Raw genomic sequence first — 57,082 nt, 5'->3', positions numbered from 1 at the left:
ACTCATCACGCCCTTGTCGCAGTACAGGAGGTACTGGCGGTTGGGATCCAGTTCCTTGAACTTGCTGTTGATCGCGTAGAACGGCATGGGCAGCACTTCGATGCCTTCGAGCGCCAGCGGTTCATCTTCCTGGGCATCCGGGTGACGGATGTCCACCACGATCTGGCCCGGCAGCACTTCGTCGACCATTTCCACCGGCAGGTCCTTGCCCAGTTCGTCGATCACGCGGTCGACGGTCATCTGGGTGGAGCGCTCCAGGGCGCGGTCGAGCACGGCCATGTCGAACTTGGTTTCTTCGTGGTCGACGCGGTAAGGCTTGGCCTGGGTGGTCGGGTTCACCGAGATCACGCCGCAGTATTCGGGCATGTGCTTGGCGAACTCGGCGGTGCCGATCCGGGTCGCGGTGTCGATGATGTCCTGCTTGTGGCTGACGATCAGCGGACGCAGCACCAGGGTATCGGTCACCCGGTCGATCACCGAGAGGTTCGGCAGGGTCTGGCTGGACACCTGGGAGATCGCCTCGCCGGTCACCAGGGCGTTCAGCTCCAGGCGCTCGGCCACGCGGCTGGCGGCGCGCAGCATCATGCGCTTGAGGGTCACGCCCATGTAGCTGTCGTCGACCTTGGTGAGAATCTCGCCGACCACTTCCTCGAAGGGCACGCTGACGAACAGCACGCGCTGGGAACGGCCGTACTTCTCCCACAGGTAGTGCGCGACTTCCATCACGCCCAGCTCGTGGGCGCGGCCGCCGAGGTTGAAGAACACGAAGTGGCTGATCATGCCGCGGCGCATCATCTGGTAGGCCGCCACGGTGGAGTCGAAGCCGCCGGACATCAGCACCAGCACCTGCTCCAGCGCGCCCAGCGGGTAGCCGCCGAGGCCTTCGTGCTGGGCATGGATCACGTACAGGCGGTCGTAGCGGATTTCCACCCGCACCTGCACTTCCGGGTTCTTCAGCGACACGCCCGCAGCGCCGCACTGCTGGCGCAGGCCACCGCCGACGTAACGCTCGACGTCGATGGAGGTGAACGGGTGCTTGCCGGCGCGCTTGCAGCGCATGGAGAAGATCTTGCCCGGCAGCTTGTCGGCGAAGTGCAGCTTGCACTTCTCCAGAATGTCGTCGAAGTCGCCCAGCGGGTATTCGTGCACTTCCAGGAAGTGGCCGATGCCCGGCGTGCAGCTCAGGCGCTCGATCATCTCGCGCAGGACCTTGGGGTCGGTGACCTTGGTCTCGACGTCCAGGTTGTCCCACTCGCCTTCCACCAGCAGCTCGGGATCGAGGTCGCGGAGCACCGTGCGAATGTTCTTCGCCAGCTGGCGGATGAAGCGCTTGCGCACCGGCCGGCTCTTGATGGTGATTTCCTGGAAGACCTTGACGATGAGTTTCATGCGGACCGGGCGATTGCAATGGGACGGAAAAAAAGGGGCAAGATTATATCCGAAATTGCTCAAGACTTGAGCAGAAATCGGAGACTTTCTTTTGGGTGCACCAAAATGGAATGCCGCACCACAATGAAGCACTAAAACGGTGCACAATTACCCGGAAATTCCTGGTCGCACTCGCCGAAGCCCCGCAAATCAGCGGTTCTGCACGATTACGGGCACTGGCACGCAACTTGCTCCCTTGTGAGGCAGGTTGCCCTGACGGAGTATTCCGGCCGGCATCACCCGATCCTGGGGCACAGAAGTTCCCAGCTCTAATCCCTCCTGGAGGACAGCATGTCGTACAAGTCGCAACAACTGATCAAAGATCATGACGTGAAGTGGGTTGACCTGCGCTTCACCGATACCAAAGGCAAGCAGCAACACGTCACCATGCCGGCCCGCGACGCGCTGGACGATGACTTCTTCGAAGCCGGCAAGATGTTCGACGGCTCCTCCATCGAAGGCTGGAAGGGCATCGAAGCCTCCGACATGATCCTGCTGCCGGACGACAGCACCGCCGTGCTCGACCCGTTCACCGAAGAGCCGACCCTGATCCTGGTCTGCGACATCATCGAGCCGAGCACCATGCAGGGCTACGAGCGCGACCCGCGCAACATCGCCAAGCGCGCCGAGGAATACCTGAAGTCCACCGGTATCGGTGACACCGTATTCGTCGGCCCGGAGCCGGAGTTCTTCATCTTCGACGAAGTGAAGTTCAAGTCCGACATCTCCGGCTCGATGTTCAAGATCTACTCCGAGCAGGCTTCCTGGAACACCGACGCCGACATCGAAAGCGGCAACAAGGGCCACCGTCCGGGCGTGAAAGGCGGCTACTTCCCGGTACCGCCGGTCGACCACGACCACGAAATCCGTACCGCCATGTGTAATGCCATGGAAGAAATGGGCCTGGTCATCGAAGTTCACCACCACGAAGTGGCGACTGCCGGCCAGAACGAAATCGGCGTGCAGTTCAACACCCTGGTGAAGAAGGCCGACGAAGTCCAGACCCTGAAGTACTGCATCCACAACGTCGCCGACGCCTACGGCAAGACCGTGACCTTCATGCCGAAGCCGCTGTACGGCGACAACGGCTCGGGCATGCACGTGCACATGTCCATCTCGAAAGACGGCAAGAACACCTTCGCCGGTGAAGGCTATGCCGGCCTGTCCGAGACCGCCCTGTACTTCATCGGCGGCATCATCAAGCACGGCAAGGCCCTGAACGGCTTCACCAACCCGGCCACCAACTCCTACAAGCGTCTGGTTCCGGGCTTCGAAGCCCCAGTCATGCTGGCCTACTCCGCCCGCAACCGTTCCGCCTCGATCCGTATTCCGTACGTGTCCAGCCCGAAAGCCCGCCGCATCGAAGCGCGCTTCCCGGACCCGGCTGCCAACCCGTACCTGTGCTTCGCCGCGCTGCTGATGGCCGGCCTGGACGGCATCCAGAACAAGATTCACCCCGGCGATGCCGCCGACAAGAACCTGTACGACCTGCCGCCGGAAGAGGCGAAGGAAATCCCGCAGGTTTGCGGCAGCCTGAAAGAGGCGCTGGAAGAACTCGACAAGGGCCGTGCGTTCCTGACCAAGGGCGGCGTGTTCACCGACGAGTTCATCGATGCCTACATCGAGCTGAAGTCGGAAGAAGAGATCAAGGTGCGCACCTTCGTGCACCCGCTGGAATACGACCTGTACTACAGCGTCTGATCCACGAATACCTATATAAATAGCGTCAGCATTAAGGCCTCCTTCGGGAGGCCTTTTTTATGGACTCAGGAAAGCTGGCACCCGCTATTTTGTAGGAGCGAGCTTGCTCGCGAACCGACCCAGCACCGGTGCCGTCGGGTAATCCGTTCGCGAGCAAGCTCGCTCCTACGAAGAGCAGCGCCGCGAAGCGGAATCAGATCCCGCCGTCTACTGGCACGCCCTGCCCCTCGTCGTCCTCGCGCTGCGAGGTGCGCATCCGCGAGAGCTGCACATTCAGCCGCGGCATCGACAGTTCGAGGCCCGCCTTGTCCAGCTTCTGGCGCAGGCGCAGGTTGAAGGCGCGCTGCACTTCCCACTGGCGGATCGGCGCGGTCTTCAGGCGGAAGCGGAGGATCGCCTGGCCGTTGTCGAAACTCTCCACACCCTGCATTTCCAGGGCCGACCACATGGCGCGGCTGATGGTGCGGTCGCCACGCAGGTCGCGAGTGACCTCATGGACCAGCGCCACCGCATCGTCGATCGGCATGCTGGCCGGCACCGGCCAGCGGAACATCGCGTAGCCGAACTCCCGCGAGTAGTTCTTGATGCTCTTGATCTCGCTGAAGGGGATGGTGTGCACCACGCCGTCCAGGTCACGCAGGCGCACGGTACGGATGGTCAGGCCCTCGACGGTGCCGAGGTGGCCGCCGACATCCACGTAGTCGTCGATGGACAGCGAGTCCTCGATGATGATGAACAGGCCGGTGATCAGGTCCGCCACCAGCGATTGCGCGCCGAAGCCGATGGCCAGGCCGATCACGCCCGCGCCCGCCAGCAGCGGGGTGACGTTCATGCCCATGTTGGCCAGGGCGACGATCAGCGCGATCACCGCGATGGTCACGAACAGCACGTTGCGGATCAACGGCAGCATGGTCAGCGCGCGGGTATTGCTGCGGTTCTTGCCGCCCAGGCCGAGGCTGTGCTGGATCGCCGTGTCGGCCAGGATCCACACCAGCCAGGCCACCAGCAGGGTGGTGCCGAAGCTGATCAGCTTCATGCTGATGGCCGCCCCGTCGCCCTCGGTGAAGCGGATCAGCGACATGCCCCAGACGCGCAGGCCGATCTCCAGGAACACCAGCAGGTTGGCGATGTGCAGCAGGGTGTAGGCGAAGTTCTGCAGTTGCTCGACATAGGGCGCACTGCGGCGGCTGCCGTGGCGCGAGGAACGCAGGTGGGCGCGGCGGATCAGGCCGTTGACGGTCATCGCCAGCACCGCGATCAGCGCGCACAGCAGGGCACGGCGCAGGGCATAGGTGCTGTCGCCGGCGGTGACCACGGTGGCGAACAGGGATATGCCCACCAGTACCAGTATCGGCAGGAACCACAACGACCCCACCAGTTCGACCAGGTCATGCAGGCCACGGCGCTTGATGCGGCGCTCCAGCGGCTGGTTGCGGATCAGGTGGGCGACCGGCCGGCGGAACTGCAGGACGAACAGAGCGGTGGACAGTGCCGCGAAGATGTTCGCCAGCGAGCCGACGCAGAGGGCGATGCTCTGGCCGAGGCTTTCGATCACGCGCGGGTCGTGCATCACCTCGCCCAGCGAGGCCAGGCTGCCGATCAGCCACAACGGGCGGAAGGCACGGCGCCGCAGGATATCCAGCGCGCGCATGCGATGCGGGCCGCTGAGCAGCGACAGGGAGATCACGCACAACGCGGAGAACAGCGTGCCGCACACCAGCACGTAAGCCATCACCATCGCCAGCAGCTTGCCCAGGGAACTGGGCAGTACCACCGACAGGTAGACGGTGATCAGGAACGCCACCAGCCAGGGGCCGAGCTTGCGCAGGGCGAACAGCAACAGGTCGCGGGTCTTGGGGTGCTGGGGGAGCTCGCCGGCGAGGCCGAAGCGATCCTGCATGCGCCGCGCAACCCAGCGCAACCCCAGGGCCACGCAGGCCCAGAGCAGGATCACCAGGGCGAAGTCGAAGAGCATGCCCGACCATTCCTGCCAGGAAGGGATGCGCGCCCCCAACTCCTCGCGGGCCTGGCTGAACAAGGCGCTCCAGCGCAACACCGGGCTGTTGGCACCTTCGAACTGTTTCTCCAGGCTGCCCAGGGTGTCGCCGATCAGCCCCAGCACGCCGCCCTGCTCGTCCGCGCTTTTCTTGCTCGCATCGCGCAGTTGCTTGAGCTTCTTCAGCAGGTCGGCCCGCTGCTGGTCGTTCTCCAGCGTCTTGATCACCTGGTCCAGCGACTGCTGCAACTGCGCCTCGCTGATCTGCTCGCTGCCTCCCGTCACGCCGGCCAACGGGCCCGGCAGTGCCGCCAGCGCGGGGCCGGCAAGCAGCAGGCCGGCACTCAGGCAGCACAGCAGCAGGCACTGACGGAAACAGGAACGGAGCAGGTCGGTCACAGGCACACCCCAAGGCAGATATAGGAACGCTCGCACGCATCATACAGAGGACGCGAACCGGCAATGGACTGCGGCGCCGCATGAAAGGTCCGTCGGCGAGCGGCAGCGCACACTGTGAGCTGCCATGCTGAATCACAATAGGCAACTTGCCAGCCGTCGTCGGCAATGCAAGGCTTTGCACGACCATCCGGAGATCGCCCATGCGCCTGATCCTCACCGCCCTGCTGCTCGCCGCCGCGTTGCCAGCCAGTGCGCAGATCTACAAGTACACCGACGCCAACGGCAAGACGGTGTTCACCAACCAGCCGCCGAGCAACGTCGGCGCGCAGCCGGTGCAGTTGCCGCCCACCAACACCGTCACCCCGCAGGTACCGGTGAACACCGGCGAAGAGAGCGGCACCGCCGAATCGCAGAGCGCCTATGCCATCCTCGCGCTGAGCAACCTGCCCACCGACGAAGCCCTGCGCGTCAACAACGGCACCTTCGTCGTCGACGTCGTGGTGCAGCCGGCCCTGGCGGCCGATCACCAGTTGCAGCTGCTGCTCGACGGCCAGCCTTACGGCGCCCCGACCCGCTCCACCAGCATCGGCCTGGAAAGCATCGACCGCGGCGATCACACCCTCGCCGTCCAGGTCCTGCAGGGCAGCCAGGTGATCCAGAGCAGCCCGCCGGTGAGTTTCACCCTGCAGCGCATCAGCACCAACAGCCCGGCGCGCCCCCACGTCCGCCCCAGGCCGGGCAACTGAACATGCGCCACCTGGTGATACTCCTGTTGTCGGCGCTCTGCTGCCTGTCGGCCAGCGCCGAGGTCTACACCTACATCGACAAGGACGGCAACCGCGTCTTCACCGACCAGCCGCCGCGCGGCAACGCGCAGAAGCTGCAGCTCGCACCACCCAACGCAATGCCGAACCTGCCCAACGGCGTGCGGATGCCACCGCCGCTCTACGCGCCGGCCACCCCGGCATTGCCGCCGGGGCCGCCCGCCTACCAGTTGCTGCGCATCCTCGTGCCGGAGCCCGATGCCACCGTGCGGGCCAATGACGGTGCGCTGATCGTCTCCGCCACCAGCGACCCGGCCCTGCTGCCCGGCCACCTGTACCGCCTGCTGCTCGACGGCAAGCCGGTGGGCGAACCCGGCCGCAGCCCGGTGTTCCCGCTGAGCAACATCGATCGCGGCACCCACCAGCTGTCGGTGGAAATCATCGACACCCTCGGCCGCACCATCGAGCAGACGCCCAATCAGCCCTTCCACATGTTCCGCGTCTCGGTGGCCGATTCAGCGGTCCCGGATACCACCCGCCAGCTCAGCGCCGCCAGTCGCTGACGGCGGCGTGCGCCCCGACACAAACGCACCATATCGGTGCATTGGCCTGCACCACTTTCTATACTCTCCCCATTTCAGGTCACTTCCTTCGGCCCGATTGCCCGCCTGCGCACCACAAATCAGCCCCAGGCGCCGAAATACGCGACCTTTGAGGGCCTGGTTTGCTTTTTGCATTTTCCCGCACAGTCTTGGGACATTCCTTACGCCATGCCTACAGAAACCCAGCTCCGCCTGTTGCTCGACAACCTCACCACGGCGGTGATCCTGCTCAACGCCGAGCTGCGCCTGGAGTACATGAACCCGGCGGCGGAAATGCTCCTGGCGGTCAGCGGGCAGCGCAGCCACGGCCAGTTCATCAGCGAACTGTTCACCGAATCGCCCGAGGCGCTGCACTCGCTGCGCCAGGCGGTGGAAGAGGCGCACCCCTTCACCAAGCGCGAAGCGAGCCTGACCTCGCTGACCGGTCAGAGCATCACCGTGGACTACGCGGTGACGCCGATCCTCGACCGCCGCGACACCCTGCTGCTGCTGGAAGTCCACCCGCGTGACCGGCTGCTGCGGATCACCAAGGAAGAGGCGCAACTGTCCAAGCAGGAAACCACCAAGCTGCTGGTGCGCGGCCTGGCCCACGAGATCAAGAACCCGCTGGGCGGCATTCGCGGCGCAGCGCAGTTGCTGTCCCGCGAGCTGCCGGACGAGTCGCTCAAGGACTACACCAACGTCATCATCGAAGAGGCCGACCGCCTGCGGAACCTGGTGGACCGCATGCTCGGCTCGAACAAGCTGCCGCAGCTCTCGGTGACCAACGTCCACGAGGTGCTGGAACGCGTCTGCAGCCTGGTGGAGGCCGAGACCCAGGGCAGCATCCCGCTGGTGCGCGACTACGACCCGAGCATTCCCGACCTGCTGATCGACCGGGAGCAGATGATCCAGGCGGTGCTCAACATCGTGCGCAACGCCATGCAGGCCATCGCCTCGCAGAACGAACTGAAACTGGGACGCATCACCCTGCGCACCCGCACCCTGCGCCAGTTCACCATCGGCCACACGCGCCATCGCCTGGTGTGCAAGGTGGAGATCATCGACAACGGTCCGGGCATCCCGCCTGAACTGCAGGACACCCTCTTCTATCCGATGGTCAGCGGTCGTGCCGACGGCACCGGGCTTGGCCTGGCCATCACCCAGAACATCATCAGCCAGCACCAGGGCTTGATCGAATGCGACAGCCATCCGGGCCACACCGTATTCAGTCTGTTCCTGCCCCTGGAACAAGGAGTCCATTGACCATGAGCCGATCAGAGACCGTCTGGATCGTCGACGACGACCGCTCCATCCGCTGGGTACTGGAAAAAGCCCTGCAACAGGAAGGCATGACCACGCTCAGCTTCGACAGCGCCGACAGCGTGATGAGCCGCCTCGGCCGCCAGCACCCGGACGTGATCATCTCCGACATCCGCATGCCCGGCGCCAGCGGCCTGGACCTGCTGGCGCAGATCCGCGAACTGCACCCGCGCCTGCCGGTGATCATCATGACCGCGCATTCCGACCTGGACAGCGCCGTGGCCTCCTACCAGGGCGGCGCCTTCGAGTACCTGCCCAAGCCCTTCGACGTCGACGAAGCCGTGTCCCTGGTCAAGCGCGCCAACCAGCACGCCCAGGAGCAGCAGGGCCTGGAAGCACCGGCCAACCAGGCGCGCACCCCGGAGATCATCGGCGAGGCGCCGGCCATGCAGGAGGTGTTCCGCGCCATCGGCCGCCTCTCCCACTCCAACATCACCGTGCTGATCAACGGCGAGTCGGGTACCGGCAAGGAGCTGGTCGCCCACGCCCTGCACCGCCACAGCCCGCGCGCAACCTCGCCGTTCATCGCGTTGAACATGGCGGCGATCCCCAAGGACCTGATGGAGTCCGAGCTGTTCGGCCACGAGAAAGGCGCCTTCACCGGCGCGGCCAACCAGCGCCGCGGCCGCTTCGAGCAGGCCGACGGCGGCTCGCTGTTCCTCGACGAGATCGGCGACATGCCGGCCGACACCCAGACCCGCCTGCTGCGCGTGCTGGCCGACGGCGAGTTCTACCGGGTCGGTGGACACACGCCAGTGAAGGTCGACGTGCGGATCATAGCCGCCACCCACCAGAACCTGGAAAACCTGGTGCGCGAAGGCAAGTTCCGCGAGGACCTGTTCCACCGCCTCAACGTCATCCGCGTACACATCCCGCGCCTGGCCGATCGCCGCGAGGACATCCCCGCGCTGGCCCGGCACTTCCTCTCCCGCGCGGCGCAGGAGCTGGCGGTGGAGCCCAAGCTGCTCAAGCCGGAAACCGAGGAATACCTGAGGAACCTCGGCTGGCCGGGCAACGTGCGCCAGTTGGAGAACACCTGCCGCTGGATCACCGTCATGGCGTCCGGTCGTGAGGTGCACATCGACGACCTGCCGCCGGAACTGCTGACCCAGCCACAGGACAGCCCGCCCGCCGCCAACTGGGAGCAGGCCTTGCGCCATTGGGCCGACCAGGCACTGGGGCGCGGCCAATCCAGCCTGCTGGACATCGCCGTGCCGGCCTTCGAGCGGATCATGATCGAGACCGCCCTCAAGCACACCGCCGGCCGCCGCCGCGATGCCGCCGTGCTGCTGGGCTGGGGGCGCAATACCCTGACCCGCAAGATCAAGGAACTGGGCATGAAGATCGACGGCCCGGACGAGGATGGCGAGGACTGAGGTCCTGCGATGGGAAAGGGGCCGCAAGGCCCCTTTTTCTATTCAAGGCTCCCGTAGGGCGCATAACCCGCAACGGGTTATGAGTCGTGATGGCGGCCAGGTACGTGCCGCCCTTGTAGGAGCGAGCTTGCTCGCGAACCGCCTCAGCACTGGTGTTGCCGGCTAGCACGTTCGCGAGCAAGCTCGCTCCTACAGAAAGCAGGTCGGTGCAGTCACACGCCCGCAACATCCATCCCCAAAACCTGTGGATAACACTGTGCACGGAACGGGGAAGGAACGTGCTACAGCCCAGAGCACGCGCGGTCTGCGGGTTTGCGTGGTTTCTGTGCAGAAATTTTCGTCTTGCCCACATCCGCTGTGCGCCCGCTTGTGGATAAGCTTGGGGCAAGCTGCTGCACTCCCCGCCCCGCGCGGCTTTGCGCGGATCGATCGAAAAACGCTCAGTCCATGCCGAAGCCGTTCTGACGCCAGGCCTCATAGACCGCCACCGCCACGGTGTTGGACAGGTTCAGGCTGCGGCAGCCAGGGCGCATCGGCAGGCGCACGCGCTGTTTCGGCGGCAGCGCTTCGCGCACCTCTTCCGGCAGGCCGCGGCTTTCCGGGCCGAACAGGAATGCGTCGCCACGCTCGTACGCCACCTCGTGGAACGGCTGCGAGCCCTTGGTGGTGAAGGCGAACACACGTGGATGGCCCAGTTGCTCCAGGCATTCCTCCAGGCTCGCGTAGCGGCGCACGCTGGCGTACTCGTGGTAATCCAGCCCGGCGCGGCGCAGGCGCTTGTCGTCCAGCTCGAAGCCCAGCGGCTCGATCAGGTGCAGGCTGCAACCCGCATTGGCGCACAGCCTGATAATGTTGCCGGTGTTGGGGGGGATTTCCGGTTGAAAAAGGATCACGTGGAACATGCAGCGCTCCGAGCCTGAGAACGGCGGGCATTCTACCCCCGCACAGGCGCAAATGCGGCCCAGGCCGTGGCTGAAGGTGATGCTTTCGCTGTGCGTGCTGGGCCTGCTCGTCGGCCTGATGATCGGCCGCCTGGTGGATTCGCCAGCCGAAGGGCCTGCGGAGATTCTCGCCATCGCGCCGGCGGCGGATGGCCTGCTCATCACGCTGAACGCGCAACCGACGGTACACGCCGGCCATCTGGAAGGCGCCCTGGCGCTGCGGATCGAAGCCCGAGGCAACCCCCGGCAAGGACAGCTGCGGATCGGCGGCGCGCCGGTACGCTGGCAAGTGGAGGCGCAGGGGAACACCGTGCTGCTGACCCTGCTGTCGACCCGGCGCCTGCAAGGCAGTTGGGACAGCGCCGAAGCGGACGGCCAATGGCACCTGAAGGTCAGGGCACGCCCCGAATGAAAGCGGGGTGTCCCCGGCCGGCCTGGTCCGGGGCCCCGAAGCGGGATGCAGGCCCTCCACCGGGACGGCCGCTGGCATAAAAGGGGGGCTTACCCGGCCTGCCTGTACCAGGACCCCCAAACCGGTTGCGACGGCCGCTGCTTCTAGCGGCGCATTCACGGGGTGTAAAAGAGGGGTTCCCCAGCCTGCCTGTACCGAGGCCCCTGAAATCGCTGTTGTCAGGGGTATTGCAGAGGGCGTGCCAAGGAGGCCCCTTGTGTCGGACAGCACCTCGGCTGACCGCCTGAAAGCCAGTAACGACGGGGCTTCCGGCGGATTTCCAAGAGCCCGTGAGCACACAGCGGAGCGGCCAATACCGAGGCTGCAGACCGCCACCCGCCTGCGCCCCTCTAGTGCGCACGCACCAAACTTGAACGCCGCGCGGCTGCGCTTTTCCTGTAGGAGCGAGCTTGCTCGCGAACAGCCGGTGTCCGCAGGCACTTGGAAAAGCGGTTCGCGAGCAAGCTCGCTCCTACGAAGAGCATGAGGCTTACTCACAGCATTCCTGAGCAACTGCGGGAACAGTCTGTGGATAAATGCGCGGAACCGAAGGGGCACATGGCTTGCGCGAGAACGATCAAAAATTGACCAAACAAAGCGCCAGACAAAGAAAAAGGCGCCCGTAGGCGCCTTTGTCGTGCGGCGTCAGTGCTTACTGGGCCGGGATCTCGCCGGAAGCCTGCATGCGGGCGATTTCCTGCGCGTACAGCGCATCGAAGTTCACCGGGGACAGCATCAGCGCCGGGAAGGAGCCGCGCACCACCAGGCTGTCGAGGGTTTCGCGGGCGTAGGGGAAGAGGATGTTCGGGCAGAAGGCGCCAAGGGTGTGGCTCATGCTGGAAGCGTCCAGGCCCTTGATCAGGAAGATACCGGCCTGCTGCACTTCGGCGATGAAGGCGGTTTCTTCGCCGTTCTTCACGGTCACCGAAACGGTCAGGACCACTTCGTAGAAGTCGCCGTCCAGCTGCTTCTGACGGGTGTTGAGGTCCATCGAAATGCTCGGCTGCCACTCCTGACGGAAGATTTCCGGAGCCTTGGGCGCTTCGAAGGAGATGTCACGGATATAGATGCGCTGCAGCGAGAACTGCGGATTGCTGTCTTGCTCGGCGGCGCCGTTGGCTTGTTCAGTCATTTCGAGACCTTCTTGTGCATCGTTTCAGGATTGGGGATCACGCCGTGAGCAGCGTATCCAGCTTGCCCGCGCGTTCCAGCGCGTAGAGATCGTCGCAGCCGCCGACGTGGGTTGCGTCGATCCAGATCTGTGGCACCGAGGTGCGGCCCGCCTTGCTGGCCATCTCGGCGCGCACGCCCGGCTTGCCGTCCACCGAGATCTCCTGGTAGGCGACGCCCTTGCGGTCCAGCAGGGCCTTGGCGCGGATGCAATAAGGGCACCACGCACTGGTGTAGATCAAGATCGACGGCATCTCACTTCACCAGGGGCAGGTTGTCGCCACGCCAGCTGCCGATGCCGCCGGACAGCTTGGCAGCGGTGAAACCGGCCTTCTGCAGCACGCTGCACCAGGTGCCCGCGTGCTGGCCCATGCCGTCGACCACGATGATGGTCTTGGCCTTGTGTTTGTCCAGCTCGGAGAGGCGTGCGTTCAGTTTGTCCGCCGGGATGTTCAGCGCATCGACGATATGGCCGGCGGAGAACTCCTTGGTCGGGCGGATATCGAGGACCACGGCCTGCTCGGCGTTCACCAGAGCGGTCAGCTCGCGGGTCGACAAGGCACGGCCGCCCTTGCGCATTTCATGCAGGGCCAGCAGCACCAGCAGTACGACCAGGGCACCCACCAGCAGGTAGTGGTTGGTGGCAAATTCGATCAGACGAGGGAGGAACGAGGACATGGCACAGGACATCCAGACGTAAAAATGCCGGCCAGTATACACGCGCGTATCTGACGGCTGAACCCTGCGGATCATGGCGTCTGTCGGCACCAATCGGTAAAATGTCGGTCCTTTTCTGACCCCTATTCTCGGAAAGAGCCGTACCTATGACTGCAACGCCCAAACCGCTGGTCCTGATCATTCTGGACGGCTTCGGCCATAGCGATAGCCCGGAATACAACGCCATCTACGCCGCCAGGAAGCCCAACTGGGACCGCCTGCTGGCCAGCCAGCCGAACGGCCTGATCTCCGGCTCGGGCATGGACGTCGGCCTGCCCGACGGCCAGATGGGCAATTCCGAGGTAGGCCACATGAACCTGGGCGCCGGCCGTGTCGTCTACCAGGACTTCACCCGCGTCACCAAGGCCATCCGCGACGGCGAGTTCTTCCAGAACCCGGTGCTGACCGGCGCCGTCGACAAGGCCGTCGGCGCCGGCAAGGCGGTGCACATCCTCGGCCTGCTCTCCGACGGCGGCGTACACAGCCACCAGGACCATCTGATCGCCATGGCCGAACTGGCCGCCCAGCGCGGCGCGCAGAACATCTACCTGCACGCCTTCCTCGATGGCCGCGACACCCCGCCCAGGAGCGCCGAGCCATCGCTGAAGCTGCTCGACGACGCCTTCGCCCGCATCGGCAAGGGCCGCACCGCCAGCATCATCGGCCGCTACTTCGCAATGGACCGCGACAACCGCTGGGACCGCGTCGAAGCCGCCTACAACCTGATCACCGAAGGCGCCGCCGACTACACCGCCGACACCGCCGTGGGCGCGCTGAACGCCGCCTATGAGCGCGGCGAGAGCGACGAGTTCGTCAAGGCCACCCGCATCGGCGCACAGGTGCGGGTGGAAGACGGCGACGCCGTGATCTTCATGAACTTCCGCGCCGACCGCGCCCGCGAGCTGTCGCGCGCCTTCGTCGAGCCGGGCTTCAAGGAGTTCCCGCGCCAGCGCGAGCTGAAGCTGGCCGAGTACGTGATGCTCACCCAGTACGCGGCCGGCATCCCGGCGCCCAGCGCGTTCAAGCCCGAATCCCTGGACAACGTCCTGGGCGAGTACCTGGCCAGGAACGGCAAGACCCAGCTGCGCATCGCCGAGACAGAGAAATACGCCCACGTGACCTTCTTCTTCTCCGGCGGCCGCGAAGAGCCGTTCGAAGGCGAAGAACGCATCCTCATCCCTTCGCCCAAGGTCGCCACCTATGACCTGCAGCCGGAGATGAGCGCGCCGGAAGTCACCGACAGGATCGTCGACGCCATCGAGAACCAGCGTTTCGACGTGATCATCGTCAACTACGCCAACGGCGACATGGTCGGCCACACCGGCGTGTTCGAAGCCGCGGTGAAGGCCGTCGAGTGCCTGGATACCTGCGTCGGTCGGATCGTCGAGGCGCTGGACAAGGTCGGCGGCGAAGCCCTGATCACCGCCGACCACGGCAACGTCGAGCAGATGGAAGACGTCATGACCGGCCAGGCGCACACCGCGCACACCTGCGAACCGGTGCCGTTCGTCTATGTCGGCAAGCGCAAGCTGAGCATCCGCGAGGGCGGCGTGCTGGCCGACGTGGCGCCGACCCTGCTGACCCTGATGGGTCTGGAACAGCCCAAGGAGATGACCGGCAAGTCGATCGTCACCCTGCTGTAAGGTGTCGATTTGACGGGAACGTGAGCCAGCTCCCGCCGGTCAGAGGAAACGCCCCGGACCACGCGGTCTTGGGGCGTTTTTTTTAACGCCCGCCACGGGCATACTAAGCCCGTCCAGAATCCAGGTGCCCGCCGCCCAATGCCCCGCGCCCTCCTCCCGCTGCTGCTGATCTGCCTCCTGAGCCCACTTGGGGCCGGCGCCGACGAACGCGCCGACACCCAACGCCAGTTGGAACAGACGCAGAAAGACATCACCGAGCTGAAAAAGAACCTGAAGAACATCCAGGACGAGAAGTCCGGGGTGCAGAAGCAGCTCAAGTCCACCGAAACCCAGATGGGCGACCTGGAGAAGCAGATCCAGCAGATCCAGGATGAGCTGAAGAAGAACGAGGAAGAGCTGCAGCGCCTCGATGGGGAGAAAAAAAAACTCCAGGGCGCGCGCCTTGAACAGCAGCGGCTGATCGCCATCCAGGCCCGCGCCGCCTACCAGAGCGGCCGCGAGGAATACCTCAAGCTGCTGCTGAACCAGGAACACCCCGAGAAATTCAGCCGCACCCTCACCTACTACGAGTACATCAACAAGGCCCGCCTGGAGCAGCTCAGCGCGTTCAACGAAACCTTGAGCCAGCTCAGCAGCGTCGAGCAGGACATCACCGCGCAGAAGAACCAGCAGGTCGAACAGCAGAGCGCGCTGGAATCACGCCGCCAGGAACTGGCCGATGCCCGCAAGGCGCGCCAGGAAACCCTGGCCAAGCTCAACAGCGACTACCGGAGCGGCGACCGCAAGCTCAAGGACCGCGAGCAGAGCCAGGCCGAGTTGAACAAGGTTCTCAAGACCATCGAGGAAACCCTCGCTCGTCAGGCCCGCGAAGCCGAGGAAGCGCGCCAGCGCGCCCTGGCCGCCGAGCGTGAGCGCGCAAAACGCGAACGCGGGCTGGCCGAACGCGGCGAAAAGCCCGCCACCCCGAGCAAGCCCCGCGCCGACTACAGCGGCCCGCTGGTGTCCAGCGGCGCAGGCTTCGGCGGTGCCTTTGGCGCCGCGCGCGGCAAGCTGCCCTGGCCGGTCAACGGCCGCGTGCTGGCGCGCTTCGGCAGCCCGCGCGGCGACGATCCCCGCGCCACCTGGGACGGCGTGCTGATCGGCGCCCAGGCCGGCAGCACGGTACGCGCCGTGCACGGCGGCCGCGTGGTGTTCGCCGACTGGCTGCGCGGTGCCGGCCTGCTGGTCATTCTCGACCACGGTGGTGGCTACCTCAGCCTTTATGGGCATAATCAAAGCCTTCTGAAGGACGCCGGCGACACCGTCAAAGCAGGCGACCCCATCGCGACCGTAGGGGCCAGCGGTGGGCAGAGCACCCCGGCGGTATACTTTGCCATTCGCCATCAGGGCCGCCCGGCGGACCCCACTACCTGGTGTCGCACGCAGGGATAAGCGGCGAGCACGCCTTAGGAGCCCCAAACATGTCGCAAGCTTTCCGTCTCACCACCCTGGCCCTGGCCCTGCTGCTCGGCGTCGGTGCGGCACAGGCCGCCGACGCCCCGGCTGCCGCGCCCGCGACCAACGGCAAGGAGGCTCCGCTGCCGCTCGATGAGCTGCGCACCTTCGCCGAGGTCCTGGACCGGGTGAAGGCCGCCTACGTCGAGCCGGTGGACGACAAGACCCTGCTGGAGAACGCAATCAAGGGCATGCTCAGCAACCTCGACCCGCACTCTGCCTACCTGGGCCCGGAAGAATTCGCCGAGCTGCAGGAAAGCACCAGCGGCGAGTTCGGTGGCTTGGGCATCGAGGTCGGCAGCGAAGACGGCTTCGTCAAGGTGATCTCGCCGATCGACGACACCCCCGCGGCCAACGCCGGCATCCAGCCGGGCGACCTGATCGTCAAGATCGACGGCAAGCCAACCAAGGGCCAGTCGATGAACGAAGCGGTGGACAGCATGCGCGGCAAGCCCGGCTCGCCGATCACCCTGACCATCGTGCGCGGCGGCGGCAAGCCGTTCGACGTCGAGCTCAAACGCGCCATCATCAAGGTCAAGAGCGTGCGCAACCAGATGCTCGAGCCAGGCTTCGGCTACCTGCGCATCACCCAGTTCCAGGTCAACACCGGCGAGGAAACCGTCAAGGCGCTGACCAGCCTGCGCAGGGAAAACAACGGCAGGCTCAAAGGCGTGGTCCTCGACCTGCGCAACAACCCCGGCGGCGTGCTGCAGTCGGCGGTGGAAGTGGCCGACGCCTTCCTCACCAAGGGCCTGATCGTCTACACCAAGGGCCGCATCCCGAACTCCGAGCTGCGCTTCTCGGCCGATCCGTCCGACCCGAGCGACGGCGTACCGCTGGTGGTGCTGATCAACGGCGGCAGCGCTTCGGCGGCGGAGATCGTCGCCGGCGCCCTGCAGGACCAGAAGCGCGCCATCCTGATGGGCACCGACAGCTTCGGCAAAGGCTCGGTGCAGACCGTGCTGCCGCTGAACAACGATCGCGCCCTGAAGCTCACCACCGCGCTCTACTACACCCCCAACGGCCGCTCGATCCAGGCCCAGGGCATCACCCCGGACATCGAGGTGGAACGCGCCAAGGTGACCCGCGAGAAGAACGAGTTCGACGGCTTCAAGGAAGCCGACCTGCAGGGCCACCTGGCCAACGGCAACGGCGGCAAGGATCGCCCCACGGCCGCCGGCAAGGCGCCGGTGGATCGCCCGCAGGACAGCGACTACCAGCTCAGCCAAGCCCTCAGCCTGCTGAAAGGACTCAGCGTCAGCCGCGGCAACAACTGACCGATGCGCTGGGCCCGGCGGCTGCTCGGCCTGGGCCTTGGCGCCCTGCTGTGCCAACCGGCGGTGGCAACGCCGCCGGACGCTGTCGAACCGCTGGTCAGTATCGTCATCGATGACCTCGGGCAGAACCTGGCGCGCGACCGCCAGGTGCTCGACCTCTCCCCCGCCATCGCCCTGGCGATCATCCCCGACACGCCCCACGCCGCCGAACTGGCCCGCGAAGCGCACCGGCTCGGCCGCACCGTGATGCTGCACATGCCAATGGACCCGGCGGGCGGCGAGTTCGCCTGGCGGCCGGAGCTGAGCCAGGAGGAGCGCGCTCGCCGTCTCGACGCCGCATTGGCGAAAGTGCCCTGCGCCCAGGGCCTGAACAACCACGAAGGCAGCCGCATGACCGCCGACCGACCGGCGATGGCCTGGCTCGCCGGGGAGCTGCAGCGCCGTCATCTGTTCCTGCTCGACAGCCGCACCAGCGCCGCCACCGTGGCCGCCGCCGAAGCCCAGAAGATCGGCCTGGCGAGCCTGTCGCGGGATGTATTCCTCGACGATGACCCGAGCGAAGCGGCGGTGATGGAGCAGATGGAGCGGGGCCTGAAACTGGCACGCAGACAGGGTACGGTGGTGATGATCGGCCATCCGAAGCCGGCGACCCTGGCAGTGCTCAGGCGGGTGCTGCCCGGCCTCAAGGCACAGGGCTTCGAGCTGGTGCAACCGACGCTGATGATCGGCGAGCGCGCCAACCGCGCCATGCAGGGGCATGGGCAGAACGGAATTTACCGCTAGACGCGGGCATTTCGTGGGAGCGAGCTTGCTCGCGAACAGCCCCGGCACCAGAGTTTCCGAGAGCGGTTCGCGAGCAAGCTCGCTCCTACCAAGAGCAGTCAGGCCTGGGCGCCCGGACTGCAGGCTTACAGATAGTTATTGGTCGCCTGCTCGATGAAGCCATCGGCGCGCATGTCGTCCAGCGCCTTCTGCAGCTTCGCCACCACCTCGTCCGGGGTGTCCTTGTTGATCGCCAGGTACAGCTGGGCCTCGTTGAAACGCAGCACGGTCTGCAGGCCGGACACGCCTTCCTGCTTGGCCAGGTAGCGGCCCACCGGGTCGGTGGTGGCCCACAGGTCGATCTCGCCGGTGCTCAGCTTCTTCACGTTCTCCTGGTCGCGCAGCGCGTTGAGCACCGGAATGCCCTGGCTCTCCAGGTTCTGGCTGACGGCATCGTTCTTGTAGGCGCCGAGCTTGTACTTGGCGGCGTCCTTGAGGTCCTTGACCTTGATCGAGCTGCCCGGCGGCGCGAGCAGGACCCAACTGGTCTTGGCAATCGGGCCGACCCACTTGAACAGCGGTACCCGCTCGGGGGTGTAGGTGGTGGAGAACAGTCCGTAGTCGGGCTTGTCGAGGGTCAGCTTGTACAGGCGGTCCCAGGGGAAGCGCAGGCTCAGGCTGTACTGGATGCCGGCGCGCTTGAACATCTCGCGGACGATGTCGGCACTGATGCCGTCGATGCCGTCGTCGCGGGCGAAGTTCTTGTCATCCACCGCCATGTTGAACGGCGGGAAGTTCTCCGTGAGCAGCACCATCTTGTAATCGGCGGGCAACTCGGCGCGGGCCGTGGCGGCCCCCAGCAACAGACCCAGGGTCAGGGTCTTTATCAGGACTTTCAGCATGGTCATACCGCTCGCTTGGTTATCGTTATTGGGCTTGCGGCATCCCTGCAGGGGGGACGGAATACTTCACTCGTCTGCCTTCCGTGGCAAAACCGGCGCCGAGGGATGTCGGCGCCAAACACGAAGGCCGGCGGATGGCCGGCCTCAGGGTTTACAGGTAACTGTTGAGCACATCGTCGACGAAGCCTTCGGCGCGCATCTTGTCCAGCGCCGACTGCAGCTTCTGCACCACGGCATCCGGGGTCTCGCGGTTCAGCGCGAGGAACAGTTGGTCGCTGTTGAAGCGCAATACGGTCTTCAGGCCGGTGACGCCGACCTGCTTGGCCAGGTAGCGGCCCGCCGGGTCGCCGCTCGCCCACAGGTCGATCTCGCCTTCCCGCAGCTTGCCGGCGTTCTCCTGGTCACGCAGCGCCAGCACCGGCTCGAAGCCGTGCTTGGCCAGGTACTCGGCCATCGCGTCGCCCTTGTAGGCGCCGACACGATACTTCCTGGCTTCTTCCAGATTGTTCAGGCTGATGGGGCTGTCGCCCTTGGCCAGCAGCACCCAGTCGTCCGGGCCGATAGGGCCGACCCACTTGAACTGGCTCTCGCGCTCGGGCAGGCGGGCGGTGACGAACACCCCGTAGCCGGGCTTCTCCAGCGCCAGCTTGTAGATACGGTCCCAGGGGAAGCGCAGGGTCAGGCTGTACTGGACGCCGGCACGCTTGAACATCTCCTTGACGATGTCGACGGCGATGCCGTCGATGTTGTCTTCCTGGGCGAAGTTCTTGCCGTTGATGGCCATGTTGTAGGGCGGGAAGTTCTCGGTCAGCAGCACCATGCTGTAGCCCGAGCCGTCGGTTTCCGCCTTTGCCGCGCTGGCCAGCAGCAGGCCGCAGCCAATCCATGCGAGCAGAATGCGCTTCAGCATCTGGGTCTTCCTGAGTGTGAAAATTCTGAGAAGGCGCTGAGCTTACTCGGAGAATTGACGCCAATAAACCCTACATGGATGGCAATCACGCATCTAAACGCCATCACCTCGACCGGCGGCATCCAGCGAGCAGGGTTCGTGGGCCGGGAGAACCCCGGCCCGGAGGAGAATCAGCGGACGACGATGCCACGACTGGCCAGATAGGCCTTGGCTTCCGGCACGCTGTACTCGCCGAAGTGGAAGATGCTGGCGGCCAGCACCGCGTCGGCTTTGCCCTCAAGGATGCCGTCGGCCAGGTGCTGCAGGTTGCCGACACCGCCGGAGGCGATCACCGGCACGTTCACCGCCTCGCTGATGGCGCGGGTCACGCCCAGGTCGTAGCCGTTCTTCACGCCATCCTGGTCCATGCTGGTCAGCAGGATTTCCCCGGCGCCCAGGCCTTCCATCTTCTTCGCCCATTCCACCGCGTCCAGCCCGGTGGGCTTGCGGCCGCCGTGGGTGAAGATTTCCCAGCGCGGGGTTTCGCCGGGCGCCGACACTTTCTTGGCGTCGATAGCGACCACGATGCACTGCGAACCGAAGCGCGCGGCGGCCTCGCCGACGAACTCCGGGGTGAACACCGCAGCGGTGTTGATCGAGACCTTGTCCGCTCCGGCGTTGAGCAGGTTGCGGATGTCCTGCACCGTCCTCACGCCGCCGCCCACGGTCAGCGGGATGAACACCTGGCTGGCCATGCGCTCGACGGTATGCAGGGTGGTGTCGCGGCCATCGACGCTGGCGGTGATGTCGAGGAAGGTGATTTCGTCCGCACCCTGCTCGTCGTAGCGACGGGCGATTTCCACCGGGTCGCCGGCGTCGCGGATGTTCTCGAACTTGACGCCCTTCACCACGCGGCCGTTGTCCACGTCGAGGCAGGGGATGATGCGTTTTGCCAAAGCCATAACTAGGTACCCGTAGGATGGGTTGAGCGCAGCGATACCCATCGTCGCGCCAACGGATGACTCCATCGGTGGGTTACGCCGCTGCGCGGCTAACCCACCCTACGTTCAGATCAGCCCTTGAAGCTGTCGCACAGCGCCTGGGCCTCGGCGACGTCCAGGGTGCCTTCGTAGATCGCGCGGCCGGTGATGGCGCCGACGATGCCCGGGGTGCGGGCGTCCAGCAGCTTCTGGATGTCACCCAGGTTGTGGATGCCGCCCGAAGCGATCACCGGGATGCGCGTGGCGTTGGCCAGGGCGGCGGTGGCTTCGACGTTGCAGCCCTGCATCATGCCGTCCTTGGAGATGTCGGTGTAGACGATGGCGGAGACGCCGTCGGCCTCGAAGCGCTTGGCCAGGTCGATCACCTGCACTTCGCTCACCTCGGCCCAGCCGTCGGTGGCGACGAAGCCGTCCTTCGCGTCCAGGCCGACAATGACCTTGCCTGGGAAGGCCTTGCAGGCTTCGGCGACGAATTCCGGCTGCTTGACCGCCTTGGTGCCGATGATCACGTAGCTGACGCCGGCGCGGACATAGTGCTCGATGGTTTCCAGCGAGCGGATGCCGCCGCCGATCTGGATCGGCAGGTTCGGGTAGCGCCTGGCGATAGCGGTAACCACTTCACCGTTGACCGGCTTGCCTTCGAAGGCGCCGTTCAGGTCCACCAGGTGCAGGCGGCGGCAGCCACCCTCCACCCACTTGGCGGCCATGGAAACCGGGTCGTCGGAGAACACGGTGGCGTCTTCCATCAGGCCCTGGCGCAGGCGCACGCAGGCGCCGTCTTTCAGATCGATTGCGGGGATGATCAGCATGGGTTGAACCTGCTCGAATCCAAAGATGAATGGGGTCGGGTCAGCTCTTCTCGAGCGCCCACAAGTCGCTTTCGATGCTCTCGAACCGGTCTTTCAGGTGAGATTGCACGTCGAAGATCGCCTTGTTGTAGAACAGCGGGCCGAACTCGCGCATGAAGAAATCCAGCGCCTCTTCGGCCTCGAAGGAGCCGACATCCAGCTCGAAGCGATCCTCGAGGAAGCGCTGGATCGCCCGCGCCGCGCTCTGGCGCTGGGCGCCGTCGAGTTCGAGGATCGCCGGCTTGTCTTTCTGGCGGGCCATGACTTACCAGCGCCCGTCCCAGGCGGCGAAGTTCTGCAGCAGTTGCAGGCCGTGGGTGTGGCTCTTCTCCGGGTGGAACTGCACGGCGAAACGCGAACCGTCGGCCAGCGCGGCGGCGAAATCGACGCCGTAGTGGCCGCGGCCGACCACCTGGCGCGGGTTACCGGCCTGGATGTAATAGCTGTGCACGAAGTAGAAGCGCGCGTTGTTGGGGATGTCGTGCCACAGCGGGTGGTCGACGCTCTGCGCCACTTCGTTCCAGCCCATGTGCGGCACCTTCAGGTGCTCGCCGTCTTCGTGCAGGTCCTTGCCGAAGAAGCGCACCTGGCCGGGGAACAGGCCGATGCAGTCGACGCCGTCGTTCTCCTCGCTGCGCTCCAGCAACGCCTGCATGCCGACACAGATGCCGAGGAAGGGACGGTCCTGGCTGACTTCGCGCACCAGGCTGTCGAAGCCCAGGCGCTTGATCTCGGCCATGCAGTCGCGGATTGCACCGACACCGGGAAACACCACGCGATCCGCCTCGCGGATCACGTTGGCATCGCTGGTCACCAGTACGCGGCCGGCGCCCACGCGCTCCAGCGCCTTGGACACCGAGTGCAGGTTGCCCATGCCGTAGTCGATGACGGCCACGGTCTGCATTACAGGCACCCTTTGGTGGACGGCATCTGCCCGGCCATGCGCTCGTCCAGCTCGATGGCCATGCGCAGCGCGCGGCCGAAGGCCTTGAACACCGTCTCGATCTGGTGGTGGGTGTTGTGCCCGCGCAGGTTGTCGATGTGCAGGGTCACGTTGGCGTGGTTGACGAAGCCCTGGAAGAACTCCATGAACAGGTCGACATCGAAGCCGCCGACGCTGGCGCGGGTGAACGGCACGTGCATCTGCAGGCCGGGGCGGCCGGAAAAGTCGATGACCACGCGCGACAGCGCCTCGTCCAGCGGCACGTAGGCGTGACCGTAGCGGCGGATGCCCTTCTTGTCGCCGATGGCCTTGGCGAAGGCCTGGCCGAGGGTGATGCCGATGTCCTCGACGGTATGGTGATCGTCGATGTGCAGGTCGCCCTTGCACTCGATGTCCAGGTCGATCAGGCCGTGGCGGGCGATCTGGTCCATCATGTGCTCGAGGAAGGGAACCCCGGTATCGAAGCGGGCCTTGCCCGTTCCATCCAGGTCGATGGAAACCTTGATCTGGGTTTCCAGGGTGTCGCGCGCGACGGATGCCTTGCGTTCGGCCATCACCAGCTCCACAGCTAACACTGCACGTAATTATGAGAAGGGCCGGCATTATAGGCGCGCCGGGCGCTGCGCGGCTATGGGCGGTGGTCGGCGCTGGCCGATCACCGCAGGTTTTCCCTACACTGCCGGGCCGTCACCGAGGAATCGCCCATGCCCGTCATCGTCCAGCACCTGACCCAACCCAGCGACCAGGACCGCCAGGACCTGCTGAAGATCTATGCCGACGCGCCGGACTGGCTGCTGCTGCCCTTCGCCAATGCCGAGGCGCTGGTGGAGCAGGGCTTGCGCGAGGGCCGACTGCTGGCCGGACGCTTCAACGATCGCCTGCTGGGTGCCGCCTGGATCGAGCGCAATGCCGACACCTGGAACCTCTCGCGCCTGTGCGTACGCAAGGTTACCCGTGGACGCGGCGTGGCCCGGCGCCTGCTGGAAGAAGCCCAGCGCCTGGCCATCCTGCAAGGCGCCGCGCTGCGCCTGAGCGCGCCGGCCGACCAGCCGGACGCTGCCGCCTTCGCCGAACACCTGGGCCTGACGCTGCAACCGGCCTGAGCCCCAGGCGCGCATTCCACGAGCGGCTCGGCAGGAACCGACGTGCGGGGGAACCGCGCGCCAACGCTCCGTTCAAACCTGGCAGATCCTGCGCCTTTCTCCTCCGCCTGAGCCGCAGGTGCGTCATTGATATACTTCCCCGCTACTCCACCCGCCGCCTGAACAAGGACCCGTCATGAAAGCGTTCGGCAAAATCCTCGGCATCGTTGTCCTGGTCCTGCTGCTGCTCCTCGTCGCCGCAGGCTTCGTGCTGACCCACTTCTTCGATCCGAACGACTACAAGGACGAAATCCGCCAACTGGCCCGCGACAAGGCCAACGTCGAGCTGAACCTCAAGGGCGACATTGGCTGGAGCCTGTTCCCCTGGCTGGGCCTGGAGCTGCACGACACCAGCGTCGCCACCCTGCAGGCGCCCAACCAGCCGTTCGCCGACGTGCAACTGCTGGGCATGTCCGTGCGCGTGCTGCCGCTGCTGCGCAAGGAACTGCAGATGAGCGACATCCGCGTCGAAGGCCTCAACCTGAGCCTGAACCGCGACAAGAACGGTGCCGGCAACTGGGAAAACATCGGCAAGCCCATCCAGCCGGCCGACGGCGCCCCCGCCAGCTCGCAACCGGCCCCCGCGCCCAGCGAACCGGCCAAGCCCGCCGCCGAAGCGCGTCAGCCGATGAAGCTCGACATCGACAGCCTGACGGTGAAGAACGCGCGCATCGACTACGCCGACGCGCAGAGCGGCAAGAACTACACGGTCGAAGGCATCGAGCTGACCACCGGCGCCATCCGCGAGGGCAGCAACATCCCGCTCAAGCTCAGCGCCTACCTGGGCAGCAACCAGCCGGTGATCCGCGCCCGCACCGAACTGACCGGCAACCTGCGCTTCGACCGCGCACTCAAGCGCTACCAGCTGGAAGACGCCAAGCTGTCCGGCGAAATCTCCGGCGATCCCCTCCAGGGCAAGACCGCCAACTACAGCGCCCAGGGCCAACTGGTGCTCGACCAGGCCGCCCAGGTCGCCGAGTGGAACGGCCTGAAGGTCACCGTCAACCAATTGCGCGCCCTCGGCGAGATCAAGGCCCGCGAGCTGGACAAGGAACCCAAGTTCGATGGCGGCCTGTCGCTGGCCCCGTTCAACCTGCGCGAATTCCTCGGCGGCATCGGCCAGCCCCTGCCGGAGATGGCCGACGCCACCACCCTGACCAAGCTGGAACTGGCCACCCGCGTTGCCGGCACCCGCAACAGCCTGAGCCTGGGCGACATCAAGCTGAAACTCGACGACAGCAACTTCAGCGGCACTCTCGGCATCGCCGATTTCAGCAAGCAGGCCATCCGCGCCCAATTGAACGGCGACCGCCTGGACCTCGACCGCTACCTGCCGGGCAAGGCCGCCAAGGCCCAGGAAGCCACCAGCGCCGCGCGCAAGGCCGAAGTCGAGGCCACCACCAGCAACGCCATCCAGGGCGACACCCCGCTACCCAACGCGCCGACCCAGCAGGCCTGGAGCGACGCGCCCATGCTGCCGGTCGCGCGCCTGCGCACTCTCGACCTGGACGTCGCCCTCCAGCTCGGCCAGCTAACCCTCGACAAGCTGCCCATCGAGAACGCCAGCCTCAAGCTGCGTGGCCAAGGCGGCCTGCTCAACCTCGACGACATGCGCGGCGAACTCTATGACGGCAAGTTCAACGCCAGCGCCAGCCTCGACGTGCGCCAGGACGTGCCCCTGCTCAAGGCGCAGAAGCACATCAGCGATGTCCCGGTGGACCTCCTGCTCGAATCCCAGAGCCAGAAGCCGCCGCTCAAGGGCCTGCTGGACCTGGACGCCGACATCACCACCCAGGGCGCCAGCCAGAAGGCCTGGATCGACAACCTCAACGGCACCGCGCGCTTCGTCCTGACCCAGGGCGTGCTGCTCAACGCCAACCTGGAACAGCAGCTGTGCCAGGGCATCGCCACCCTCAACCGCAAGAGCCTCAGCTCGGCGCACGGCGGCAAGGACACACCGTTCCGCGAACTGCAGGGCAACCTGACCTTCCGCAACGGCGTGGCCAGCAACCCGGACCTCAAGGCGAGCATTCCCGGCCTCACCGTCAAGGGCAACGGCGATATCGACCTGCGCGTGCTGGGCATGGACTACCGCGTCGGCGTGATCATCGAGGGCGACAAGAGCGACATGCCCGATCCGGCCTGCGAAGTGAACAAGCGCTACGTCGGCATCGAATGGCCGCTGCGCTGCCGCGGCCCGCTGGAACTGGGCGCCAAGGCCTGTCGCCTGGATCGCGACGGCCTCGGCAAGATCGCCGCGCAACTGGCCGGAGACCGGCTGAACCAGAAACTCGAAGAAAAGCTCGGCGACAAGGTCAGTCCCGAACTCAAAGACGCACTCAAAGGGCTGTTCAAGAAGAAATGACCCCGGAACGCTTCAACTCGGCGGTGCTCGACTGGTTCGACCGCCACGGCCGCCATGACCTGCCCTGGCAGCAGAACATCACCCCCTATCGGGTGTGGGTCTCGGAAATCATGCTGCAGCAGACCCAGGTCAGCACCGTGATGGGTTACTACGACCGCTTCATGACAGCGCTGCCGACGGTGGCGGACCTCGCCACCGCGCCGGAAGACGAAGTCCTGCACCTGTGGACCGGGCTGGGCTACTACACCCGTGCGCGCAACCTGCACAAGACCGCCAAGGTGGTGATGGAACGGCACGGCGGCGAATTTCCCCGCGACGTCGAGCAACTCACCGAGCTGCCCGGCATCGGACGCTCCACCGCCGGCGCCATTGCCAGCATCTCCATGAACCTGCGCGCGCCGATCCTCGACGGCAACGTCAAGCGCGTGCTGGCGCGCTACCTGGCCTGCGACGGCTATCCGGGCGAGCCCAAGGTGGCCAAGCAACTGTGGGACGCCGCCGAGCGCTTCACACCGCACGAACGGGCCAACCACTACACCCAGGCGATGATGGACCTGGGCGCCACCCTCTGCACCCGCAGCAAGCCGAGCTGCCTGCTCTGCCCGCTGCGCGAAGGCTGCCGTGCGCACCTGCTGGGCCGCGAGAGCGCCTTTCCGGTACCCAAGCCGCGCAAGGAACTGCCACGCAAGCGTACGCTGATGCCGATCCTGGCCAACCGCGAGGGCGACATCCTGCTCTACCGCCGTCCGTCGACCGGTCTCTGGGGCGGGCTGTGGAGCTTCCCCGAACTGGACGACCTGGCCGCCCTCGCCCCCCTGGCCCAGCGCCACGCCCTGCGCCTGGGCGAGCGCCGCGAACTGCCCGGCCTGACCCACACCTTCAGCCACTTCCAGCTGGCCATCGAGCCCTGGCTGGTGCGCGTCGAGGACGCAGCCCCCGCCGTGGCCGAGGCCGACTGGCTCTGGTATAACCTCGCCACCCCACCGCGACTCGGCCTTGCCGCCCCGGTGAAGAAGCTGCTCAAACGAGCCGCCGACGTGTTGAACGCAGGAGAAATGTCATGACCCGACTGGTGATGTGCCGCAAATACAAAGAAGAGCTGCCCGGCCTCGATCGCGCGCCCTATCCCGGAGCCAAGGGCCAGGACATCTACGAGCACGTCTCGAAGAAAGCCTGGGACGAATGGCAGAAGCACCAGACCATGCTGATCAACGAGCGCCGCCTGAACATGATGAACGCCGAGGACCGCAAGTTCCTCACCGCCGAGATGGACAAGTTCCTGTCCGGCGAGGAATACGCGCAGGCCGAGGGCTACGTCCCGCCCAGCGCGTAAGTTTCGGTATTATTTGAAAATTTTTTTCGCGGCACGCTTGACACCCCTTCCGAAAACCCTTTTAATGCGCGCCACGTTGCCCAGGTAGCTCAGTTGGTAGAGCAGGGGATTGAAAATCCCCGTGTCGGCGGTTCGATTCCGTCCCTGGGCACCAAGCCTTCCGAAAAGCCCCTGAAATCGCGAGATTTCAGGGGCTTTTTCATTTCCTTCCGCACAAGTCACTCCCCCGCCCCGGCACGCTCCCACGATTCGTATCGAATGTTTGCCTAACTACAGTGTCTACTGGCACGTAGCACACCGATCTTTCAGAATCATGACCGTCCGGGCGATTTTCACCATTTGAGTGAGATACCCTCCGGGATTCGACGTTTCGTAGCGGAGTCACTGTGCGCGCATTCATTCGCTGGTGGAATTCACGGGGCAACCTGGTCACCCTGTCAGTCCTTTTCCTGCTGGTCCCCCTGATCGGCCGCCATAGCCTTGGCTGGGGCACCCCGCTGGGTTACCTGTCCGACCTCACGCTCGGCACACTGCTCGTGGTGGCGCTGCACAACCGCCGCCTGTTCATCGCGATTCCGGTGATGCTGGTCTGGGCCCTGTCGGTCATCGGCACCGCCGAACTGGTCAGCGCCGTGGGCCGCATGCCCGCGCCGGAAGACCTGCACTTCCTCACCGACCCGACCTTCGTCGCCAATTCCACCGAAGGCGGCGGCCTCAATCACCAGCACCTGGCCATCGCCATCGGCGCCGGCATCCTGCTTTGCGCCCTGCTCTGGCGCCGCCGCGAGCAACCGCTGCCGCGCTACGCCTATGCGCTGCCGGCCGCGCTGCTGGCCGGTCACTTCGGCGTGCAGTACTTCCAGCCCAGCGACGCGGAAATGTGGAAGCAGTTCAACCTGCCGCACCAATTGGCATCCCGCGCCATCACCAGCGGCGAGATGGCCTATCAGGACTGGCGCGACCGCGATCTGCCGGAGGCCGTCCCGAACGTCACCGGCCTGACCCAGCACGATCTGAGCGGCACCCCGCTGCTGTCCGGCCGTGGCCAGGCGAAGAACGTGCTGATCATCGCGATGGAGGGGATTCCGGGCGCCTATGTCGCCACCAACCGCGCCGCCCTGAGCAGCAGTTACGAAGAAGCGATGATGCCCAAGCTCAGCACCTGGGCCGAACGGGCGATGACCACCCCGGATTACGTGGTGCACAGCCACCAGACCATCCGCGGTCTCTACGCCATGCTCTGTGGCGACTACAGCAAGCTGGACAACGGCACGCCCAAGGGCGTCGAACTGCTGGGCAACCCGACCCGCGCCGCCGAGTGCCTGCCTTCGCAGATGCACCAGGCCGGCTTCAGCACCCACTTCCTGCAGGGCGCCGGACTGCGCTTCATGGCCAAGGACAAGGTGATGCCGGCTATGGGCTTCGACAAGACCCTCGGCCGCGACTGGTTCAAGAAGAAACCCTACCTGGAATTTGCCTGGGGCATGGACGACAAGGCCTTCTTCGAAGGCGCGCTGGACTACGTCGGCCAACTGCGCCAGAAGAAGCAGCCGTGGATGCTCACCCTGCTGACCGTCGGCACCCACCAGCCCTACTCGGCCACGCCGGAATACCTCGCGAAGTACCCGACGCCGCGCCAGGCCGCCATTGCTTACCTGGACGACGCCGTGGATGCCTTCCTCAAGGGACTGGAAGAGAAGGGCGTGCTGAAGGACACCCTGGTGATCGTCACCTCCGACGAATCCCACGGTATCGATAACGTGCGCCTCGCTTCGGCGTGGGGCCTGAACCTGGTGCTCGCACCGGAACAGGCCGCGCTGCCGCCGGTAAAGGCCGGCGTCTACGGTCACGTGGACCTGGAGTCGTCGATCCTCGACTACTTCGCCATCAAGGCGCCGCAGGATATCGCCGGCCGCTCGCTGTTCCGCGAGTACCAGAGCGGCCGGGAAATGGTCTCCTTCACCAACGGCATGCAGCGCTACCACGATGGCAAGGGCAGCTTCGTCGAGTGCGATTTCCAACAGGCCTGTCGGCGCTACAAGAGTGACGGTTTCATCGCCAACAGCGCCAAGTTCGAGGGCCGCTTCAGTGGCCGCGACGCCCGCCTGATGACCGCCCGCGCCGACATCCTCGACCAGTCGGTGGTCAACGCCCAGTCGTCCCGCGAGTACCAGTTCGCCACCCGTGAGCGCATCCGCCTGAAGCCGCAGGTCACCAACGAGTACACCGACAACCTGATCGGCGCGCAGTACCTGGAGTTCCCGGCCAACTCGCACACCACGGTGAGCCTGAAGATCCGCGCGGTCCAGATGGACAGCAAGGGCGCGCGCATTCAGCTCAAGACCCGCTCGTTCGAGCAGCCGGTGCCGATCCCGATACCGGAGTTCCCACTGGTCAAACGCAACCAGCCGCTGGCGGTGTCCTTCTCCTTCGACAACGAGAAAGTGCTCAAGGCGTTCTCCTTCCACCTACTGGCCGAAGGCAAGGGCATCATCGAGATCACTGACTTCCACGTCATGACCGAGCCGCGCAAATCCCCGGTCAACGCCAGCGAGCCGGGGGCTGCCGGCCTGGCCGACCGCGAGGCGCTGCCGATACCTCGCCTCTCCGGGCACCCGAACCTGATGGCCAGCCAGCCAGCGGAGTCCCAGGATGACGCGGTACCCGCCGATGCCGTTGAAGATCCGGCGCCCCAACTGCGCCAGCTGATGCAGTGAGCGAAGCCGGCGGCCACCCGGGCCGCCGGTCTTCCCCCCATCCACGGAAGCTGGCACTATCGCGCCCCCGCAACGCACTACCCCGACCCGAGCCGCTAGTTCAGCCCAGGCGACAACACACTGTGGCAATGCGACAACTTGCCACTATCCCGGGGAGCCGCGACGGATGGGCGCTTGGCGCACCTTGGGACGCGTGTTAGCTTGCCCCTCGCCAGGATGGCCCCGATTCTGCAGTATCCCCACTGCGAGAGCGTCCTAATAACAATAGAGGAGCCCCCTATGGCCGAGGCCATACCCGCGCTGGAAATCCGTAACCTGCACAAGCGTTACGGTGACTTGGAAGTGCTCAAAGGCATTTCCCTGACTGCCCGTGACGGCGACGTCATTTCCATCCTCGGCTCCTCCGGTTCCGGTAAATCCACCTTCCTGCGCTGCATCAACCTGCTGGAGAACCCGCACCAGGGCCAGATCCTGGTCGCCGGCGAAGAGCTCAAGCTGAAGAAGACCAAGGACGGATCGCTGGTGGCCGCCGACGGCAAGCAGATCAACCGCCTGCGCAGCGAACTGGGCTTCGTCTTCCAGAACTTCAACCTCTGGCCGCACATGAGCATCCTCGACAACATCATCGAGGCGCCGCGCCGTGTGCTGGGCAAGACGCGCGCCGAAGCCACCGAGATCGCCGAGGCCCTGCTGGCCAAGGTCGGCATCTCCGACAAGCGCCACAGCTTCCCCGCGCAGCTTTCCGGCGGCCAGCAGCAGCGCGCCGCCATCGCCCGTACCCTGGCGATGCAGCCCAAGGTCATTCTCTTCGACGAGCCGACGTCCGCACTGGACCCGGAAATGGTCCAGGAAGTGCTTAACGTTATCCGCGCGCTCGCCGAGGAAGGCCGCACCATGCTGCTGGTCACCCACGAAATGAACTTTGCCCGCCAGGTTTCCAGCGAGGTGGTGTTCCTCCACCAGGGCCTGGTAGAAGAGCAGGGACCGCCGCAGCAGGTATTTGACAACCCGCAATCGGCACGCTGTAAACAATTCATGTCCAGCCACCGCTAACGGAGCATCACTGCATGAAAAACTATAAGAAGATCCTTCTGGCTGTCGCGGCCACCCTGGCAATTGGGGGCAATGCCATCGCCGCGGAGAAACTGCGCATCGGCACCGAAGGCGCCTACCCGCCCTTCAACGGCATCGACGCCAGCGGCCAGGTCATCGGCTTCGACGTCGACATCGCCAAGGCCCTGTGCGCCAAGATGAAGACCGAGTGCGACGTCGTCACCTCCGACTGGGACGGCATCATCCCCGCCCTGAACGCCAAGAAGTTCGACTTCATCGTCGCATCCATGTCGATCACCGACGAACGCAAGCAGGCGGTGGACTTCACCAACCCGTACTACACCAACAAGCTGCAGTTCGTGGCGCCCAAGTCGGTCGCCTTCAAGACCGACAAGGAATACCTCAAGGGCAAGGTGATCGGCGCCCAGCGCGCGACCGTCGCCGGCACCTGGCTTGAGGACAACATGTCCGACATCGTCACCATCAAGCTGTACGACACCCAGGAAAACGCCTACCTCGACCTCTCCTCGGGCCGCCTCGACGGCGTGCTGGCCGACAAGTTCGTGCAGTACGACTGGCTCAAGAGCGACTCCGGCAAAGACTTCGAGTTCAAGGGCGAGCCGGTGTTCGACAACGACAAGATCGGCATCGCCGTGCGCAAGGGCGACCCGCTGCGCGAGAAGCTGAACGCCGCCCTGAAGGAAATCGTCGACGACGGTACCTACAAGAAGATCAACGACAAGTACTTCCCCTTCAGCATCTATTGATGCACGTGCCGCGCCGTCCGGACTCGGGCGGCGCGTGCCCCCAGGCGTGATTCCCCATGATTTTCGACCTGCACGGCTTTGGCGATCAGCTGATCGCCGGCACCTGGATGACGCTCAAGCTTTCGCTCGCCGCAGTCTGCGTCGGCCTGATCCTCGGCCTGCTGGGCGCGATAGCCAAGACATCCAAGAACACCTTCCTGCGCATGCTCGGCGGCTTCTACACCACCGTGGTGCGTGGCGTACCCGAGACCCTCTGGGTATTGATGATCTATTTCGGCACCGTGAGCGGCCTGAACGCCCTCGGCGACCTGTTCGGCCACCCCGAGCTCGCCCTGTCGCCGTTCGCCGCCGGTACCTGCGCCCTGGGCCTGTGCTTCGGCGCCTACGCCACCGAGGTGTTCCGCGGCGCGCTGCTGGCGATCCCCAAGGGCCATCGTGAGGCCGGCCAGGCGCTGGGCCTTTCCGCCCCGCGCATCTTCTGGCGCATCGTGCTGCCGCAGGTGTGGCGCGTGGCACTGCCGGGCCTGGGCAACCTCTACCTGATCCTGCTGAAGGACACCGCCCTGGTCTCGCTGATCACCCTCGACGAAATCATGCGCAAGGCGCAGGTCGCCTCCAACGCGACCAAGGAACCCTTCACCTTCTACATGACCGCGGCCTTCATCTACCTGGGCCTGACCGTCTTCATCATGGTCGCCCTGCACTACCTCGAGCGCCGCGCCGGCCGTGGCTTCGTGAGGAACGAGCTATGACCGATCTCGAGCTGATCCTCAAATGGATGCCGAAGATGCTCCAGGGCGCCACCCTGACCCTGGAGCTGCTGGCCATCGCCGTGGTCGCCGGCCTGTGCCTGGCGGTGCCACTGGGCATCGCCCGTGCCTCGCGACACTGGTACGTGCGCGCGGTGCCCTATGCCTACATCTTCTTCTTCCGCGGCACCCCGCTGCTGCTGCAGCTGTTCATCGTCTACTACGGGCTCGCCCAGTTCGAGAGCGTACGCAAGGGGCCGCTCTGGCCGTACCTGCGTGATCCCTACTGGTGCGCGCTGCTGACCATGACGCTGCACACCGCGGCCTACATCGCGGAAATCCTGCGCGGCGCCATCCACGCCATCCCGGTGGGTGAAGTGGAAGCCGCCCGCGCGCTGGGCATGTCGCGTCGCCAGACGCTGTTCCACATCATCCTGCCGCGCGCCGCGCGCATCGCCCTGCCGGCCTACAGCAACGAGGTGATCCTCATGCTCAAGGCCAGCGCCGTGGTGTACACCGTGACCCTGTTCGACATCATGGGCATGACCCGCACCATCATCGCCCGCACCTACGAGTCCATGCTGTTCTTCTGCCTCGCCGGCCTGTTCTACCTGGTCATCACCCTGCTGCTGACCCGCGTCTTCCGCCTGCTGGAGCACTGGCTGAAGGTGGACTCCATGCAGGGCCGCTGACCGGCGCGCCGCTCGCCCGCGGGGCCGCTATAATGCGCGCCCCGTGGCTTCCTCCCGTTTCACACCGTGCACGCCAACGACACTCCCCTGACCGGCCCCGACCTGCTCCAGCGCTTCCAGGCACTGGACGGTTTCCTGCTGGAGCATCGGGCGTTATGGCGTCCGAAACCGTTCACCCAGCGGGAGTTGCCCTGGGAGCGTGACCACCCCGAGCTGGCCGCCTGGCTGCGCAAGCGCAGCCTCGAAGACGCCGACGCGCTACACAACACGCCCGAACGCCTAGACGCCCCGGCCCCCTTCCCGGCACTGGCCGCCACGGCCGCCCAGCTTTCAGCCGTCGGCGAACTGTCGGCGACACCTCTGGGCAAGCTGCCAAACCCGCTGAGCGTCGACGTCCCCGGACGCAAGTGGCAGCAGATCGAAGCCTTCGCCAGCCGCCTGAATTTCGCCCAGCCAGCACGCCAATGGCTCGACTGGTGCGCCGGCAAGGGGCATCTGGGACGCCTGCTGGCACGGGACGGAACACCGCTGCTCAGCCTGGAGTTCGACGCCGCCCTGGTGGACGACGGCCAGCGCATGAGTGACCGGCTCCGCTTGCATGCCCAGCATCGCCAGCAGGACGTGCTCGCGCCCGATGCCAGCGAGCACCTGCAAGCCGAGCACAGCGCCGTCGCCCTGCACGCCTGCGGCGATCTGCACGTGCGGCTGCTGCACCTGGCCAGCGAACGCGGCTGCCGCCAACTGGCCGTCGCGCCTTGCTGTTACAACCGCATCGACCGCGACGACTACCGCGCGCTTTCCAGCGCCGCGCAAGGCTCCGGACTGCGGTTGTCGCGAGACGACCTGCGCCTGGCGCAGGCCGAAACCGTCACCGCCGGCGCCCGTGTACGCCGGCAGCGCGACAACTCGATGGCGCGCCGCCTGGCGTTCGACCTGTTGCAACGGGATCTACGGGGCATCGACGACTACCTCGCGGTACCCTCGGTCTCGCCGGTGTGGCTCGACAAACCGTTCGCCGACTACTGCCGCGACCTGGCCGCACTGAAAGGCCTGCCGGCGCCCGCCGAGCGTGATTGGCAGGCCCTGGAGGCACAAGGCTGGAGGCGTCTGGCCGTAGTGCGCAACCAGGAGCTGGTGCGCGGGCTGTTTCGTCGCCCAATGGAGCTGTGGCTGCTCCTCGATCGCGCGCTCTTTCTCCAGGAACGTGGTTATGAGGTCACGCTCGGCAGCTTCTGTAGCCCGAACATGACGCCTCGCAATCTGCTTCTGCTTGCGGAACGCTTCTGAGACGGGCGTTCCAGACATCCATCCACAGCCGCTGTGGATAACTCTGTTGAAATCCCCGAGAAAAATCGCGCTCACGCCGAGCCCGGACAGAGGCAAGGCTCCTTGAGCATCATCCGATGCGCCTCATTAATTCCTTTTAAAACAGTCTGTTAGAAGAAGTCGCAATGAGCCGCAGCGGGCATATTCGATTCCCACAACCAAACGCAGGCCATTGTGCATAAAGCCCTCGGTTTTCATGCTCCCTCCAGATAGAACCTGTTGCTCCAGGCACACCAATCACGATTATTGGAATTGATTGTTCCTTCATAAAGACAATCAACCCTTGTCAATTGCTGCCTAAGCAGTAATATTTCGAAAAACTTCTCTGCCTAGACAGCTATTAGTCTTGTCATGAATCACTACGACGTTGCGGATTTCCCCTTCAAGGGCTCCATCGGCCACCTGCTGGGCGCCAGCGCGCTCCTCAAGGATCGGCTGCTGGACAAGCACCTGGCGCACCTGGACATCACCGCCGCCCAGTTCAAGGTGCTGTTCTTCATCGGCCACGACCGCGCCAATACCCCAGCCGAGTTGTGCCGTGAGCTGTCCATCGACAGCGGCTCGATGACGCGGATGCTCGACCGGCTCGCACGCAAGGACCTGTTGGTCCGCCAGCCCTGCCAGCACGACCGCCGCAGCGTGCGCCTGCACCTGAGCGAGGCCGGCCACGCCGTGAACGACCTGGCGCCACAGATTGTCGTTGCGGCGATGAATGAACTGGTCGGCCACCTGACCCGCGAGGAGCTGTACACCTTGACCAGCCTGCTCGACAAGATCCTGCATGCCCACGGCGCCGCAGCCATCGCCCCGCCGCAGGAGAGCAGAACATGACGCCCTTGCACATCGCTCGTCTGCCGGCCTGCGTGCTCGGCGCCGTGCTGAGCCTCGCGGGCTGCGTCAGCTCGTCCGGGCTGTTGCCCAGCGGCCAGGCCACCGAACCCGCCAGCCTGAAAGCGGGGACGACCCTCGAAGGCGTTCCGCTGTCCCCCGCGGCCTGGCCCAGCCAGCGCTGGTGGAGCAGCCTGGGCGACCCGCAACTGGATAGCCTGATCGACGAAGCCCTGCGCGGCACGCCCGACCTGGATATCGCCAGCGCCCGCGCCCGCCAGGCCATCGCCGCCGCCCAGGCGCAGGATGCCGACCGCCTGCCAAGTGTGAAGGGTACCGCCAGCTACGCCGGCATCCGCGCTCCGGAAAGCGTGCTGCCGGCACCAATGGGCGGCCGCTACACCGCGGTGAAGTACCTGTCGCTGGGCTTCAACTACGACCTGGACCTGTGGGGCGGCAAGCGCGCCGCCTGGGAAGCGGCCCTGGGCCAGGCCAACGCCGCCGAAGTCGACCGCCAGGCCGCGTCGATCACCCTGTCGACCAACGTCGCCCGCGCCTACAGCAACCTGGCCCACGCCTTCGTCGTCCGCGACCTGGCCCGTGACGAGCTGGAGCGCTCGCAGCACCTCTACCAGCTCAGCCAGAAACGCATGGATGCCGGACTGGACAGCAAGGTCCAGTTGCAGCAGACGCAGACCCAGGTCGCCAGCGCCAAGCAGCAACTGGCCGCCGCGGAACAGGAGATCGCCAGCGACCGCATTGCGCTGGCCGTACTGCTCGGCCAGGGCCCCGACCGAGGGCAGAACCTGCAACGCCCGCAGGTGTTGAACCCCGGCGCCCTGGCGCTGCCCTCCAACCTGCCCGCCGAGCTGCTCGGGCGCCGCCCGGACATCGTCGCCGCGCGCTGGCGTGTCGAAGCGAGCACCAAGGACATCCAGTCGGCCAGGACCGAGTTCTATCCGAACCTCAACCTCGGCGCGATGGTCGGCCTGGCCGCGATGCACACCGAGGACGTACTCAAGGCGCCGAGCCGCTTCTTCCAGATCGCCCCGGCGATTTCCCTGCCGATCTTCGATGGTGGCCGCCTGCGCGCCAACCTGGCCGGCAAGGATGCCGACTACGATCTGGCCGTCGCCCAGTACAACAAGACCCTGGTCGGCGCCCTCGGCGAAGTCGCCGACGACCTCGGCCGGTTGCGCTCGCTGGAACAGCAGATCGATGACCAGCGCGAGGCACGGGACATCGCCAAGTCCAACTTCGACCTGGCCATGCGCCGCTACGGCGAAGGCGTCGGCAACTACCTCGACGCCCTCAGCGTGCAGCAGCAACTACTCCTCGCCGAACGCCAACTGGCCAATCTGGACGCCCAGCGCATCGACCTCTCGGTGCAACTGGTCCAGGCCCTGGGCGGCGGCTACCAGCCCGACACATCCTCCACTCCCGCCCCGCTCGCCCAGGCGAACGCGGCCGCTGCGCATTGAACGAGGCATCCGAGATGAGCACCGCACCGCAAGAAATCCAGGGCAGCAATCCCAAGCGCAAGCGCTGGCTGCTGATCCTGCTCGCCGTCGTCGTGCTGGCCGGCATCGCCAGCGCAGCCTGGCAAATCCTCTACGGCCGCTGGCACGAAGACACCGACGACGCCTACGTGAACGGCAACGTCGTGCAGATCACCCCGCAGATCACCGGCACCGTGGTCAGCATCGGCGCCGACGACGGCGACCTGGTGCACAAGGGCCAGGTGCTGGTGAAGTTCGACCCGAGCGACGCCGATATCGCCCTGCAGCAGGCCGAAGCCAACCTCGCACGCACCGTGCGCCAGGTGCGTGGCCTGTTCAGCAACGTCGACGGCTACAAGGCCGACGTGGCAGCGAAGAAAGTTGCCCTGGCCAAGGCCGAAGCGGACTTCAAGCGCCGGCAGAATCTCGCCAACGATGGCGCCATCTCCCAGGAAGAACTGGCCCACGCCCGCGACGCGCTGGACACCGCGCGCAGCTCGCTGACCAGTGCCGAACAGCAGCTGGACACCAACCGCGCGCTGGTCGACGACACCGTCATCAGCTCTCACCCGGACGTCAAGGCCTCCGCCGCCAAGCTGCGCCAAGCCTATCTGGACGACGCCCGCGCGGTGATCATCGCCCCGGTCACCGGCTACGTTGCCAAGCGCACCGTGCAGGTCGGCCAGCGCGTGCAGCCAGGCGCCGCGCTGATGGCGGTGATTCCGCTGGACCAGGTGTGGATCGACGCCAACTTCAAGGAAACCCAGCTCAAACACATGCGCATCGGCCAGCCGGTGGAAATCCATTCCGACCTCTACGGCAGCGAAGTGAAGTACTCCGGCACCGTCGACAGCCTTGGCGTCGGCACCGGCAGCGCGTTCTCCCTGCTGCCGGCACAGAACGCCACCGGCAACTGGATCAAGATCGTCCAGCGCGTGCCCGTGCGCATCCGCATCAGCCCGGACGAGCTGGCCAGGCACCCGCTGCGCATCGGTCTGTCGATGGACGTCAACGTCAACCTGCACGACCAGAGCGGTCCCGCCCTGGCCCAGCAATCGCCGCGCGAGGCGCTGTTCTCCACCGACGTCTACCAGCAGCAACTGGCCTCTGCCGATCAACTGATCGAACAGCTGATCCACGCCAACCTGGCCGACGCCAACCACCGCACCGCCCAGCGCTGATGCCCCCGACGCCATGAGCCAGAACAGCAGCTTCTCCCCACCCAGCCTGGTCATGGCCACCATCGGCCTGTCGCTGGCGACCTTCATGCAGGTGCTGGACACCACCATCGCCAACGTGGCGCTGCCGACCATTTCCGGCAACCTCGGGGTCAGCTCCGAGCAAGGCACCTGGGTGATCACCTCCTTCGCGGTGAGCAACGCCATCGCCCTGCCGCTGACCGGCTGGCTTAGCCGGAAGGTCGGCGAGGTACGGCTGTTCATCGCCGCCACCCTGCTCTTCGTGATCGCCTCGTTCCTGTGCGGCGTGGCGCAGCAGATGGGCATGCTGGTGGGCTTCCGCGCACTGCAGGGCTTCGTCGCCGGCCCGCTGTACCCGATCACCCAGACCCTGCTGATCTCCATCTACCCCCCGGCGAAAAGGGGAATGGCACTGGCGCTGCTGGCAATGGTGACGGTCGTCGCGCCCATTGCCGGGCCGATCCTCGGTGGCTGGATCACCGACAGCTACAGCTGGCCGTGGATCTTCTTCATCAACGTGCCCATCGGCCTGTTCGCGGCAATGGTGGTCTACCAGCAACTGCGCGAGCGCCCGGTGGTGATCAAGCATGCGCCAATGGACTACATGGGCCTGGCGATGCTGGTACTGGGCGTGGGCGCCTTGCAGATCGTGCTCGACAAGGGCAATGACCTGGACTGGTTCGAATCCAACTTCATCATCGGCGGCACGGCGGTCGCGGTGATCGCCTTGGCCGTGTTCGTAATCTGGGAACTGACCGACCGTCATCCGATCGTCAACCTGCGGCTGTTCGTGCACCGCAACTTCACCACCGGCACCCTGGCCCTGGTCGGCGGCTACGCCGGCTTCTTCGGCATAGGCCTGCTGGTGCCGCTGTGGCTGCAGACACAGATGGGCTACACCGCCACCTGGGCGGGCCTGGCGGCGGCGCCGATCGGCTTCCTGCCGGTGTTCCTCTCACCGATCGTCGGACGCTACGCACAAAACTTCGACCTGCGCGTGCTCGCCGGCCTCGCCTTCCTGACGATGGCCGCAACCTGCTTCATGCGCGCCAACTTCACCACCGAAGTCGATTTCACCCACGTCGCCCTGGTGCAGATGCTCATGGGCCTGGGCGTAGCCTTCTTCTTCATGCCGATCCTCAGCATCCTGCTCTCGGACCTGCCGCCCGACCAGATCGCCGACGGCTCGGGCCTGGCCACCTTCCTGCGCACCCTGGCCGGCAGCTTCGCCGCATCCCTGACCACCTGGCTGTGGAACCGCCGCGCGACCATGCACCACGCCCACCTGAGCGAAAACCTCAGCGAGTACGACCCGGCCACCCGAGCCGCCATCGACCAACTGGGCGGCCCCGGCCAACACAGCGCCGCGCTGCTGGAACGCATGGTGGAAAGCCAGGCCTACATGATCTCCACCATCGACTACTTCACCCTGCTCGGCTGGCTGTTCCTCGCCATGCTGGTGGTCATCTGCCTGGCCAAGCCGCCGTTCGGCGCCAAACCTGGCGCAGCAACGGCGGGAGGGCACTGATCGGGTACTGCATCACACTGTAAAATCAGTGGTTTACACCCAAGGCCGCGCCGCTATAATGGCCACCCTCCTTGCCGGTATAGCTCAGCTGGTAGAGCAACTGACTTGTAATCAGTAGGTCCCGGGTTCGACTCCTGGTGCCGGCACCATCAGATCCAAACACAAAGGCCCGCCTCGTAGCGGGCCTTTGTGTTTCCGCCTGACGCGTTGCTCGACGCTCGCAGACTGCATCCACCTGAAGGCACTCCAACGGACGCCGTCATCGCCCAGTCGCATTTTTTGACCCCATCGAGGTCTAACCTGCCGGCCGAGCCTCATGACCGTCAGCAATGACGTGGGCTCCTGTACCCCTATCGTCAACCAAGACCAGGCTGGGCGATGTCAGACGCAACGTTTGCTCGGCGTCACAGCCAACAGGCGGTTCCAGCACGTCGGTCCCCAAAAGCCGATGCGTGGAAATGGACAGGCAGTGCTATGACATTCGTGTGCAAGTTCATATCATATGCGGCCCGCTCATGCGGATCAGAATGGATTTATTCGCTTCGTTGCCGGCCTGCCCCATTGGGCGCCAGTGGTACGAATCGTACATGGAGGTCCGGCGGCCAAGCAGGCGCTGGCAGAAACACCGCGACACCGCCCTATCCCGGGAAGTCGCGTCGTAGAGGTTGTAAGACCCTGAGAGTCCCCGCTCGTTGCGGGGCGTAGCGGCACTACGGAGTGCCTGCTCGTTAACCCGTGTTCCAGCCCGGTCGGCTACAGCCCCAAAGGTTTCCGCCCGAGGCCAGAGCCAATGCCTATAAGAAGCGGAGCCCAAGTTGACCTCAGCTAGCCCAAGCAATCAGCACGATGAGATCGATCTGATCGAGTTATTCCAAGGCCTCTGGCAGCAGAAGTGGCTAATTGCCGCCATTACCGCCATTGCAGTAGCCTGCGCTGTCGCCTTTGCCTTGCTCAGTACGCCAACCTATGAAGCCAAGTCCGGGGTGCTGCCTCCGCGACTGAGCGATATCGCGGGCTACAACCTGGGAAGGCGCGAAGCCAATCTGAATGAGTACAACGTCGGAGACGTTTATCGGGTATTCAAGCTCAATCTGCTGTCAGACGGCGTCAAGCGAGAGCTGTTCCAGAAAGCCTACCTGCCCAGCTTGAAGGAAGCCGTAGCCAATGAGGCCCAGGATCGGCTATGGATCCGCTTCAACGACCTGCTGACGGTAAAGGCGCCGGACGCCAAGAACAACCCCGACTACTTCACCGTCACAGTGCAGCATGAAGACCCGCAAACCGCCGCTGACTGGGCGAACCGCTATGTAAGCATGGTGGAGGAGAAGACCGAAGCCGATATGAAGGCCAACCTGTTGACCGAGATCGGCACCAAGGCGCAATCCATTGAGCGGCAGATCGAAGTGCTGCGTGCCAGTGCACAGAAGCGCCGAGAAGACCGCATCATTCGCTTGCGCGAGGCGCAGCAAGTGGCTGAAACGGTCGGCATCGATGCCCCCCAGGTCACGGCTGGCAAGACCTCGTCCGATGGCGATCTGGCCCAGTTCATGGATGGCAACCTGATGTACATGCGCGGCGCCAAGGCCATACGTGCCGAGTTGAGCGTGCTGGAACAGCGCAAGAATGACGACCCCTTCATCCCCGAACTGCGCGGGCTGGAAAATCAGATGGCGTTCCTCCGCGGCGTGGACGTGAATCCGGACAACGTTTCGGTGTACACCCTGGATAGCAGCGCGGAAGTGCCGCAGACCCCGATTAAACCCAAAAAGGCACTTATTGTGGCACTGGGACTGGTCTTGGGTGGAATGCTTGGCGTGTTTGTTGCACTTATTCGCTCCGTATTACTTAGAAGAACTGCGAAACAAGGTTAATAACGATGCCAATCATACGACGCCTCAAGATGATCGGATCGTTTTCGGAGTTCTCCGACAAGAAATCTTCCATCATTGTATTAAATGGAATTTAACATATGTACAAAGCAACAATTGAGCGCCTCAAGTCCAAGGACTCCATTATTGGCATAGTTGGTATGGGATACGTTGGCTTGCCGCTGATGCTGCGTTATAACGCAATTGGCTTCAATGTGCTCGGTATCGATATTGATGAAAGCAAAGTAACCATGCTCAATGCCGGCGAGAGCTATATTGAGCACATCTCCGCCGAGAAGATTCTTGCTGCCCGAGCGAGTGGATTTACCGCAACTTGCGACTTCAGCCGTGTCGCCGAGTGCGACGCTCTGATTCTCTGCGTTCCGACTCCGCTGAACAAATACCGTGAACCGGATATGAGTTTCGTAATCAATACGACCGACGCACTCAAGCCATATCTGCGTGCAGGCCAGGTCGTTTCGCTGGAGAGCACCACCTATCCTGGCACTACGGAAGAGGAACTCTTGCCGCGCGTGCAAGAGGGCGGCTTGGTGGTAGGGGAAAATATCTTCCTCGTATATTCGCCTGAGCGGGAAGACCCGGGCAATCCAAACTTTGAAACCCGCACCATTCCAAAGGTTATTGGTGGCCACACACCTGCTTGCTTGGAAGTTGGTATTGCTTTGTATGAGCAAGCAATCGATCAGGTAGTCCCCGTTACATCAACCAAAGCCGCAGAAATGACCAAGCTGCTGGAAAATATCCATCGTGCGGTCAACATTGGCCTGGTCAATGAAATGAAGATTGTTGCCGATCGCATGGGCATTGACATCTTCGAAGTGGTCGATGCTGCCGCCACCAAGCCGTTCGGCTTCACCGCCTACTATCCAGGGCCCGGCCTGGGCGGTCATTGCATCCCCATTGACCCCTTCTACCTGACCTGGAAGGCTCGCGAATATGGCCTGCATACCCGCTTCATCGAGCTTTCCGGCGAGGTCAATCGGGCAATGCCGGAGTATGTCCTTAGCAAGCTGATGGATGGGCTCAATGACAGCGGCAAGGCGCTGAAGGGGAGCCGGGTTCTAGTACTAGGCATCGCCTACAAGAAGAACGTCGATGACATGCGGGAATCGCCCTCCGTGGAAATCATGGAATTGATCGAGGAGAAAGGCGGTATTGTTGCCTACAGCGACCCGCACGTCCCCGTCTTCCCGAAAATGCGCGAACACCATTTCGAGCTGAGCAGCGAAGCATTGACTGCCGAAAACCTAGCCAGCTTTGACGCCGTGATACTGGCCACCGATCACGACAAGTTCGACTATGAACTGATCAAGCAGCATGCTCGGCTGGTCGTCGACAGCCGTGGCAAATACCGGGCCCCGGCCGAGCACATCATCAAGGCCTGATTTGTCGTCAAGCAACTCCTGCCCTGCAAGGTCCAACTGCCTTGCAAGGCGCTCGACTCGAAAGGAATACCCATGAAAAATTTCGCCCTGATCGGTGCTGCCGGCTACATCGCCCCCCGCCACATGCGCGCCATCAAGGACACTGGCAACGTGCTGGTTTCTGCCTACGACATCAACGACTCGGTCGGCATCATCGACAGCATTTCGCCACAAAGTGAGTTTTTTACCGAGTTCGAGCGTTTTCTTGAGCATGCCCACCGCATCAAGCGCGATCCGGCAACTGCGCTCGATTACGTTTCGATCTGTACACCCAATTATCTGCACCATGCCCATATCGCCGCAGGCCTGCGTCTGGGCTGTGATGTGATTTGCGAAAAACCCCTGGTTCCAACGCCCGAAATCCTGGATGAACTGGCGTTGATCGAGCAAGAAACCGACAAGCGCGTCTACAACATTCTGCAGCTGCGCCACCACCAGGCGATTCTCGACCTGAAGGACAAGGTAGCCCGCGAAAACGCCAGCCATAAGTACGATGTGGAGCTGACTTACATCACCAGTCGTGGCAAGTGGTACATGGAGAGCTGGAAAGGCGACCCGCGCAAATCCTTCGGCGTCGCAACCAATATCGGCGTGCACTTCTACGATATGTTGCACTTCATCTTCGGCAAGTTGCAGCGCAACGTGGTGCACTTCACCGCCGAGAACAAGGCCGCCGGCTATCTCGAATACGAAAAGGCCCGGGTCCGCTGGTTCCTCTCTATCGATGCCAATGATCTGCCTGACTCGGTAAAAGGAAAGAAGCCCACTTACCGCTCCATCACTGTCAATGGTGAGGAAATGGAATTCTCGGAAGGCTTCACGGATCTGCATACTACCAGCTACCAGGAAATCCTCGCAGGGCGAGGCTATGGCATCGAAGATGCGCGTCATTGCGTGGAGACCGTCAACACCATTCGTTCCTCCGCGATCGCTGGCGTACAGAACGACGAAGGCCACCCGTTCCTCAAGAACCTGAATCGCTGAGGTCCCCATGAGCTATCAGGTGCATCCTTCCGCCATCATCGACGATGGCGCGCAGATCGGCGATGGTTCGCGAGTCTGGCACTTCGTTCACGTTTGTAGCGGAGCGCGCATTGGCAAGGGCGTCTCCCTTGGCCAGAACGTATTTGTCGGAAACAAGGTAGTGATTGGCGATCACTGCAAAGTGCAGAACAACGTTTCCGTCTACGATAACGTTACCCTCGAAGAGGGTGTGTTCTGCGGCCCAAGCATGGTTTTCACCAACGTCTACAACCCGCGCTCCCTGATCGAGCGCAAGAGCCAATACCGAGACACCTTGGTGAAGCGTGGCGCTACCCTTGGCGCTAATTGCACCATCGTTTGTGGCGTGACCATTGGCGAGTTCGCCTTTATCGGGGCAGGCGCGGTGATCAACAAGGATGTACCTGCTTACGCCCTGATGGTCGGTGTACCGGCACGCCAAATCGGCTGGATGAGTGAATTTGGTGAGCAACTCGAGTTGCCACTTCATGGAAAGGGACAGGTGGCCTGTCCACACACGGGCTCATGCTATGTATTGAGTGACAATGGACTGAATAAAGTGGATGCGCAGTAAATGATTGAATTCATCGATCTGAAAGTTCAACAAGCCCGTATCAAGGACAAGATTGATGCCGGTATTCAGCGGGTTCTGGCTCATGGACAATATATCCTCGGCCCGGAAGTGGCTGAACTCGAGGAAAAGCTTGCCGCCTTCACTGGAGCAAAATACTGCATTACCTGTGCCAACGGTACCGATGCTCTGCAGATTGCGCAGATGGCTTTAGGGATTGGTCATGGCGATGAAGTCATCACACCCGGGTTCACTTATATAGCTACAGCCGAGACCGTGGCCCTACTTGGCGCCAAACCGGTCTATGTGGATATAGATCCACGCACATATAACCTTGACCCCAAATTGCTTGAAGCTGCAATCACCCCACGTACCAAGGCAATTATTCCAGTTTCGCTGTATGGTCAATGCGCTGACTTCGACGCAATCAATTCGATTGCTGCCAAGCATGGAATTCCGGTGATTGAGGATGCAGCACAGAGCTTTGGCGCAACCTATAAGAATAAGCGCTCTTGCAACTTGACTACTATCTCTTGCACTAGCTTTTTCCCTAGCAAGCCTTTGGGTTGCTATGGGGATGGCGGAGCAATTTTCACTAATGACGAAGAGCTGGCAAAAGTTATACGCCAGGTCGCCCGTCATGGTCAAGACCGCCGCTATCACCACATCCGGATTGGGATAAATAGTCGTCTTGACACATTACAAGCCGCAATTCTCTTACCTAAGCTAGAAATTTTAGACAGCGAAATAGAACTCAGAAATAAAGTTGCCGAAAAATATACAACTCTTTTACATGGGAATAAGTCACTAACTACGCCAGGCATCGCCGCCTACAATATCAGCGCTTGGGCACAGTACACCATTAGCGTTGCGAATAGAGACATCACTAGAGAAAAACTAGAGTCTCTAGGTGTGCCAACAATGGTACACTACCCGATCCCCCTTAATAAACAACCGGCAGTAGCGGACCATTCAGCCATACTGCCCGTCGGCGACAACTTGGCAGAACAAGTAATATCTCTCCCAATGCATCCTTATCTATCAGAGGAAGTTCAAGAAGAAATAGCAGCATCTCTAACAAAAGCAGTGATGTAATTGTGCGAAGATTTATTTCAAAAACCTTAAGAGCAGATCTTTTTAAAGACATTGCAAAGCTCTCCCTGGGCACATTGCTTGGCAAGACCATTACGCTTATCGCATTGCCTTTTCTGACTCGAATGTACTCCCCTGAGAGCTTTTCTATACTTGCGGTCTATATTTCTATTGTTTCTACTATTGCTGTCGCATCCTGTTTGCGATTGGAGGTTGCCATTCCTATGGCGCCCACCGACTCTGACGCTGCCAATTTGCTTGGTTTATCTCTACTCTTCTCAGTTCTGGTCAGCCTTTTAACACTCTTAGCTCTCTACTTCTATGCAGATTTTCTGACTGAGTTTCTCAGCCTGTCTAAAATCACTCCATATTTACTCTTGATTCCTTTAGGGGTATTTATGATGGCAAGTTACTCTGCCATACAATTCTGGGCTAGTCGCCACCATCGCTTTGGAGATATCGCTCGTACTCGCATAACACAGTCTGTTGCTGGCGTTTCAGTAATGCTGAGTTTCGGCTTGCTAGGCGGAGCCCCCTGGGGGCTGCTATTAGGGAATGCCATAGTTTCTGGCGCTGGAGGGGGACGTCTTTTCGCTCAAGCACTTCGCTGCGATAAAAACCATCTTCGACACGTTTCTCTAAAGGGCATGGCAGATGCCTTTAAAAGCAACTCAAAATATCCCAAATACTCAACAATTGAGTCTCTCGCAAATATAGCAGGAATACAGATACCCATATTGATTATTGCTTCAAAAGCAGGGAAGGACGCCGGATATATATTCTTAGCCATGCAGATCATGGCTGCACCTGTAAACCTAATGGGAGCATCGATCTCTCAAGTCTATATATCTCACATAAAAAAAGAGCAAGATAAAGGTACTTTTTACGCCTTTACGAAAGGAATGATTAGGAGACTCGCTTATGTAGGGATAGCCCCACTAGTACTTCTCGGCCTTGTTGCACCTCTTTTATTCCCTTGGGTGTTCGGGGATCAATGGAGTCGTGCGGGAGAGATTATTATGTGGTTAACACCATGGATGGTACTTCAGTTTATGGTTTCACCTATTTCTATGTCCCTACATGCTTTAGGCAAGCAAGTTGTAGCCATGGTCTTACAAGTTGCGGGCCTCGCCCTTAGAGTTGGAAGCATTTTAATAATTGGAAGAGAGCTAAATTCATATTATGCAGAAACATACGCAGTTTCATCCGCTCTTTTTTATCTCACATACTTATTAGTGATTCTTTATTTTTGCAGCACCCCACCTAAGCGTTGAATTTTTAATTTTCTAGCTTCCAATTAACCCCGAGGTGAACTTTGAAAGAGATGAATTTTACCTTCATCTTATATTCGAAAATTTTTGAAACCGGAGGAGGGCGTGAAACTTGGATAAGAAATTTCATCCCTGTTCTTTCCCTCACCTTAGCAGGCAAGGCCAATATAAGAGTCATATCTTTGCAAGGCGGGGAGAAATCGCAAAAACAAAACATAGAGTTTTCAAAATACTGCGAACTTAATGAACTTATAAAACCTTCTTGGATTCCCACTTCACTCTGGCGCTCTATTGTCAGATATTTTTTCTTTGTTTTTCATGTCCTACGGATGGTGGGCATTAAGAGAAAAAATAAAGAGAACATTATTGCAATAGGCAGTTTATGGGAAGCATTCCCTTTTATTCTTATGAGGACTCACGAATCAAAAAATGTTATTTGGTTAAGAGGCGTAATGGGGAGCGAGATAAGAAAAGGGTGGTTAAATAAATTAAGACTATTTATTCTTTTCCTTGAACGCATCGCGTTGAAAAAGGCTGACATTCTTATAGCCAATGGTTACGACACCAAACAAGCATATCTAAACTTGGGATTTTCCTCTAGCGTGATCCCTAATGCACTAGACCTCAAAAAATATGAGATCAACCCTCTCGTTAATTCCAACAAATTTATTATTTCTTACGTAGGCAGACTTAGCAAAGAGAAGGGCCTTTCCGATTATTTATTATCAATAACAGACTTCAACAAAAAACACCCTGAGATTTCCGATAATTTCGAATTTCATGTTGTGGGGGACGGCCCTCTAATAGATGAGGTCATAAAATTTAACCAAAGAAACTTTAAGTACCTTGGCCTGCTGTGCAACGATAAAATGCCACATTATCTTTCGACTGTTACGGCAACGGTTAACCTAACTTATTCCAGTGATCAAAGCCGATATCCTGGTGGCGGTGGTGTTTCTAATAGCCTGATCGAAACCATGGCTGCTGGGCGCATCCCTATTTGTTGGAAAACTTTTGTTTACACTCAGATTGTAGATGAGTCATTTGCTCTTCTGGTCAGCGAAGGAAATGTAGAAGAATTAGCTTCATCATTCGAACGCCTGACATCCTCTAATACTAACCCTGCCTCTTTGGGCAAGAAAGCAAGGGATAAGGCCAGTGAATTCTCAATTGAAAAACATGTTGAGAGCTTCTTGACTTTATTGCAGGAGGGAGCTATCGAAGGAAAAAACAAATGCTAAGCTTTTTTTCTCGCGGCCCTTTTCTTTATCTAATTGTTTTCTTTTTTGGCCCCATATACTTGTACAGTTCTTTGTCAGGCTGGCTCCCTAAGATAAATATGACCCTTATGTGGGGAGCTGGATTATTGGTTACATTTGTTTTTGACAGAGGCTGGGCTTTTAGGTGCGTCTTTTTGAGTTCCAAAAATATCCCAATTATTCTTCTTTTGCTTTTCTTTAGTAGCTATCTTCTTTTGGTTCAGGCTTTAAACTTTGCTACTGGAGACCTGAAAGACAAATATAATGTTGGCCAATTTGAGTTCAACTTCAGATATCTTTTATATGCCTTTTTCTGGCTTTTTTTCGGAATCTACTTCCTGAAAGCCTTAACGCTCGATAGATGGGTAGTTTTTTTTGCATATATTGGATCATCAATTTTTTATATCTTAAACATAGATTACAACACCAATTCAATAGACTTATCGAGAGTCCCCCCCGAGTATCACGGACTATATCAAGGACTAGCAGAGATATATGCAATCGCCTGTATCAGCGCCATTGGCTCATGTAAGAAATTACGTTCATCAATACCTTTAATGCTTGTTGGATTATTTATCCTATATTGCCTTCAATCCCGCTCTGCTATGGCCTTCACTCTGTGCGCCTCAGTTTTTGTTCTTTTGCTAAAAGAGGGGTTCCAAGGTTTAATATTAAGAGGGAGTGCCTTTGCTCTTGTCGGATCGCTACTTCTGTGGAGCTTTAGCGATCATTTAGATCTGCAATCGAGAATGCTAAAGATTTTCACATCAGATTATTCTGATGACGCATCTTTTCTGGAAAGAAAATTGTTTTGGACTCGCGGACTTGAACATATTTCGAACAACCCTTTACTGGGGGGCTATGATCAGATTGTTTTAGATTTCAACGATCACGGCGCCTATATTCATAACATCCTTTCGTATTGGCAGGTTTATGGAATTCTCGGTTTTCTGCTATTTTTAACTATTTTTGTGGCATTCCCATTCTTCCGGCTAAGACTTTTCTCCATCAGAAGATATAGTCAACTAGAGACTGTCGCCCTCACATTGTATTTGTATTTTTCTTTTCAGCTTATTTTTGCCAGATCTTATACCTACATGTATTGCTGGCTATTAGTGGGAATTTGTCTTGCGTACGGAGCATATAAGAAATCCTATAGCCCTCATTCTCTAAATCAGAATCTAGCGGTTAAGCCAGCATGAGCACACTTCAAAACAGGGAGGTCATTTTGGAAAAGGTAAAAATTCTGATTTTTGTTGGGCACTATCTTCCAGGATACAAAGGCGGAGGGCCAATTAGAACCATTGCGAACATGGTGGACTACCTAGGCGATGAATTCGAATTTCTTATCATAACCAGGGATCGGGATCTTGGAGATTCATCTCCATATCCTGAAATCAAGGTTAATCAATGGCAAAAAATTCAGGGAGCCAGTATTTATTATGTATCTCCTGAACGTTCTGGGTTTTTCCATTTCCGGCATCTGATTCAAAACACGAATCATGACTTAATTTATTTAAATAGCTTTTATGATCCTGTATTTACAATAATGCCGTTATTGGCTCGACGCTTTCTTGGCGCTGTTGCGAAACCCTGCATAGTTGCCCCGCGTGGAGAGTTCTCGGCTGGAGCCATGACCCTTAAGGCAACGAAAAAGAAGATTTACAATGCGTTCAGCGCTTTCCTTGATATTTACAAGGGCGTGACCTTTCAGGCTTCCAGCGAGCACGAAGCGCAAGATATAGTAAGGGTCCTAGGGGTGGATCGCGCCCGCATAGAGATAGCGATTGACTTGCCGGAACTGGATCGGCCTCTAGAAACTGATTTCGATTCGGCAGTTGAGCCTGATGCCGAAAAGGTGCTGAGGGTTATTTTCTTATCGAGAATTTCCCCTAAGAAAAATCTGGACTTTGCCATCAAGGCACTATCGTTCACACAAAGGCCGATTGAATTTCATATTTATGGCCCCATAGAAGATGATACTTATTGGCGGGAATGTCAGGCATTGTTTACCGAGCTGCCTACTAACGTTTCCGTCAGCTATTGTGGGAGCGTGCTGCCCACTGAGACAAAAAAAATATTCTCGCGCTACGATTTATTCTTTTTTCCGACGCGCGGTGAAAACTATGGGCATGTAATTGCTGAGTCGCTTAGCGTAGGCACCCCTGTTCTACTCAGCGATCAGACCCCGTGGTTGGATCTAGAGCCTCAGGGATTGGGGTGGGATATGTCTTTGAACTCTCCTAAGGTTTTTGCAGAGAAGATTGATAAGTTTGCAAGTCTGGACCCTGTCCTTCGCCGTCAGCAACGACCTGTTATTCAGGCCCAAACTCGCAAGCTATTGCAGAATCCAGAGATCGTAAAGGCTAATCGTGATTTGTTTCGTGCAAGGTTAAAATTTTGAGGATCCTAGTCCTTTCTCAATATTTCAGCCCTGAGAGCTTCATCATTAACGATGTGGTACGTACGCTCGTTGCTCAGGGACATGAAGTAGTCGTTGCCACCGGTAAACCAAACTATCCAGACGGCGAGGTTTTCCCCGGCTATAGAGCTGGCGGGGTCCAACGTGAGGTTTTTGCAGAGACGGTAGAGGTGACTCGGGTTCCACTATGGCCGCGAGGTAAGGGAGGAGCTAGAAATCTGGTCTTGAATTACCTCTCGTTTGTCCTCTGCGGAATTTTCTTTTTCCCGTGGCTGCTGAGAAAGCGCAAGTTCGACGCCATTCTGGTTTTCGCGCCCTCGCCTATCACCCAGGTCATTCCGGCCATCCTTCTTAAATGGCTGAAAAAAGCTCACCTGGCCGTATGGGTTCAGGATCTGTGGCCGGAAAGCCTAGAGGCCACAGGATTCATCAGGCAGCGATACCTTCTCAGGGCTGCAGGCTATCTAGTCAGAGGGATTTATGCAGGATGCGATACCCTGCTGGTTCAGTCCCGGGCATTCGTCGAGCCCGTGGCACGCTATGCGCGGCGTGAAAAAATCATCTATTTCCCAAACTCAATAGCGCCGCAGGCGCCAGCCCAAACGGTGGAGAGAATTCCTCTCGAATTGGCTGAGGAGCTTGAGCAGCATTTCAGCGTTGTTTTCGCAGGCAATCTAGGAACGGCCCAAGCTGTCGAGACGCTGCTCGAAACAGCTATCCAACTGAAACACGACCCTGAAATCCGCTTGGTACTTGTCGGCAGCGGTAGTCGCCTCTCGTGGTTACAGGCACAAAAGCAGGCGCACGGGTTGGATAACCTTTTGTTGCCAGGGCGTTTCCCGATGGAGTCGATGCCGCAGATATTCGACCGCTCAGCATCCTTGCTGGTCTCGCTCAAGGATGAGGATATCTTCGCCCAGACGATACCGAGCAAGATTCAAGCTTATCTTGCAGCTGGGCGACCGATTATCGCTTCGTTGCGTGGCGAGGGGGCAAGGGTCGTCGCTGAGGCGGGTGCGGGGGAAGCCTGTAAGCCGGAAGATGCTACCGCGCTGGCAGCATTGATCCGCTCCATGAAAGGTCGACCTGCTGCCGAACTGCAGGCCATGGGGCTGGCAGGTAAGGCATATTTCAATGAACATTTCGAGATGAGCAGCCAGGTGGCACGCCTGGTGGAGATTCTTGAGACTCAGAGCAAGGGACAAAAGTGATGCGCATCTTGGTATTGGGCGTAACCGGCATGCTGGGCAGTGCCGTATATAGATCGTTTAGCCACGACTCGAAGTACGAAGCCTGGGGCACAATGCGTAGTGCCGGAGCGCTGCAGCATTTCGCTGAGCAGAGCCGACCACGCCTGCTGACCGGAATAGATGTGCTCGATCAGGATACACTGGTCAGTGTGCTGGAGCGCGTCCGCCCGGATGTCGTCATCAACTGTGTAGGCTTGATCAAACAGTTGGCCGACGCCAAAGACCCTTTGTCAGCCTTGCCGATTAACGCCATGTTGCCACATCGGTTGGCGAAACTCTGTGGTTTAGCGGGAGCCCGGTTGATCCATGTGAGCACGGATTGTGTATTTTCCGGCCATAAGGGAATGTATGCCGAGGATGATCTGTCGGATGCGGAGGATCTTTACGGGAAGTCGAAGTTCATTGGCGAACTGCATGAGATGCCGCATGCGATTACGCTGCGCACCTCCATCATCGGGCATGAGATAGGCAGTCATTTCTCCTTGGTGGACTGGTTCCTTTCCCAGAAAGGTCCGGTCAAGGGCTATGCCAAAGCCATATTCTCCGGGTTGCCCACCGTCGAACTGGCTCGAGTGATGAAAGAGTATGTAATCCCTAATCCCGAACTGTATGGTCTTTACCACGTATCGGTCGAGCCGATCGACAAGCTGTCGCTGCTTAGGCTAGTGGCCGAGGTCTACGGGCACCAGATCCAGATCATTCCGGACGAGCAGGTCCGTATCGACCGCTCGTTGGACTCGTCCCGCTTCCGTCGGGCCACTGGCTACGTCCCCCCGACCTGGCCTGAGCTGATCAAAATGATGCGTGACCAGCGTTAATTCTTATATTTTCAAGTGTGGTGGCTGCTTATGTTCGATGACAAAGTCTTGATGATCACCGGTGGTACCGGTTCCTTCGGTAATACTGTGCTGAAGCGTTTTCTCGATACCAATGTCAAGGAAATCCGGGTATTCAGCCGGGACGAGAAAAAGCAGGAAGATATGCGGATTGCCTTGGCCAACGACAAGGTCAAGTTCTATATCGGCGATGTGCGTAATTACGATAGCGTCTCTCAGGCCATGGTCGGAGTTGACTATATCTTCCATGCGGCGGCTCTGAAGCAGGTGCCTTCCTGCGAGTTCTACCCCATGGAGGCCGTCCGTACCAATGTCATTGGTACGGAGAATGTGCTGAACGCGGCAATTGCCACTGGCGTCAAGCGCGTTGTGGTGCTTAGCACTGACAAAGCAGTGTATCCAATCAACGCCATGGGCATCTCCAAAGCTATGGCGGAGAAGCTCATGGTTGCCAAGTCACGGATGATTCCAGAGTCCGGTCCGGTTATCTGTGCAACCCGTTACGGTAACGTGATGGCTTCGCGTGGCTCGGTGATCCCACTGTTCATCAGCCAGCTCAAGAGCGGCGAGCCGTTGACCGTCACTGATCCAAACATGACCCGTTTCTTGATGTCGCTGGAGGATTCCGTAGACTTGGTGCTGCACGCCTTCGAGCATGCAGAGCAGGGCGACATCTTTGTGCAGAAGGCACCAGCCTCGACGGTGGCAGATCTTGCCCAGGCGCTCAAGGAGTTGTTCTCCCGTGACAATCCGGTAAAGGTCATCGGTACTCGACACGGCGAGAAGCTTTATGAATCGCTGATCTCCCGTGAGGAGATGGCCAAGGCTGAAGACATGGACCGTTATTACCGAATTCCAGCGGATAACCGCGACCTCAACTACAAGAAGTTTTTCGTCGAGGGCGAGCAACACATTTCCGAACTGGATGACTACACCTCGCACAATACCGAACGCCTTAGCATTCAAGGTATCAAGGATGTACTGCTGAAGCTGGATTACATTCAGGAGCAACTCGATGCTTAAGGTGATGACGCTGGTCGGCACTCGCCCGGAACTGATCAAGATGAGCCGCGTAATCGCGGAGCTGGATAAACAGGTGCAACATGTGCTGGTGCATTCAGGGCAGAACTACGATTTTGAATTGAACCAGGTATTTTTCGATGATCTGGAGATTCGCAAACCGGATCATTTCCTGGGGGCAGCCGGCGATACTGCAGCAAAAACCATCGCCGAAGTGATCGCCAAGGCAGATGAGGTATTCGAGCTGGAACAGCCCGATGCTCTCTTGCTGTATGGCGACACGAACACCTGCCTGGCAGTTATCGCAGCCAAACGTCGTAAGATCCCCGTTTTCCACATGGAGGCGGGAAATCGCTGTTTCGATCAACGTGTGCCGGAGGAGTTGAACCGCAAGGTCCTCGATCACCTGAGCGATATCAACATGGTGCTGACCGAACATGCGCGTCGATACCTGATTGCAGAGGGAATTCGCCCGGAAACGATCATCAAGACCGGCTCGCACATGGAGGAAGTACTGGATTACTACATGCCGAGTATCCAGGCTTCGGACGTGCTGCAGCGCGAAGGACTGGAGGAAGGCAAGTTCTTCATCATCAGTACCCATCGGGAAGAGAATGTCGATACACCTGGGAATCTGCGCGATCTACTGGAAACCCTGCGGGCACTGGCCGAAAAGTACCAGTACCCAATCATCGTTTCCACGCATCCCCGTACCCGCAAGCGTTTAGAGGCACTGGGCGAGTCGCTGGATCATCCGCTGATTCGCTTCGTCAAGCCGTTCGGCCTACTGGACTACATCAAGCTGCAGATGTCGGCGTTCTGCGTGCTGTCTGACAGCGGCACCATAACCGAAGAAGCTTCGCTGCTTAATCTACCAGCCATTACCATTCGCAATGCCCACGAACGACCTGAGGGTATGGACGAAGGTACGTTGATTATGAGTGGCTTGAAAACGGACCGCGTACTGGATGCGGTGCGTGTGGTGACCAGCCAGCACGACCGGGCTCGTCGAGTGATGTCTGTGGTGAAGGATTATCAGGCTGGTCCTGTATCGAAGCAGGTAGTCCGAGTAGTGCTTAGCTATACCGACTACATCAACCGTACGGTCTGGTCGAAGGTCTGAGTACTGCAGGGGTAATACATGCGAGTTTTGCTAACTGGCGCGACCGGTTTCGTTGGTACAGGACTGACTAAGCGGATCTCTGGGCTGACAGATCTGCAGCTCTTCGCAGCTGTGCGCCAGCAAATGCGTAGCTTTCCAGACGGCGTCACTGCTGTACCGGTTGCAGATCTGACATCTGATACTGATTGGCGCGAAGCACTGGAGGGAGTTGAGGTCGTAATCCATAGTGCAGCTCGCGTCCACGTCATGAATGATGAGGCCGCCGATTCGCTCGCTGAGTACCGCAGAGTCAACTTGGCAGGTACCTTGAACTTGGCTCGACAGGCGGTCGACGCGGGTGTAAAGCGTTTTGTCTTCATCAGTTCGATCAAGGTCAACGGTGAGGGGACTCCGCCCGGCCGTGCCTTCAAGGCAGACGATGCCCCAGCCCCAGTGGATCCCTACGGTGTCTCCAAGCTAGAGGCTGAGCGAGAATTGCAGGCCCTTGCGCATGAGACGGGATTGGAGGTGGTGATCATCCGTCCGGTACTGGTGTATGGACCCGGCGTTAAAGCCAATTTTCTCAGCATGATGAGTTGGTTGCAGCGACGGCTACCTTTGCCTCTGGGCGCTATCCACAACAAACGCAGCATGGTCGCCCTGGACAACCTTGTAGACCTGATCATTACCTGTATCGATCATCCCCAGGCGGCTAACCAAGTGTTTCTGGTTAGCGATGGTGAGGACTTGTCTACCACCGAATTGTTGCGGCGCACTGGCCAAGCGCTTGGGAGGCCGGCAAGGCTGTTGCCAGTACCGGCGTTCTTGCTGAAGTGGGCGGCTCGCTTGCTGGGTAAGCCCGGGATTGCTCAACGCTTGTGTGGCTCGTTGCAGGTTGATATTTCCAAGACCCGGACGCTATTGGGTTGGACTCCGCCCGTCACCGTTGACGATGCACTGATTAAAACGGCTCGTTATTTCCAGGATCAGCGTTAAATGTCTCTCTGGTTTCTTCTGCCGGTCGCAGCTGGCTTTGCGCTGTTTCTGACGGGGTTGCTGCGTCGCTATGCCTTGGCTCGTAGCATCATCGATATTCCCAATGCACGTAGCTCGCATACAGTGCCGACCCCTCGGGGCGGAGGGATTTCTATTGTCGTGAGTTTTCTGCTGGCTTTACCGCTAGTTTCTGTTTTCGGGTTGGCAAGCTGGCCTGTGGCCTTAGCGTTTCTGGGGGCGGGGGCTGGTATCGCACTGTTGGGATTCCTTGATGACCACGGCCATATAGCCGCACGCTGGCGGTTGCTCGGGCATTTTGCCGGAGCTGCCTGGGCATTGTTCTGGCTGGGTGGTTTACCGCCTTTGCACGTATTTGGCTTCGAACTGGATCTGGGTTGGGCCGGCTATCTGTTGGCCGCTCTCTATTTGGTCTGGCTATTGAACCTCTACAACTTCATGGACGGCATCGATGGTATCGCCAGTGTCGAGGCCATCTGCGTTTGTGTCGGGGGCGCTTTGCTCTATGTTGTATCGGGGCATACCCATGATGCGACGCTGCCGTTGTTACTGGCAGCGGCCGTGGCGGGGTTTCTGTTCTGGAACTTCCCCCCAGCTCGAATTTTCATGGGCGATGCCGGTAGCGGTTTTTTGGGGATCGCTCTAGGCATACTGTCGCTACAGGCTGCCTGGGTTGAATCTCAGCTCTTCTGGAGCTGGTTGATTCTGCTCGGCGTATTCATTGTCGATGCAACCTTTACTCTGCTGCGCCGCTTGCTGCGGGGTGACAAGGTGTACGAGGCACATCGCAGTCATGCCTATCAATACGCTTCGCGCCAGTTCGGCCGACACCTTCCGGTCACCTTTGCAGTCGGACTGATCAACCTGCTGTGGCTGCTACCTATCGCGCTTTGGGTCTGTTCGGGAGGGCTGGACGGAATGCTGGGGATCTTGCTCGCCTATACACCTCTCCTACTTTTGGCGGTCAAGTTTCGCGCGGGTGAGTTGGAGCAAGCATGAGTTCAGAACGTACTTTGCTAATACTGGGGGCCGGAGGACACGGCAAGGCAGTTGCCGAGGCTGCTCTGCTTTCTGGCGAATGGCAGCGAGTACTGTTCGCGGATGACCGCTGGCCACAGTTAACCGA

53 protein-coding genes and 2 tRNA genes (2 of these 55 only partly in view) are annotated in these 57,082 nt (G+C 61.1%); 42 read left to right on the top strand and 13 right to left on the bottom strand.

The window, feature by feature from the left end; genetic code table 11:
• On the bottom strand, nt 1-1,389 hold the 5' portion of the coding sequence (gene thiI, locus ACYCAX_RS10665) for a tRNA uracil 4-sulfurtransferase ThiI (RefSeq protein WP_015479308.1). The gene continues 66 nt to the left of window position 1, outside the view; 1,389 of the gene's 1,455 nt are visible here — the first part of the coding sequence; it begins with the start codon at nt 1,387-1,389; its stop codon lies beyond the left edge, outside the window.
• A gap of 330 nt (nt 1,390-1,719) precedes the next feature.
• Here thiI and glnA point away from each other — a divergent pair, with 330 nt between their 5' ends.
• Nucleotides 1,720-3,129, top strand: a complete 1,410-nt coding sequence (gene glnA / locus ACYCAX_RS10660; RefSeq protein WP_015479309.1) for a glutamate--ammonia ligase — start codon at nt 1,720-1,722, stop codon at nt 3,127-3,129.
• 193 nt (nt 3,130-3,322) lie between these two features.
• On the opposite strand, the gene ACYCAX_RS10655 is transcribed toward glnA, so the two are convergent.
• Complete coding sequence (locus tag ACYCAX_RS10655) at nt 3,323-5,530, bottom strand: mechanosensitive ion channel family protein (RefSeq protein ID WP_294979457.1); 2,208 nt, start codon at nt 5,528-5,530, stop codon at nt 3,323-3,325.
• A 194-nt stretch (nt 5,531-5,724) separates the two neighbouring features.
• Between ACYCAX_RS10655 and ACYCAX_RS10650 the strand changes: the two genes are divergently transcribed.
• The 4 genes from ACYCAX_RS10650 (at nt 5,725) to ntrC (ending at nt 9,568) form a co-directional block, all read left to right on the top strand.
• Complete coding sequence (locus ACYCAX_RS10650) at nt 5,725-6,270, top strand: DUF4124 domain-containing protein (RefSeq protein WP_015479311.1); 546 nt, start codon at nt 5,725-5,727, stop codon at nt 6,268-6,270.
• Between the two features lie 2 nt (nt 6,271-6,272).
• The gene (locus ACYCAX_RS10645; RefSeq protein WP_015479312.1) at nt 6,273-6,851 is read left to right on the top strand and encodes a DUF4124 domain-containing protein; all 579 of its coding nucleotides are present in this window, start codon (nt 6,273-6,275) and stop codon (nt 6,849-6,851) included.
• Nucleotides 6,852-7,058: 207 nt separating this feature from the next.
• Entirely contained in the window at nt 7,059-8,135 is a 1,077-nt protein-coding gene (glnL, locus tag ACYCAX_RS10640) for a nitrogen regulation protein NR(II) (RefSeq protein ID WP_294979453.1), read from the top strand.
• A gap of 2 nt (nt 8,136-8,137) precedes the next feature.
• Complete coding sequence (ntrC, locus tag ACYCAX_RS10635; RefSeq protein WP_015479314.1) at nt 8,138-9,568, top strand: two-component system response regulator NtrC; 1,431 nt, start codon at nt 8,138-8,140, stop codon at nt 9,566-9,568.
• 440 nt (nt 9,569-10,008) lie between these two features.
• Here ntrC and trmL read toward each other — a convergent pair whose 3' ends face one another.
• Nucleotides 10,009-10,470, bottom strand: coding sequence for a tRNA (uridine(34)/cytosine(34)/5-carboxymethylaminomethyluridine(34)-2'-O)-methyltransferase TrmL (gene trmL, locus ACYCAX_RS10630; protein WP_015479315.1), 462 nt, complete (start codon nt 10,468-10,470; stop codon nt 10,009-10,011).
• Between trmL and ACYCAX_RS10625 the strand changes: the two genes are divergently transcribed.
• Complete coding sequence (locus ACYCAX_RS10625; RefSeq protein WP_460247969.1) at nt 10,469-10,921, top strand: hypothetical protein; 453 nt, start codon at nt 10,469-10,471, stop codon at nt 10,919-10,921. The two genes, trmL and ACYCAX_RS10625, sit on opposite strands and share 2 nt — an antisense overlap.
• Before the next feature lie 691 nt (nt 10,922-11,612).
• Here ACYCAX_RS10625 and secB read toward each other — a convergent pair.
• From secB to ACYCAX_RS10610, 3 genes are read right to left on the bottom strand one after another with little or no spacing between them, the layout of a single operon-like run.
• Nucleotides 11,613-12,092: a protein-export chaperone SecB gene (gene secB, locus ACYCAX_RS10620; RefSeq protein WP_015479317.1), complete on the bottom strand. Its 480-nt coding sequence runs from the start codon at nt 12,090-12,092 to the stop codon at nt 11,613-11,615.
• A gap of 37 nt (nt 12,093-12,129) precedes the next feature.
• Nucleotides 12,130-12,384, bottom strand: a complete 255-nt coding sequence (gene grxC / locus ACYCAX_RS10615; protein ID WP_015479318.1) for a glutaredoxin 3 — start codon at nt 12,382-12,384, stop codon at nt 12,130-12,132.
• 1 nt (nt 12,385) lies between these two features.
• Nucleotides 12,386-12,808, bottom strand: coding sequence for a rhodanese-like domain-containing protein (locus ACYCAX_RS10610; protein ID WP_015479319.1), 423 nt, complete (start codon nt 12,806-12,808; stop codon nt 12,386-12,388).
• A 146-nt stretch (nt 12,809-12,954) separates the two neighbouring features.
• Between ACYCAX_RS10610 and gpmI the strand changes: the two genes are divergently transcribed.
• The 4 genes from gpmI (at nt 12,955) to ACYCAX_RS10590 (ending at nt 18,044) form a co-directional block, all read left to right on the top strand.
• Nucleotides 12,955-14,490: a 2,3-bisphosphoglycerate-independent phosphoglycerate mutase gene (gpmI, locus tag ACYCAX_RS10605; RefSeq protein WP_460247968.1), complete on the top strand. Its 1,536-nt coding sequence runs from the start codon at nt 12,955-12,957 to the stop codon at nt 14,488-14,490.
• A 138-nt stretch (nt 14,491-14,628) separates the two neighbouring features.
• A complete protein-coding gene (locus ACYCAX_RS10600; RefSeq protein ID WP_015479321.1) occupies nt 14,629-15,921 on the top strand; it encodes a murein hydrolase activator EnvC family protein in 1,293 nt (430 codons plus the stop codon).
• Nucleotides 15,922-15,950: 29 nt separating this feature from the next.
• A complete protein-coding gene (locus ACYCAX_RS10595; RefSeq protein WP_460247967.1) occupies nt 15,951-17,261 on the top strand; it encodes a S41 family peptidase in 1,311 nt (436 codons plus the stop codon).
• A gap of 3 nt (nt 17,262-17,264) precedes the next feature.
• Complete coding sequence (locus ACYCAX_RS10590) at nt 17,265-18,044, top strand: divergent polysaccharide deacetylase family protein (protein ID WP_294980294.1); 780 nt, start codon at nt 17,265-17,267, stop codon at nt 18,042-18,044.
• A gap of 125 nt (nt 18,045-18,169) precedes the next feature.
• Here the strand turns inward: ACYCAX_RS10590 and ACYCAX_RS10585 are convergent, their stop codons facing one another.
• The 7 genes from ACYCAX_RS10585 to hisB all read right to left on the bottom strand — a co-directional run bounded on the left by ACYCAX_RS10585 (nt 18,170) and on the right by hisB (nt 23,160).
• Nucleotides 18,170-18,925 carry a substrate-binding periplasmic protein gene (locus ACYCAX_RS10585; RefSeq protein WP_015479324.1) on the bottom strand — a complete coding sequence of 252 codons (756 nt, stop codon included), beginning with the start codon at nt 18,923-18,925 and terminating at the stop codon, nt 18,170-18,172.
• A 151-nt stretch (nt 18,926-19,076) separates the two neighbouring features.
• On the bottom strand, nt 19,077-19,835 hold the full coding sequence (locus ACYCAX_RS10580) for a substrate-binding periplasmic protein (RefSeq protein ID WP_015479325.1): 759 nt from the start codon (nt 19,833-19,835) through the stop codon (nt 19,077-19,079).
• 170 nt (nt 19,836-20,005) lie between these two features.
• The gene (hisF, locus tag ACYCAX_RS10575) at nt 20,006-20,776 is read right to left on the bottom strand and encodes an imidazole glycerol phosphate synthase subunit HisF (protein ID WP_015479326.1); all 771 of its coding nucleotides are present in this window, start codon (nt 20,774-20,776) and stop codon (nt 20,006-20,008) included.
• Nucleotides 20,777-20,886: 110 nt separating this feature from the next.
• Nucleotides 20,887-21,624, bottom strand: coding sequence for a 1-(5-phosphoribosyl)-5-[(5-phosphoribosylamino)methylideneamino]imidazole-4-carboxamide isomerase (gene hisA / locus ACYCAX_RS10570; RefSeq protein WP_460247966.1), 738 nt, complete (start codon nt 21,622-21,624; stop codon nt 20,887-20,889).
• A 40-nt stretch (nt 21,625-21,664) separates the two neighbouring features.
• A complete protein-coding gene (locus tag ACYCAX_RS10565; protein ID WP_015479328.1) occupies nt 21,665-21,925 on the bottom strand; it encodes a DUF2164 domain-containing protein in 261 nt (86 codons plus the stop codon).
• A 3-nt stretch (nt 21,926-21,928) separates the two neighbouring features.
• The gene (gene hisH, locus ACYCAX_RS10560; protein WP_460247965.1) at nt 21,929-22,567 is read right to left on the bottom strand and encodes an imidazole glycerol phosphate synthase subunit HisH; all 639 of its coding nucleotides are present in this window, start codon (nt 22,565-22,567) and stop codon (nt 21,929-21,931) included.
• A complete protein-coding gene (gene hisB / locus ACYCAX_RS10555) occupies nt 22,567-23,160 on the bottom strand; it encodes an imidazoleglycerol-phosphate dehydratase HisB (protein WP_015479330.1) in 594 nt (197 codons plus the stop codon). The genes hisH and hisB overlap by 1 nt, the downstream gene beginning before the upstream one ends.
• A gap of 150 nt (nt 23,161-23,310) precedes the next feature.
• Here hisB and ACYCAX_RS10550 point away from each other — a divergent pair, with 150 nt between their 5' ends.
• From ACYCAX_RS10550 to ACYCAX_RS10395, 32 genes are all read left to right on the top strand, one after another.
• On the top strand, nt 23,311-23,709 hold the full coding sequence (locus ACYCAX_RS10550; protein WP_460247964.1) for an acetyl-CoA sensor PanZ family protein: 399 nt from the start codon (nt 23,311-23,313) through the stop codon (nt 23,707-23,709).
• Between the two features lie 175 nt (nt 23,710-23,884).
• Nucleotides 23,885-26,113, top strand: a complete 2,229-nt coding sequence (locus ACYCAX_RS10545) for an AsmA family protein (protein WP_460247963.1) — start codon at nt 23,885-23,887, stop codon at nt 26,111-26,113.
• Entirely contained in the window at nt 26,110-27,177 is a 1,068-nt protein-coding gene (gene mutY / locus ACYCAX_RS10540) for an A/G-specific adenine glycosylase (RefSeq protein ID WP_015479333.1), read from the top strand. The genes ACYCAX_RS10545 and mutY overlap by 4 nt, the downstream gene beginning before the upstream one ends.
• Nucleotides 27,174-27,446, top strand: coding sequence for an oxidative damage protection protein (locus ACYCAX_RS10535; protein ID WP_015479334.1), 273 nt, complete (start codon nt 27,174-27,176; stop codon nt 27,444-27,446). The genes mutY and ACYCAX_RS10535 overlap by 4 nt, the downstream gene beginning before the upstream one ends.
• A 78-nt stretch (nt 27,447-27,524) precedes the next feature.
• Nucleotides 27,525-27,600, top strand: a tRNA-Phe gene (locus ACYCAX_RS10530).
• A 232-nt stretch (nt 27,601-27,832) separates the two neighbouring features.
• Nucleotides 27,833-30,163 carry an LTA synthase family protein gene (locus tag ACYCAX_RS10525; protein ID WP_460247962.1) on the top strand — a complete coding sequence of 777 codons (2,331 nt, stop codon included), beginning with the start codon at nt 27,833-27,835 and terminating at the stop codon, nt 30,161-30,163.
• Nucleotides 30,164-30,442: 279 nt separating this feature from the next.
• The gene (locus ACYCAX_RS10520) at nt 30,443-31,216 is read left to right on the top strand and encodes an ABC transporter ATP-binding protein (RefSeq protein WP_460247960.1); all 774 of its coding nucleotides are present in this window, start codon (nt 30,443-30,445) and stop codon (nt 31,214-31,216) included.
• A gap of 14 nt (nt 31,217-31,230) precedes the next feature.
• Nucleotides 31,231-31,983 carry an ABC transporter substrate-binding protein gene (locus ACYCAX_RS10515; RefSeq protein ID WP_460247959.1) on the top strand — a complete coding sequence of 251 codons (753 nt, stop codon included), beginning with the start codon at nt 31,231-31,233 and terminating at the stop codon, nt 31,981-31,983.
• A gap of 56 nt (nt 31,984-32,039) precedes the next feature.
• Nucleotides 32,040-32,735, top strand: a complete 696-nt coding sequence (locus ACYCAX_RS10510) for an ABC transporter permease (RefSeq protein ID WP_460247958.1) — start codon at nt 32,040-32,042, stop codon at nt 32,733-32,735.
• A complete protein-coding gene (locus tag ACYCAX_RS10505; protein WP_460247957.1) occupies nt 32,732-33,424 on the top strand; it encodes an ABC transporter permease in 693 nt (230 codons plus the stop codon). The genes ACYCAX_RS10510 and ACYCAX_RS10505 overlap by 4 nt, the downstream gene beginning before the upstream one ends.
• A 66-nt stretch (nt 33,425-33,490) precedes the next feature.
• Entirely contained in the window at nt 33,491-34,711 is a 1,221-nt protein-coding gene (locus ACYCAX_RS10500) for a methyltransferase (protein WP_460247956.1), read from the top strand.
• A gap of 390 nt (nt 34,712-35,101) precedes the next feature.
• Nucleotides 35,102-35,581 (top strand): MarR family winged helix-turn-helix transcriptional regulator, encoded by a 480-nt coding sequence (locus ACYCAX_RS10495; RefSeq protein WP_460247955.1) that lies wholly within the window; start codon nt 35,102-35,104, stop codon nt 35,579-35,581.
• Nucleotides 35,578-37,059 carry an efflux transporter outer membrane subunit gene (locus ACYCAX_RS10490; protein WP_460247954.1) on the top strand — a complete coding sequence of 494 codons (1,482 nt, stop codon included), beginning with the start codon at nt 35,578-35,580 and terminating at the stop codon, nt 37,057-37,059. Before ACYCAX_RS10495 ends, ACYCAX_RS10490 begins: the two co-directional genes overlap by 4 nt.
• A gap of 14 nt (nt 37,060-37,073) precedes the next feature.
• The gene (locus tag ACYCAX_RS10485) at nt 37,074-38,258 is read left to right on the top strand and encodes an HlyD family secretion protein (RefSeq protein ID WP_460247953.1); all 1,185 of its coding nucleotides are present in this window, start codon (nt 37,074-37,076) and stop codon (nt 38,256-38,258) included.
• A 13-nt stretch (nt 38,259-38,271) separates the two neighbouring features.
• Nucleotides 38,272-39,804, top strand: coding sequence for a DHA2 family efflux MFS transporter permease subunit (locus ACYCAX_RS10480; protein WP_460247952.1), 1,533 nt, complete (start codon nt 38,272-38,274; stop codon nt 39,802-39,804).
• 73 nt (nt 39,805-39,877) lie between these two features.
• Nucleotides 39,878-39,953 (top strand) — tRNA-Thr (locus ACYCAX_RS10475).
• A 666-nt stretch (nt 39,954-40,619) separates the two neighbouring features.
• Complete coding sequence (locus tag ACYCAX_RS10470; protein WP_460247951.1) at nt 40,620-41,675, top strand: LPS O-antigen chain length determinant protein WzzB; 1,056 nt, start codon at nt 40,620-40,622, stop codon at nt 41,673-41,675.
• Nucleotides 41,676-41,773: 98 nt separating this feature from the next.
• Nucleotides 41,774-43,078 (top strand): UDP-N-acetyl-D-glucosamine 6-dehydrogenase, encoded by a 1,305-nt coding sequence (gene wbpA / locus ACYCAX_RS10465; protein ID WP_460247950.1) that lies wholly within the window; start codon nt 41,774-41,776, stop codon nt 43,076-43,078.
• Nucleotides 43,079-43,150: 72 nt separating this feature from the next.
• Complete coding sequence (gene wbpB / locus ACYCAX_RS10460; protein WP_460247949.1) at nt 43,151-44,101, top strand: UDP-N-acetyl-2-amino-2-deoxy-D-glucuronate oxidase; 951 nt, start codon at nt 43,151-43,153, stop codon at nt 44,099-44,101.
• 7 nt (nt 44,102-44,108) lie between these two features.
• Nucleotides 44,109-44,693, top strand: a complete 585-nt coding sequence (wbpD, locus tag ACYCAX_RS10455) for a UDP-2-acetamido-3-amino-2,3-dideoxy-D-glucuronate N-acetyltransferase (protein ID WP_460247948.1) — start codon at nt 44,109-44,111, stop codon at nt 44,691-44,693.
• The gene (locus tag ACYCAX_RS10450; RefSeq protein WP_460247947.1) at nt 44,694-45,785 is read left to right on the top strand and encodes a DegT/DnrJ/EryC1/StrS family aminotransferase; all 1,092 of its coding nucleotides are present in this window, start codon (nt 44,694-44,696) and stop codon (nt 45,783-45,785) included.
• Between the two features lie 2 nt (nt 45,786-45,787).
• A complete protein-coding gene (locus tag ACYCAX_RS10445; RefSeq protein ID WP_460247946.1) occupies nt 45,788-47,056 on the top strand; it encodes a lipopolysaccharide biosynthesis protein in 1,269 nt (422 codons plus the stop codon).
• 50 nt (nt 47,057-47,106) lie between these two features.
• Nucleotides 47,107-48,294, top strand: a complete 1,188-nt coding sequence (locus ACYCAX_RS10440; protein ID WP_460247987.1) for a glycosyltransferase — start codon at nt 47,107-47,109, stop codon at nt 48,292-48,294.
• Nucleotides 48,288-49,514, top strand: coding sequence for an O-antigen ligase family protein (locus ACYCAX_RS10435; protein WP_460247945.1), 1,227 nt, complete (start codon nt 48,288-48,290; stop codon nt 49,512-49,514). The genes ACYCAX_RS10440 and ACYCAX_RS10435 overlap by 7 nt, the downstream gene beginning before the upstream one ends.
• On the top strand, nt 49,511-50,716 hold the full coding sequence (locus ACYCAX_RS10430) for a glycosyltransferase family 4 protein (RefSeq protein WP_460247944.1): 1,206 nt from the start codon (nt 49,511-49,513) through the stop codon (nt 50,714-50,716). Before ACYCAX_RS10435 ends, ACYCAX_RS10430 begins: the two co-directional genes overlap by 4 nt.
• Before the next feature lie 53 nt (nt 50,717-50,769).
• Nucleotides 50,770-51,945: a glycosyltransferase family 4 protein gene (locus ACYCAX_RS10425; protein WP_460247986.1), complete on the top strand. Its 1,176-nt coding sequence runs from the start codon at nt 50,770-50,772 to the stop codon at nt 51,943-51,945.
• Nucleotides 51,945-52,802: a dTDP-4-dehydrorhamnose reductase family protein gene (locus tag ACYCAX_RS10420; protein WP_460247943.1), complete on the top strand. Its 858-nt coding sequence runs from the start codon at nt 51,945-51,947 to the stop codon at nt 52,800-52,802. The genes ACYCAX_RS10425 and ACYCAX_RS10420 overlap by 1 nt, the downstream gene beginning before the upstream one ends.
• A gap of 30 nt (nt 52,803-52,832) precedes the next feature.
• Nucleotides 52,833-53,843 (top strand): polysaccharide biosynthesis protein, encoded by a 1,011-nt coding sequence (locus ACYCAX_RS10415; protein ID WP_207886326.1) that lies wholly within the window; start codon nt 52,833-52,835, stop codon nt 53,841-53,843.
• Nucleotides 53,836-54,963 (top strand): non-hydrolyzing UDP-N-acetylglucosamine 2-epimerase, encoded by a 1,128-nt coding sequence (gene wecB / locus ACYCAX_RS10410; protein ID WP_460247942.1) that lies wholly within the window; start codon nt 53,836-53,838, stop codon nt 54,961-54,963. The genes ACYCAX_RS10415 and wecB overlap by 8 nt, the downstream gene beginning before the upstream one ends.
• 18 nt (nt 54,964-54,981) lie before the next feature.
• Nucleotides 54,982-55,938 carry a UDP-glucose 4-epimerase family protein gene (locus ACYCAX_RS10405; RefSeq protein ID WP_460247941.1) on the top strand — a complete coding sequence of 319 codons (957 nt, stop codon included), beginning with the start codon at nt 54,982-54,984 and terminating at the stop codon, nt 55,936-55,938.
• Nucleotides 55,939-56,955, top strand: a complete 1,017-nt coding sequence (locus ACYCAX_RS10400; protein ID WP_460247940.1) for an MraY family glycosyltransferase — start codon at nt 55,939-55,941, stop codon at nt 56,953-56,955.
• On the top strand, nt 56,952-57,082 hold the beginning of the coding sequence (locus ACYCAX_RS10395; RefSeq protein WP_460247939.1) for an acetyltransferase. 457 nt of this gene lie beyond the right edge of the window; the window shows 131 of its 588 coding nt (coding positions 1-131); it begins with the start codon at nt 56,952-56,954; the stop codon falls past the right edge of the window. Before ACYCAX_RS10400 ends, ACYCAX_RS10395 begins: the two co-directional genes overlap by 4 nt.

The organism is Pseudomonas sp. MT3, assembly GCF_054720805.1.
Note: the sequence above shows the minus strand (reverse complement) of the source record. Positions and strands in the feature narration are given on the sequence as shown.

Coding starts and splice junctions, on each gene's coding strand:
- wbpB (WP_460247949.1), top strand. CDS start 43,151: ATGAAAAATTTCGCCCTGATCGGTGCTGCCGGCTACATCGCCCCCCGC.
- wbpA (WP_460247950.1), top strand. CDS start 41,774: ATGTACAAAGCAACAATTGAGCGCCTCAAGTCCAAGGACTCCATTATT.
- trmL (WP_015479315.1), bottom strand. CDS start 10,470: ATGTTCCACGTGATCCTTTTTCAACCGGAAATCCCCCCCAACACCGGC.
- hisB (WP_015479330.1), bottom strand. CDS start 23,160: ATGGCCGAACGCAAGGCATCCGTCGCGCGCGACACCCTGGAAACCCAG.
- secB (WP_015479317.1), bottom strand. CDS start 12,092: ATGACTGAACAAGCCAACGGCGCCGCCGAGCAAGACAGCAATCCGCAG.
- ACYCAX_RS10535 (WP_015479334.1), top strand. CDS start 27,174: ATGACCCGACTGGTGATGTGCCGCAAATACAAAGAAGAGCTGCCCGGC.
- ACYCAX_RS10440 (WP_460247987.1), top strand. CDS start 47,107: ATGAATTTTACCTTCATCTTATATTCGAAAATTTTTGAAACCGGAGGA.
- glnA (WP_015479309.1), top strand. CDS start 1,720: ATGTCGTACAAGTCGCAACAACTGATCAAAGATCATGACGTGAAGTGG.
- ACYCAX_RS10550 (WP_460247964.1), top strand. CDS start 23,311: ATGCCCGTCATCGTCCAGCACCTGACCCAACCCAGCGACCAGGACCGC.
- ACYCAX_RS10450 (WP_460247947.1), top strand. CDS start 44,694: ATGATTGAATTCATCGATCTGAAAGTTCAACAAGCCCGTATCAAGGAC.
- grxC (WP_015479318.1), bottom strand. CDS start 12,384: ATGCCGTCGATCTTGATCTACACCAGTGCGTGGTGCCCTTATTGCATC.
- ACYCAX_RS10515 (WP_460247959.1), top strand. CDS start 31,231: ATGAAAAACTATAAGAAGATCCTTCTGGCTGTCGCGGCCACCCTGGCA.
- ntrC (WP_015479314.1), top strand. CDS start 8,138: ATGAGCCGATCAGAGACCGTCTGGATCGTCGACGACGACCGCTCCATC.
- ACYCAX_RS10520 (WP_460247960.1), top strand. CDS start 30,443: ATGGCCGAGGCCATACCCGCGCTGGAAATCCGTAACCTGCACAAGCGT.
- glnL (WP_294979453.1), top strand. CDS start 7,059: ATGCCTACAGAAACCCAGCTCCGCCTGTTGCTCGACAACCTCACCACG.
- wbpD (WP_460247948.1), top strand. CDS start 44,109: ATGAGCTATCAGGTGCATCCTTCCGCCATCATCGACGATGGCGCGCAG.
- mutY (WP_015479333.1), top strand. CDS start 26,110: ATGACCCCGGAACGCTTCAACTCGGCGGTGCTCGACTGGTTCGACCGC.
- ACYCAX_RS10415 (WP_207886326.1), top strand. CDS start 52,833: ATGTTCGATGACAAAGTCTTGATGATCACCGGTGGTACCGGTTCCTTC.
- ACYCAX_RS10495 (WP_460247955.1), top strand. CDS start 35,102: ATGAATCACTACGACGTTGCGGATTTCCCCTTCAAGGGCTCCATCGGC.
- ACYCAX_RS10505 (WP_460247957.1), top strand. CDS start 32,732: ATGACCGATCTCGAGCTGATCCTCAAATGGATGCCGAAGATGCTCCAG.
- ACYCAX_RS10625 (WP_460247969.1), top strand. CDS start 10,469: ATGCAGCGCTCCGAGCCTGAGAACGGCGGGCATTCTACCCCCGCACAG.
- ACYCAX_RS10430 (WP_460247944.1), top strand. CDS start 49,511: ATGAGCACACTTCAAAACAGGGAGGTCATTTTGGAAAAGGTAAAAATT.
- ACYCAX_RS10580 (WP_015479325.1), bottom strand. CDS start 19,835: ATGCTGAAGCGCATTCTGCTCGCATGGATTGGCTGCGGCCTGCTGCTG.
- hisF (WP_015479326.1), bottom strand. CDS start 20,776: ATGGCTTTGGCAAAACGCATCATCCCCTGCCTCGACGTGGACAACGGC.
- ACYCAX_RS10645 (WP_015479312.1), top strand. CDS start 6,273: ATGCGCCACCTGGTGATACTCCTGTTGTCGGCGCTCTGCTGCCTGTCG.
- ACYCAX_RS10600 (WP_015479321.1), top strand. CDS start 14,629: ATGCCCCGCGCCCTCCTCCCGCTGCTGCTGATCTGCCTCCTGAGCCCA.
- ACYCAX_RS10565 (WP_015479328.1), bottom strand. CDS start 21,925: ATGGCCCGCCAGAAAGACAAGCCGGCGATCCTCGAACTCGACGGCGCC.
- ACYCAX_RS10400 (WP_460247940.1), top strand. CDS start 55,939: ATGTCTCTCTGGTTTCTTCTGCCGGTCGCAGCTGGCTTTGCGCTGTTT.
- ACYCAX_RS10480 (WP_460247952.1), top strand. CDS start 38,272: ATGAGCCAGAACAGCAGCTTCTCCCCACCCAGCCTGGTCATGGCCACC.
- ACYCAX_RS10435 (WP_460247945.1), top strand. CDS start 48,288: ATGCTAAGCTTTTTTTCTCGCGGCCCTTTTCTTTATCTAATTGTTTTC.
- ACYCAX_RS10490 (WP_460247954.1), top strand. CDS start 35,578: ATGACGCCCTTGCACATCGCTCGTCTGCCGGCCTGCGTGCTCGGCGCC.
- ACYCAX_RS10405 (WP_460247941.1), top strand. CDS start 54,982: ATGCGAGTTTTGCTAACTGGCGCGACCGGTTTCGTTGGTACAGGACTG.
- ACYCAX_RS10545 (WP_460247963.1), top strand. CDS start 23,885: ATGAAAGCGTTCGGCAAAATCCTCGGCATCGTTGTCCTGGTCCTGCTG.
- wecB (WP_460247942.1), top strand. CDS start 53,836: ATGCTTAAGGTGATGACGCTGGTCGGCACTCGCCCGGAACTGATCAAG.
- ACYCAX_RS10650 (WP_015479311.1), top strand. CDS start 5,725: ATGCGCCTGATCCTCACCGCCCTGCTGCTCGCCGCCGCGTTGCCAGCC.
- ACYCAX_RS10585 (WP_015479324.1), bottom strand. CDS start 18,925: ATGCTGAAAGTCCTGATAAAGACCCTGACCCTGGGTCTGTTGCTGGGG.
- ACYCAX_RS10590 (WP_294980294.1), top strand. CDS start 17,265: ATGCGCTGGGCCCGGCGGCTGCTCGGCCTGGGCCTTGGCGCCCTGCTG.
- ACYCAX_RS10420 (WP_460247943.1), top strand. CDS start 51,945: ATGCGCATCTTGGTATTGGGCGTAACCGGCATGCTGGGCAGTGCCGTA.
- ACYCAX_RS10595 (WP_460247967.1), top strand. CDS start 15,951: ATGTCGCAAGCTTTCCGTCTCACCACCCTGGCCCTGGCCCTGCTGCTC.
- hisA (WP_460247966.1), bottom strand. CDS start 21,624: ATGCTGATCATCCCCGCAATCGATCTGAAAGACGGCGCCTGCGTGCGC.
- gpmI (WP_460247968.1), top strand. CDS start 12,955: ATGACTGCAACGCCCAAACCGCTGGTCCTGATCATTCTGGACGGCTTC.
- ACYCAX_RS10510 (WP_460247958.1), top strand. CDS start 32,040: ATGATTTTCGACCTGCACGGCTTTGGCGATCAGCTGATCGCCGGCACC.
- ACYCAX_RS10610 (WP_015479319.1), bottom strand. CDS start 12,808: ATGTCCTCGTTCCTCCCTCGTCTGATCGAATTTGCCACCAACCACTAC.
- ACYCAX_RS10485 (WP_460247953.1), top strand. CDS start 37,074: ATGAGCACCGCACCGCAAGAAATCCAGGGCAGCAATCCCAAGCGCAAG.
- hisH (WP_460247965.1), bottom strand. CDS start 22,567: ATGCAGACCGTGGCCGTCATCGACTACGGCATGGGCAACCTGCACTCG.